The 57,671-nt window shown below is 41.4% G+C and carries 59 protein-coding genes and 1 riboswitch (2 of these 60 running past the window's edge); of the genes, 35 read left to right on the forward strand and 24 right to left on the reverse strand.

All coding sequences use genetic code 11. The annotated features are described in order from the left end of the window. The 6 genes from ABTV71_RS08955 to ABTV71_RS08980 all read left to right on the forward strand — a co-directional run. On the forward strand, nt 1-2,018 hold the 3' portion of the coding sequence (locus tag ABTV71_RS08955; RefSeq protein ID WP_433902965.1) for a PepSY domain-containing protein. The gene continues 181 nt to the left of window position 1, outside the view; 2,018 of the gene's 2,199 nt are visible here — the last part of the coding sequence; its start codon lies beyond the left edge, outside the window; it ends in the stop codon at nt 2,016-2,018. A gap of 41 nt (nt 2,019-2,059) precedes the next feature. Further along, nucleotides 2,060-3,046: an FAD:protein FMN transferase gene (locus ABTV71_RS08960; RefSeq protein ID WP_433902966.1), complete on the forward strand. Its 987-nt coding sequence runs from the start codon at nt 2,060-2,062 to the stop codon at nt 3,044-3,046. A 221-nt stretch (nt 3,047-3,267) separates the two neighbouring features. Continuing rightward, on the forward strand, nt 3,268-3,825 hold the full coding sequence (locus ABTV71_RS08965; RefSeq protein WP_220700129.1) for an RNA polymerase sigma factor: 558 nt from the start codon (nt 3,268-3,270) through the stop codon (nt 3,823-3,825). A 10-nt stretch (nt 3,826-3,835) separates the two neighbouring features. After that, nucleotides 3,836-4,174: a hypothetical protein gene (locus ABTV71_RS08970; protein ID WP_077436740.1), complete on the forward strand. Its 339-nt coding sequence runs from the start codon at nt 3,836-3,838 to the stop codon at nt 4,172-4,174. 251 nt (nt 4,175-4,425) lie between these two features. After that, on the forward strand, nt 4,426-4,719 hold the full coding sequence (locus tag ABTV71_RS08975) for a hypothetical protein (protein ID WP_433902967.1): 294 nt from the start codon (nt 4,426-4,428) through the stop codon (nt 4,717-4,719). Between the two features lie 108 nt (nt 4,720-4,827). After that, nucleotides 4,828-5,280, forward strand: coding sequence for an Hsp20/alpha crystallin family protein (locus tag ABTV71_RS08980; protein WP_433902968.1), 453 nt, complete (start codon nt 4,828-4,830; stop codon nt 5,278-5,280). Between the two features lie 82 nt (nt 5,281-5,362). Here ABTV71_RS08980 and ABTV71_RS08985 read toward each other — a convergent pair whose 3' ends face one another. Further along, nucleotides 5,363-5,944, reverse strand: a complete 582-nt coding sequence (locus tag ABTV71_RS08985) for a DUF4126 domain-containing protein (protein WP_433902969.1) — start codon at nt 5,942-5,944, stop codon at nt 5,363-5,365. Between the two features lie 268 nt (nt 5,945-6,212). On the opposite strand from ABTV71_RS08985, the gene katG reads away from it, so the two are divergent. Further along, nucleotides 6,213-8,492: a catalase/peroxidase HPI gene (gene katG / locus ABTV71_RS08990; protein ID WP_433902970.1), complete on the forward strand. Its 2,280-nt coding sequence runs from the start codon at nt 6,213-6,215 to the stop codon at nt 8,490-8,492. A 228-nt stretch (nt 8,493-8,720) separates the two neighbouring features. Here katG and ABTV71_RS08995 read toward each other — a convergent pair whose 3' ends face one another. Beyond that, entirely contained in the window at nt 8,721-9,461 is a 741-nt protein-coding gene (locus tag ABTV71_RS08995; protein WP_433902971.1) for a YqjF family protein, read from the reverse strand. Nucleotides 9,462-9,665: 204 nt separating this feature from the next. Between ABTV71_RS08995 and ABTV71_RS09000 the strand changes: the two genes are divergently transcribed. From ABTV71_RS09000 to ABTV71_RS09095, 20 genes are all read left to right on the forward strand, one after another. Then, nucleotides 9,666-10,121, forward strand: coding sequence for a hypothetical protein (locus ABTV71_RS09000; RefSeq protein WP_433902972.1), 456 nt, complete (start codon nt 9,666-9,668; stop codon nt 10,119-10,121). Nucleotides 10,122-10,152: 31 nt separating this feature from the next. Then, nucleotides 10,153-10,497 (forward strand): hydrogenase maturation nickel metallochaperone HypA, encoded by a 345-nt coding sequence (locus tag ABTV71_RS09005; protein ID WP_077435628.1) that lies wholly within the window; start codon nt 10,153-10,155, stop codon nt 10,495-10,497. A 13-nt stretch (nt 10,498-10,510) separates the two neighbouring features. Continuing rightward, nucleotides 10,511-11,239, forward strand: a complete 729-nt coding sequence (gene hypB, locus ABTV71_RS09010) for a hydrogenase nickel incorporation protein HypB (protein ID WP_433902973.1) — start codon at nt 10,511-10,513, stop codon at nt 11,237-11,239. Nucleotides 11,240-11,252: 13 nt separating this feature from the next. Continuing rightward, nucleotides 11,253-11,801: a hypothetical protein gene (locus ABTV71_RS09015; RefSeq protein WP_433902974.1), complete on the forward strand. Its 549-nt coding sequence runs from the start codon at nt 11,253-11,255 to the stop codon at nt 11,799-11,801. After that, nucleotides 11,791-12,792 carry an ABC transporter substrate-binding protein gene (locus ABTV71_RS09020; RefSeq protein WP_433902975.1) on the forward strand — a complete coding sequence of 334 codons (1,002 nt, stop codon included), beginning with the start codon at nt 11,791-11,793 and terminating at the stop codon, nt 12,790-12,792. The genes ABTV71_RS09015 and ABTV71_RS09020 overlap by 11 nt, the downstream gene beginning before the upstream one ends. Further along, nucleotides 12,789-13,805, forward strand: a complete 1,017-nt coding sequence (locus tag ABTV71_RS09025) for a FecCD family ABC transporter permease (protein ID WP_433902976.1) — start codon at nt 12,789-12,791, stop codon at nt 13,803-13,805. Before ABTV71_RS09020 ends, ABTV71_RS09025 begins: the two co-directional genes overlap by 4 nt. Next, nucleotides 13,802-14,629: an ABC transporter ATP-binding protein gene (locus ABTV71_RS09030; protein WP_433902977.1), complete on the forward strand. Its 828-nt coding sequence runs from the start codon at nt 13,802-13,804 to the stop codon at nt 14,627-14,629. Before ABTV71_RS09025 ends, ABTV71_RS09030 begins: the two co-directional genes overlap by 4 nt. A gap of 72 nt (nt 14,630-14,701) precedes the next feature. After that, complete coding sequence (locus ABTV71_RS09035) at nt 14,702-15,283, forward strand: GNAT family N-acetyltransferase (protein WP_433902978.1); 582 nt, start codon at nt 14,702-14,704, stop codon at nt 15,281-15,283. A gap of 298 nt (nt 15,284-15,581) precedes the next feature. Further along, nucleotides 15,582-18,020, forward strand: a complete 2,439-nt coding sequence (locus tag ABTV71_RS09040; RefSeq protein ID WP_433902979.1) for a TonB-dependent siderophore receptor — start codon at nt 15,582-15,584, stop codon at nt 18,018-18,020. Between the two features lie 114 nt (nt 18,021-18,134). Continuing rightward, nucleotides 18,135-18,545, forward strand: a complete 411-nt coding sequence (locus tag ABTV71_RS09045; protein WP_433902980.1) for a hypothetical protein — start codon at nt 18,135-18,137, stop codon at nt 18,543-18,545. Between the two features lie 160 nt (nt 18,546-18,705). Further along, nucleotides 18,706-19,008, forward strand: coding sequence for an urease subunit gamma (ureA, locus tag ABTV71_RS09050; protein ID WP_077435612.1), 303 nt, complete (start codon nt 18,706-18,708; stop codon nt 19,006-19,008). An 18-nt stretch (nt 19,009-19,026) separates the two neighbouring features. Continuing rightward, nucleotides 19,027-19,401 carry an urease subunit beta gene (gene ureB, locus ABTV71_RS09055; RefSeq protein ID WP_433902981.1) on the forward strand — a complete coding sequence of 125 codons (375 nt, stop codon included), beginning with the start codon at nt 19,027-19,029 and terminating at the stop codon, nt 19,399-19,401. Next, nucleotides 19,398-21,119 (forward strand): urease subunit alpha, encoded by a 1,722-nt coding sequence (gene ureC / locus ABTV71_RS09060; protein ID WP_433902982.1) that lies wholly within the window; start codon nt 19,398-19,400, stop codon nt 21,117-21,119. The genes ureB and ureC overlap by 4 nt, the downstream gene beginning before the upstream one ends. Nucleotides 21,120-21,274: 155 nt before the next feature. Next, nucleotides 21,275-21,859 carry a hypothetical protein gene (locus ABTV71_RS09065; protein WP_433902983.1) on the forward strand — a complete coding sequence of 195 codons (585 nt, stop codon included), beginning with the start codon at nt 21,275-21,277 and terminating at the stop codon, nt 21,857-21,859. Nucleotides 21,860-21,868: 9 nt separating this feature from the next. Further along, entirely contained in the window at nt 21,869-22,414 is a 546-nt protein-coding gene (locus tag ABTV71_RS09070) for an urease accessory protein UreE (protein WP_433902984.1), read from the forward strand. Between the two features lie 13 nt (nt 22,415-22,427). Then, the gene (locus tag ABTV71_RS09075; protein WP_433902985.1) at nt 22,428-23,117 is read left to right on the forward strand and encodes an urease accessory protein UreF; all 690 of its coding nucleotides are present in this window, start codon (nt 22,428-22,430) and stop codon (nt 23,115-23,117) included. Between the two features lie 11 nt (nt 23,118-23,128). Then, nucleotides 23,129-23,767, forward strand: a complete 639-nt coding sequence (ureG, locus tag ABTV71_RS09080) for an urease accessory protein UreG (protein ID WP_077435600.1) — start codon at nt 23,129-23,131, stop codon at nt 23,765-23,767. 2 nt (nt 23,768-23,769) lie between these two features. After that, entirely contained in the window at nt 23,770-24,561 is a 792-nt protein-coding gene (locus ABTV71_RS09085) for an urease accessory protein UreD (RefSeq protein ID WP_433902986.1), read from the forward strand. Between the two features lie 43 nt (nt 24,562-24,604). Beyond that, on the forward strand, nt 24,605-25,495 hold the full coding sequence (locus ABTV71_RS09090; RefSeq protein WP_433902987.1) for an urea transporter: 891 nt from the start codon (nt 24,605-24,607) through the stop codon (nt 25,493-25,495). A 26-nt stretch (nt 25,496-25,521) separates the two neighbouring features. Continuing rightward, the gene (locus ABTV71_RS09095) at nt 25,522-26,322 is read left to right on the forward strand and encodes a DUF2490 domain-containing protein (RefSeq protein ID WP_433902988.1); all 801 of its coding nucleotides are present in this window, start codon (nt 25,522-25,524) and stop codon (nt 26,320-26,322) included. Here ABTV71_RS09095 and ABTV71_RS09100 read toward each other — a convergent pair. From ABTV71_RS09100 to ABTV71_RS09155, 12 genes are all read right to left on the reverse strand, one after another. Further along, complete coding sequence (locus ABTV71_RS09100; protein ID WP_433902989.1) at nt 26,319-27,206, reverse strand: helix-turn-helix domain-containing protein; 888 nt, start codon at nt 27,204-27,206, stop codon at nt 26,319-26,321. The two genes, ABTV71_RS09095 and ABTV71_RS09100, sit on opposite strands and share 4 nt — an antisense overlap. A 426-nt stretch (nt 27,207-27,632) precedes the next feature. Next, nucleotides 27,633-28,163 (reverse strand): DUF1572 family protein, encoded by a 531-nt coding sequence (locus ABTV71_RS09105; protein WP_121125941.1) that lies wholly within the window; start codon nt 28,161-28,163, stop codon nt 27,633-27,635. 227 nt (nt 28,164-28,390) lie between these two features. Then, nucleotides 28,391-29,134: a GIN domain-containing protein gene (locus ABTV71_RS09110; protein ID WP_121125940.1), complete on the reverse strand. Its 744-nt coding sequence runs from the start codon at nt 29,132-29,134 to the stop codon at nt 28,391-28,393. Between the two features lie 231 nt (nt 29,135-29,365). Next, on the reverse strand, nt 29,366-30,019 hold the full coding sequence (gene tenA, locus ABTV71_RS09115) for a thiaminase II (RefSeq protein ID WP_121125939.1): 654 nt from the start codon (nt 30,017-30,019) through the stop codon (nt 29,366-29,368). Beyond that, nucleotides 30,003-30,845: a bifunctional hydroxymethylpyrimidine kinase/phosphomethylpyrimidine kinase gene (thiD, locus tag ABTV71_RS09120; protein ID WP_121125938.1), complete on the reverse strand. Its 843-nt coding sequence runs from the start codon at nt 30,843-30,845 to the stop codon at nt 30,003-30,005. Before thiD ends, tenA begins: the two co-directional genes overlap by 17 nt. Beyond that, nucleotides 30,842-31,474, reverse strand: coding sequence for a thiamine phosphate synthase (thiE, locus tag ABTV71_RS09125; RefSeq protein ID WP_433902990.1), 633 nt, complete (start codon nt 31,472-31,474; stop codon nt 30,842-30,844). The genes thiD and thiE overlap by 4 nt, the downstream gene beginning before the upstream one ends. Next, nucleotides 31,464-32,267 (reverse strand): hydroxyethylthiazole kinase, encoded by an 804-nt coding sequence (gene thiM / locus ABTV71_RS09130; RefSeq protein WP_433902991.1) that lies wholly within the window; start codon nt 32,265-32,267, stop codon nt 31,464-31,466. The genes thiE and thiM overlap by 11 nt, the downstream gene beginning before the upstream one ends. A gap of 79 nt (nt 32,268-32,346) precedes the next feature. After that, nucleotides 32,347-32,439: riboswitch (TPP riboswitch) on the reverse strand. A gap of 173 nt (nt 32,440-32,612) precedes the next feature. Beyond that, a complete protein-coding gene (locus tag ABTV71_RS09135) occupies nt 32,613-33,455 on the reverse strand; it encodes a VanW family protein (RefSeq protein WP_433902992.1) in 843 nt (280 codons plus the stop codon). Between the two features lie 54 nt (nt 33,456-33,509). Further along, nucleotides 33,510-34,673: a hypothetical protein gene (locus ABTV71_RS09140; protein WP_433902993.1), complete on the reverse strand. Its 1,164-nt coding sequence runs from the start codon at nt 34,671-34,673 to the stop codon at nt 33,510-33,512. Between the two features lie 133 nt (nt 34,674-34,806). Beyond that, complete coding sequence (locus ABTV71_RS09145; RefSeq protein WP_433902994.1) at nt 34,807-35,550, reverse strand: dienelactone hydrolase family protein; 744 nt, start codon at nt 35,548-35,550, stop codon at nt 34,807-34,809. A 111-nt stretch (nt 35,551-35,661) separates the two neighbouring features. Continuing rightward, entirely contained in the window at nt 35,662-36,516 is an 855-nt protein-coding gene (locus tag ABTV71_RS09150) for an NAD(P)-dependent oxidoreductase (RefSeq protein ID WP_433902995.1), read from the reverse strand. Between the two features lie 153 nt (nt 36,517-36,669). Beyond that, on the reverse strand, nt 36,670-37,296 hold the full coding sequence (locus ABTV71_RS09155; protein WP_121125932.1) for a Crp/Fnr family transcriptional regulator: 627 nt from the start codon (nt 37,294-37,296) through the stop codon (nt 36,670-36,672). 407 nt (nt 37,297-37,703) lie between these two features. On the opposite strand from ABTV71_RS09155, the gene ABTV71_RS09160 reads away from it, so the two are divergent. From ABTV71_RS09160 to ABTV71_RS09170, 3 genes are all read left to right on the forward strand, one after another. After that, nucleotides 37,704-40,301 carry a TonB-dependent receptor gene (locus tag ABTV71_RS09160; protein WP_433902996.1) on the forward strand — a complete coding sequence of 866 codons (2,598 nt, stop codon included), beginning with the start codon at nt 37,704-37,706 and terminating at the stop codon, nt 40,299-40,301. 102 nt (nt 40,302-40,403) lie between these two features. Continuing rightward, complete coding sequence (locus tag ABTV71_RS09165) at nt 40,404-40,787, forward strand: hypothetical protein (protein ID WP_121125930.1); 384 nt, start codon at nt 40,404-40,406, stop codon at nt 40,785-40,787. Between the two features lie 81 nt (nt 40,788-40,868). Continuing rightward, a complete protein-coding gene (locus ABTV71_RS09170) occupies nt 40,869-42,056 on the forward strand; it encodes a tetratricopeptide repeat protein (RefSeq protein WP_433902997.1) in 1,188 nt (395 codons plus the stop codon). A 213-nt stretch (nt 42,057-42,269) separates the two neighbouring features. Here ABTV71_RS09170 and ABTV71_RS09175 read toward each other — a convergent pair whose 3' ends face one another. Further along, nucleotides 42,270-43,142, reverse strand: coding sequence for a prephenate dehydrogenase (locus ABTV71_RS09175; protein WP_433903705.1), 873 nt, complete (start codon nt 43,140-43,142; stop codon nt 42,270-42,272). A gap of 130 nt (nt 43,143-43,272) precedes the next feature. After that, nucleotides 43,273-44,433 (reverse strand): pyridoxal phosphate-dependent aminotransferase, encoded by a 1,161-nt coding sequence (locus tag ABTV71_RS09180; protein ID WP_121125928.1) that lies wholly within the window; start codon nt 44,431-44,433, stop codon nt 43,273-43,275. A gap of 270 nt (nt 44,434-44,703) precedes the next feature. On the opposite strand from ABTV71_RS09180, the gene ABTV71_RS09185 reads away from it, so the two are divergent. The 4 genes from ABTV71_RS09185 (at nt 44,704) to ABTV71_RS09200 (ending at nt 49,228) form a co-directional block, all read left to right on the forward strand. Next, nucleotides 44,704-46,527, forward strand: a complete 1,824-nt coding sequence (locus tag ABTV71_RS09185; protein WP_121125927.1) for an ABC transporter ATP-binding protein — start codon at nt 44,704-44,706, stop codon at nt 46,525-46,527. 133 nt (nt 46,528-46,660) lie between these two features. Then, nucleotides 46,661-47,860 (forward strand): aminofutalosine synthase MqnE, encoded by a 1,200-nt coding sequence (gene mqnE, locus ABTV71_RS09190; RefSeq protein WP_121125926.1) that lies wholly within the window; start codon nt 46,661-46,663, stop codon nt 47,858-47,860. Nucleotides 47,861-47,877: 17 nt separating this feature from the next. Continuing rightward, entirely contained in the window at nt 47,878-48,504 is a 627-nt protein-coding gene (locus ABTV71_RS09195) for a histidine phosphatase family protein (RefSeq protein ID WP_121125925.1), read from the forward strand. Continuing rightward, entirely contained in the window at nt 48,497-49,228 is a 732-nt protein-coding gene (locus ABTV71_RS09200; RefSeq protein WP_433902998.1) for a menaquinone biosynthetic enzyme MqnA/MqnD family protein, read from the forward strand. The genes ABTV71_RS09195 and ABTV71_RS09200 overlap by 8 nt, the downstream gene beginning before the upstream one ends. Before the next feature lie 122 nt (nt 49,229-49,350). Here the strand turns inward: ABTV71_RS09200 and ABTV71_RS09205 are convergent, their stop codons facing one another. From ABTV71_RS09205 to ABTV71_RS09230, 6 genes are all read right to left on the reverse strand, one after another. Further along, nucleotides 49,351-50,655 (reverse strand): DEAD/DEAH box helicase, encoded by a 1,305-nt coding sequence (locus tag ABTV71_RS09205; RefSeq protein WP_433902999.1) that lies wholly within the window; start codon nt 50,653-50,655, stop codon nt 49,351-49,353. A gap of 138 nt (nt 50,656-50,793) precedes the next feature. Continuing rightward, a complete protein-coding gene (gene asnA, locus ABTV71_RS09210; RefSeq protein ID WP_433903000.1) occupies nt 50,794-51,840 on the reverse strand; it encodes an aspartate--ammonia ligase in 1,047 nt (348 codons plus the stop codon). A gap of 251 nt (nt 51,841-52,091) precedes the next feature. Beyond that, nucleotides 52,092-52,418 carry a HesB/IscA family protein gene (locus ABTV71_RS09215; protein ID WP_077435550.1) on the reverse strand — a complete coding sequence of 109 codons (327 nt, stop codon included), beginning with the start codon at nt 52,416-52,418 and terminating at the stop codon, nt 52,092-52,094. A gap of 80 nt (nt 52,419-52,498) precedes the next feature. Then, entirely contained in the window at nt 52,499-53,677 is a 1,179-nt protein-coding gene (locus ABTV71_RS09220) for a cysteine desulfurase family protein (RefSeq protein ID WP_433903001.1), read from the reverse strand. A gap of 26 nt (nt 53,678-53,703) precedes the next feature. Continuing rightward, nucleotides 53,704-54,129: a DUF983 domain-containing protein gene (locus ABTV71_RS09225; protein WP_077435546.1), complete on the reverse strand. Its 426-nt coding sequence runs from the start codon at nt 54,127-54,129 to the stop codon at nt 53,704-53,706. Between the two features lie 2 nt (nt 54,130-54,131). Next, nucleotides 54,132-54,998: a helix-turn-helix domain-containing protein gene (locus tag ABTV71_RS09230; RefSeq protein WP_433903002.1), complete on the reverse strand. Its 867-nt coding sequence runs from the start codon at nt 54,996-54,998 to the stop codon at nt 54,132-54,134. A gap of 147 nt (nt 54,999-55,145) precedes the next feature. On the opposite strand from ABTV71_RS09230, the gene ABTV71_RS09235 reads away from it, so the two are divergent. Next, nucleotides 55,146-56,012, forward strand: coding sequence for a mechanosensitive ion channel family protein (locus ABTV71_RS09235; RefSeq protein WP_433903003.1), 867 nt, complete (start codon nt 55,146-55,148; stop codon nt 56,010-56,012). Between the two features lie 145 nt (nt 56,013-56,157). Here the strand turns inward: ABTV71_RS09235 and ABTV71_RS09240 are convergent, their stop codons facing one another. Together ABTV71_RS09240 and ABTV71_RS09245 are read right to left on the reverse strand one after the other, a co-directional pair. Further along, nucleotides 56,158-57,132 carry a 2-hydroxyacid dehydrogenase gene (locus tag ABTV71_RS09240; RefSeq protein WP_433903004.1) on the reverse strand — a complete coding sequence of 325 codons (975 nt, stop codon included), beginning with the start codon at nt 57,130-57,132 and terminating at the stop codon, nt 56,158-56,160. Between the two features lie 183 nt (nt 57,133-57,315). After that, on the reverse strand, nt 57,316-57,671 hold the 3' end of the coding sequence (locus ABTV71_RS09245) for a serine hydrolase domain-containing protein (RefSeq protein WP_433903005.1). It continues 1,087 nt past the right edge of the window; 356 of the gene's 1,443 nt are visible here — the last part of the coding sequence; the start codon falls outside the window, past its right edge — the gene reads right to left on this strand; its stop codon occupies nt 57,316-57,318.

Below are 57,671 nucleotides of genomic sequence, written 5' to 3' on the forward strand. Positions count from 1 at the left end.
GAAAGGTTTATCCCGAAATTATTGAAATTTCGGTTGACCACAATGAATTTGTGAGCATTGACGCCATAGATGCTGAGGGAAATACTGTAAAAGGGTATATTGACCCAAAAACCGGCAACTATCTGGGTGCGCAAAAGAACAAAACACAGTTTGTTCAATGGATTACGTCCCTGCATCGTTCCTTATTCTTAAAGGTGACAGGCCGAATTATTATTGGCATCGCTTCTTTTCTGCTATTTTTGATTACAATCTCAGGTTTGGTGCTGATTATCAAACGTCAACAAGGCGTTCGACATTTCTTTGCCAAGATCAATCGAGATTTCTTCGCACAATATTTTCATGTTGTTTCAGGGCGGTTGTTTCTGATACCCATTTTAATTTTGGCTTTGACGGGGACCTATTTATTTATGGTCCGAATCGAACTGTTGAAGAAGACAAACCAAACGGTTGAATATCCAGTGAAGGAAAATGAGACCGAGGAACGGACGATAACCGATTTTCCGATCTTCAAGAAAACGAAACTTAACGATGTCGTGAAGGTAGAGTTTCCTTTTATGGAAGGAGATCCTGACGAGTATTATATCCTCAAACTGAAAGACCGGGAGTTGACAGTAAATCAATTGAACGGTGCTGTACATAAAGAAGTCAAGTATCCCTTTACTGCACTTGCAGAACAATTTTCGCTCGATCTTCACACGGGTAAGACCAATATGATATGGGCCATCATTTTGGGGCTTGCATCATTGAATATTGTGTTTTTTATTTATACAGGTTTTGTCATTACCTTCAAACGTACGCGAACAAAGATCAGGAATAAGTATCAGGCGGCCGACGCTGAAATTATTATTTTGGTAGGTACTGAGAATGGAAGTACCTTGTTTTTTGCCAATCAGATTCACAAACAGCTGTTGGCGGACGGTAAAAAGTCACTTTTGCTCGGGATGAACCACTATCAGTGCTTTCCAAAAGCAAAACATCTTTTGCTGTTTACGTCCACCTACGGTCTAGGGACAGCGCCTTCCAATGCGACTCAGTTTGAAAAAAAGCTGTTAGCCTATCCACAGCAGCAAACGATTAATTTCTCTGTGCTCGGTTTTGGATCGAAAGCATATCCTGATTTTTGTGCTTATGCGTATACGTTAGACAAGTTGCTCGGCGAGCAAGCATGGGCGTCCCGACTGATAGACCCACATACGGTCAATGACAAAAGTGTTGATGAACTGATTTCATGGGTACATCATTGGAGTGAATATACCAATATTGCCTTGGCTTCTGCTCCAGCGATATACAGCTCGAAAGTTGTTGGATTGAAGAAATTTAAAGTGATTGCCCGATCAGCTGTTTCGGAGAGCAACAGTACCTTTACACTTTTATTAAAGCCACTTGGAAAAATAAAAGCACAGTCCGGAGATTTGTTGGCCATCTATCCGGCGCAGGATCAACGGGAACGTTTCTATTCCATTGGATGTAAGGATGGGATGGTTCAATTAGTCGTCAAGCTATTTCCTGATGGTTTTGGTTCGGGATTTCTATACCAACTAAAAGCTGATCAGGTTCTGGAGGCACGTGTCATGGTCAATCCAAGTTTTCATTTTCCAAAGGCAGCACCTGCTGTGGCCTTGATTGCAAATGGAACCGGTATAGCACCATTTTTGGGTATGATTGCGGAAAATCAGCATAAAATACCTGTCAAACTCTATGCAGGCTTCCGCAAAAAAAATGAAATGACGGCACAATACCTGGAATTTACCGACAAACAAAAAAAAATGGGGCAACTGAACGATGTACAGCTGGCTTTTTCACGTGAACAGCCGGGGCAGTACGTGATGGATCTGATCCGTCAGGATGGTAGATATTTTGTTGAATTGCTCGAACAGCAGGGTTGTATCTTATTATGTGGTTCACTCCGTATGCAACAGGATGTCGAAGCAACGTTAAACGAGCTACTGCTGGCAAGTGCAGGCAAATCGATCAGCGTCTACAAAGAAAATGGACAGATCCTGACAGATTGTTATTAAACATGACAATCTTATGCTATCATTTATTTTGACAATGTGTAATGAATTATTATAAGCAGTATCTACTGATTTCAATATTTTGGTTGATAGCCGCCGCTAACGGTTTTTCACAGGTAATGCTCAAAAAGCAGGTGACCCTTATGGGGTCTGTTTTTGAGATCACCCTAGTTGATCGGGATAGCGTACAGGCCAACCAGCATATTGTCGAAGTCATTGCAGAGATTGAACGTATCGAAAACCTGATTTCGGAGTGGCGTCCATATACGCAGATTTCGGAGGTCAACCGCAATGCAGGGATTAAACCTATTAAAGTTGACCGCGAAGTATTTGACCTGACCAAAAGGGCAATTCAATACAGCCGGAATTCACAAGGAGCCTTTGATATTAGCATTGTTGCTTTAGATAAAATATGGAAGTTTGATAGCAGTATGGATACGATGCCTTCTGCCGATGTGATCAGAAATTCGGTTGCCAAAGTTGGCTATAAACATATTGTTTTGGATAGTGCTGCTTCGACTATTTTCTTGGAACTTCCGGGTATGAAGATTGGCTTTGGCTCAATCGGAAAGGGGTATGCGGCGGATCGGGGAAGGGAGATCATGAAAGCCCGTGGAATCACTGCCGGAATCGTCAATGCTTCAGGAGATCTATCGACCTGGGGCAGCCAACCCAATGGTGAGCCCTGGAAGATTGGAGTGAATAACCCCTTCAAATCACATCAGATGGTCCGGGTTCTTCACTTAAATGAAATGGCGGTAGCGACCTCAGGCAGCTATGAAAAATATGCCGAAATCAATGGGAAACGTTATTCCCATATTATTAATCCCATCACCGGATATCCAGCTACCGGACTGACTTCGGTAACAATCTATGGACCATCGGCAGAAATAGCCAATGCCCTGAGTACGTCCATTATGGTACTCGGTGAAAAAGAAGGGAAAAAATTAATCCATAATTTTCCAAATTATCGTTTTATCTTTATTACAGACAAAGGGAAGGTTGTCTGGGATAAGCGGAAGCATGAGTAAATGAGTTCAGGAACACAGCTAAAAAACAAATTGTGAATGAATAATCACAAAGAAAGTGAATAACCGAGCGAAACTAGTTTATGAATGCCGCTTAAAACATACAGGCGATGAATAAATCTGATAGCTGTATCACAGGAACAAAATATACAGATGCAAATAATTTAGAGTAAAAGCGTTGTTGGTTCGTCTATGTAGCTATGGACATTGCATACCAAAATCATATGGCAGAAAAAAACTCCAGATCATTTACAGACATCGTCAAGACTTATGGGGGGCAGTTGCTGCGTTTTGTAAAAGGAAAGGTCAAAAAGACCGAAGATGCCGAGGATATCTTGCAGGAGGTCTGGTATCAATTCAGCCGTTTGACCAATATGGACGAACTTGAAAATGCGGGGGCATGGTTGTATGCTGTCACGCGAAACAAGATTACCGATAGCTACCGAAAAAAGAAAGATGAATCGCTTGATGATTTAATGGGGGATGGAGAGGAAGCTGACACTGCTTTCCCGATACGTCAGTTTTTGCTGTCCGATGATTCGAACAATCCTGAACTTAAATTATTCAAAGACATTTTCTGGGATGAATTGATGAAAGCCCTCGAAGAATTGCCCGAGAAACAACGTCGGGTTTTTATGCTCAATGAAATTGAAGATAAAACCTTACAGGAGATTGCCGACATGGAAAATGAAAATCTGAAAACGATCATAAGCAGAAAGGGCTATGCTGTAAAACATCTGCGTTTACGTTTGCGGAACTTGTATGAAGAATTAAAATTTTAAAAATAAAGCTATGAATAGAAGAATGAGAAGACAGGGAAAAGGTAAATTTGCTTTTGTGTTTGTTGCCATTATCATTGGAGTTTTCTTGCTGGTAGCCTTGTTGCAATATCTGTGGAATACATTGATGTGTGATATTTTCAGTTTAAAGGCAATCACGTATTGGCAGGCGTTTGGCCTGTTTGTGCTATCACGCATTCTATTTGGACGTGGATTTGGTAAGCCGGGAAGAGGCGGGTTCCGTAAAAATTTCCCCCCTGATATGGGCCGCCATGAAGATCTTTCAGAAGAGGAAAGGGAGCGCTTGCGGGAGGAATGGAAACGTCGTTTCAGTGGACGATGCGGATTCTGAAAAAAAGTAAATTTTTTAAAGTAAAAACCTGATACAGGCGTCTTCTTCTATAAAGGCGCCTTTTTTTATGCCAAAAGCTAAAGAAACACTGTAAAGGTAATGACAGGACGCGATGATCTGTTACTAGTGATATACAACAATTATACGGGTTGAGAAATTGACAACGAAAGAAGTATATCGGATAAGGAATAGGATTACCAATAGGTGGATTGACAGATTTTGGGTTTAAAGAACAATTTAATTAAAGAAAAATGAAAAATAAAATTCGATTTATATTACCACGCTTGATTGCATTGACGGTAATAGTGGGTTTAGCCAGCTTGATTATGGGAGCGATCTTTAAGCTGTTGTTGGTTGCAACGATCTTATTCGGAATAGGAAGCTTTGCAATGGCCAAAATGCGTAGGAGAGAAATGCATTCATTTAAAATGGACAGGGTTCCGGTCCATCCCGGAATGTACAGTGCGTCGAGGACGAATACTGCAATCGTTCCTTTACACAAACAACAACGCGTTAAGAATGCGACAATTGTTCCGGTATATTAATATCAGGACTTGGTATAAAACCAAATAACATAAAATAGCGGCAATAGTGAAGTCCCTTGGACTGCTCATTGCGCAATACACAATATTCATTACTTAAAAAATAAAGACATGTTTAAAAGAGATCATTATTCCAGCAGATATTCAAATCAAAATAGATTTTGCGGTCAACATTTCAAAGACCGTTTTGAAAAATTTCAACAGCATTTTTTTGAAGGCGAAACAGGACAGCGCGGGGAAGGACAGCAATTTGTTCCTGTAAATATTTCTGAAAATTCTGAGTTCTACGAAGTGCAGGTATTTGCTGCCGGCCGAAAGAAAGAGCAATTTCAGGTGAGTATAAATGAAGGAATCTTAACGATTTCCTGTACAGAAAATACAAACGATGCGACAGCTTATATCTATAAGGAGCATTTGGGTACTGCATTTGAGCGTGAATTTCAATTAAATGAACAAGTGCTTACAGATAACGTACATGCCAGTTTCGAAGATGGTGTATTAACTGTCATTCTTCCCAAGGATCTTGACAAGGTAAAAAGACCACAAGAAGTTATCATTGACTAGGTGAACAAACTATAACGGCTGATAATAGCCAAAGCAAGGTCCGGTTCTTTAGGAAACCGGACCTTTTGTATACCAGCTAATCTCAACTCTTTTTGAACTTCTTTTGCAATTGTTTTTTTCCAAACTTCCCGAAGAAATAGAATAAGGCGAAAACGACCAAAATAGCCATAAAAGGAACGAATACAGCCAAAATGGTTAAGACTGAGGAACCAATGGTCTCCATAGTCGAAATAATGAAATTTCCAAGACCTGCCGTACCGATTGAGGAAGCTGCCCTCGTACCAGCCAGTACGGTACTGATCGTTGCAGCGGTTCCTCCGCCAGCAATAATGGAAGCTGACCAACGAAAAAATGGAGAAATATCGGTAAACTGTATAGCAAAAAGCAAGGTGCCTGCAATCATTGCCAAGGGGATAGAAATTGTGTCCAGGATATTGTCCACACCTGGGATGTAGTAAGCAGCAATTTCAATAATCATTGCTATGCTTGTCGTAATCAGGACCAAATTAGAACCTGCCCAAGCCCATTCATTACTTACCTGAAATAATTCCAGACGACAGCCCAGGCTGAGCAAAAACAGAGGCATAAAAATTCGGAAACCTGTTGCCGCAGCCAGACTTATACCGATAAATGCACTGACTAGGTATGTGGATAATTCCCCCATGACAAATGAATGTTAGTTCTTTCTATTTGTAGAATAAAAAAAGCGTGTTTTTTGTTTTTAAAATTCTAGTGAACGGTCTGAATAAATGGGTGTCCTGTGTTCGTTGTAACTGTTTGTATTTATAATGTTTAGTTATATTTATAGATTTTGATTATATTATATCGAGTGATTCGATGAGCAGGGGATCGTGTATTTGTTTAATTTTATGAAAGTAAAAGTCAAACAATTTGATCATTTAAGGTATTATATAAATAAACTTTCTTTTAATATGGACAACAACGAAAAAGACATTAGCAAATGCCCATTTCACAATGGAACTATGCGCAACGCCGTTGCGGGAGGGGGAACCCAAAATCAAGATTGGTGGCCAAATAGACTTCGTGTGGATCTTTTGAGACAGCATGCGACAAAATCAAATCCAATGGATGAAGGGTTTGATTATGCTGAAGCTTTCAAACAGTTGGATCTGGAAGCCGTTAAGAGAGATTTGCATGCATTGATGACAGATTCACAGGACTGGTGGCCGGCAGATTTTGGACATTATGGCCCCTTATTTATTCGAATGGCCTGGCACAGTGCAGGAACCTATCGTGTAAGTGATGGCCGTGGTGGTGCTAGTACCGGACAGCAGCGTTTTGCTCCTTTAAATAGTTGGCCAGACAATGTGAGCTTGGATAAGGCACGTCGATTATTGTGGCCGATCAAACAAAAATATGGTAAGAATATTTCCTGGGCAGACTTATTGATCCTAACGGGAAATGTTGCATTGGAATCAATGGGATTTAAAACCTTTGGCTTTTCAGGAGGGCGTGTGGACGCTTTTGAACCAGAATTGGATGTATACTGGGGATCGGAAAAGACCTGGTTAGGTGGTGATGTACGTTATGCACATGGCTCTGAAGGGGTTGCTGAATCGCATGGTGTTTTATCAGCGGACGATGACGCAGATGGCAAACAACATTCCCGCAATCTCGAAAAACCTTTGGCAGCCGTCCAGATGGGACTGATCTATGTGAATCCAGAAGGGCCAGATGGAAATCCCGATCCTATAGCAGCGGCAAAAGATATCAGAGATACGTTTGGTCGTATGGCGATGGATGATGAAGAGACTGTTGCGCTAATTGCAGGTGGACACACTTTTGGAAAAACACATGGTGCAGGACCAGCCGATAATGTTGGTAAGGAGCCTGAGGCTGCTGGGATTGAACAACAAGGGCTCGGATGGAAAAGCAGCTATGGTACAGGGGTCGGTACTGATGCCATTACCAGCGGCCTGGAAGTTATCTGGACTCAGAAACCCACAGAATGGACGAACCTCTTTTTTAAAAACCTGTTTGAAAATGAATGGGAGCTTACAAAAAGTCCCGCCGGCGCACACCAATGGGTAGCCAAGGGAGTGGAAGCCACTGTTCCTGATCCTTTTGATCCAAATAAAAAACGTAGACCGACGATGTTGACAACAGATCTGTCTTTGCGCTTTGATCCCATTTATGAAAAAATTTCCCGTAGATTCTATGAAGATCAGGATGCTTTCGCGGATGCTTTCGCTCGTGCCTGGTTCAAATTGACACACCGTGATCTAGGTCCACGTGAACGCTATCTTGGAGCTGAAGTGCCAAGTGAAGAATTGTTATGGCAAGATCCTATTCCAGCCGTGGACCATGTCTTGGTCGATGCACATGATATTGAAGATTTAAAAGCGACTATTTTGGCTTCAGGTCTTAGTATCTCTGAGTTGGTGACGACGGCATGGGCTTCGGCTTCAACATTCCGGGGATCTGATATGCGTGGTGGCGCAAATGGAGCTCGAATTCGGTTAGCGCCACAACGTTATTGGCAGGTTAATAACCCAACCCAATTACAAAAAGTGCTAACTGTACTGGAAAAGATCCAACAGGACTTTAATGGTAAGCAACAGGGGGGTAAAAAAATATCTCTAGCCGATTTAATTGTCCTAGCCGGTGCCGCAGCAGTCGAGCAAGGGGCAAGAGCTGGTGGACACGCGCTTAAAGTTCCGTTTAATCCGGGACGTATGGATGCTTCTCAAGAACAAACTGATGTAGAATCAATGGGATATTTAGAACCTATTGCTGATGGCTTTAGAAACTATCGGAAGGGTTCCTACACAGTCTCTACAGAATCATTATTGATTGATAAAGCACAATTACTGACCTTATCTGTCCCTGAATTGACCGTTTTAATCGGTGGTATGCGTGTACTTCAGGCTAATTTTGATGGCTCTCAGACAGGTGTGCTGACCGAACGCCCTGGACAGTTGACCAATGACTTTTTTGTGAACCTATTGGATATGGGAACAGCTTGGACAGCAATTTCACAGGATCGGGAGCTCTTTGAAGGAACAGACCGTAAAACGGGCGCAAAGAAATGGGTTGCTGGACGCGCAGATTTGGTATTTGGTTCTAACGCTGAATTAAGAGCTGTTGCTGAAATCTATGGTAGTGCTGATGCGAAAGAAAAATTCGCTAAAGATTTTATCGCTTCCTGGAATAAGGTGATGGAGTTGGATCGTTTTGATCTCCATCGGTAGTCAGTATGGCAATTGACCCATGAGGTAAGTTAAAAAAACAGAAATGGAAGCTTAAAAACCGACAGTAATAGGAGGGGTTGTACTTTTTAATAGGTGCAAGCCCCTTTTTTTGTTCGGTATTTGATGTGAGAGATAACACATCTTTAGATAGAAAATATAAATCTCTCCCTCGAAGTTTGCATTTCAGTAGATTAATTTGTCCAGAAAACGTGAATGTAGGTACTAATGTTATCGTTGCTGAGGCTTGATTGTTACAGCATCCCAAGCCAGGACTTGTACACCTGGAGAGTAGTGTATCAACGCAATATTTTCATTATGGAGATGAATACCTCCTATCGTATAGCCCAACTGACATTCTTGCAATTGTACTGAAAACAAGGGCCATTCCGGATGATGGATGTCAAAACAATATATCCCATCGCCTTTGTCCAGGTAAAGGCAATAGCGTTCGGTGAGCCAGCTGTCAAGACTTGATTTTATTTTAATCTCATCGGTCACCTCAAATATCGTTTTCAACCTAAATCCCTTTCCTTGGTTAAGATTCTGGTATCCTTGTGCATCCCTTAGTATCGTGGACTTTTCGTAAGGTAGCCCTGATAACTTTCTCGCGACTAATGCGGATAAATATTTACTTGCTTCAATACTGATAAAATAAACGCCCTTTTTGCCGTCTTGCTCAATGTAGGTGCGTACATTTATTTCATAAAAGTCCGAGAGCGGTGGGAATGCAGGCAAATTTCTGGGGCGGATATTTTTCATCTCGAAAGCTACCAAAGAGACATAACAGCTTCCTTGGTGCTGATCGATTTGCAATCCGGCAGGAACCAATGGACGGAGCAGATCATAATCGACTTGAAAATGTAAAAAAAGTAGATCAAGCCATTCCTGATAGTATCGCCAGGGGCCAGTTGGCATAGGCCAGGGACGATGATTATAATCTCTTAAAACTGTTTTAATTTTTTGCGCCAAAATCTTCAATTTATGCCTCTAAGATCATTTTAATCTGGCTTTAACCAAATTTTAATTTAATATATGAAGAATTATGGAATTTTCTTTGGGCTTTTCCGATTTTGTGAAATAAAATTCAAGATTTGTGCTACTTTTTGTTATTTGATCGGTAGTAACTTTGTATTGTTTTTAAAAGGAAACTTGTTACTTTGTTAGTTTACAGCTATGTGGAAGCACTTTATTTTTCTAATTACAGTTCTGTTTGTTTCATTTAAAAGTTTAAATGCAAACAGTATTGTACCGAAAAGTGATAGTTTTCACCGCGAGATTTCTTCCCTAAAAACTGAACCAAATAAAGCTGATTTTCCGCTTTCAACCCTGCTAAAAATAGACAATCCAGATTTAGTTCCTTTATACCCGTCGATGCAATCTATCGCCGAATTGGACATCGAGAATAATCAGGATTGGTTGACAGATCGCTGGGTAGTTATCGTCGATTTGCTCTGGCACGAATTACTGCCTTCAGTATCGCAGAATGACTACCGTTATCTGCATATTTTGGATATTGAACCAATTCCCATAGCACGGTTCCTGCTTTTTGAGCAAATAAAATCCCATTTTAGCAATTTTGAGCTTTCATGCTTTACGGAAATTGAACGAAAAACCGTATTGCTTTTCTAAATTTATTTTATTGATTTCTTAAAATATACCCATGCACGAGCTAAGTATAGTAAAAGATATCTTCGATACCCTGACCTCGCATTACGAGACCAGAGTGGATGATATCCAGAAAATTCAGGTGACAGCCGGACTATTGTCCAATGTGCAGCCTGTGCTGATCCAAAATGCTTTTGACGCATTTATCACCGAAAATACCCATTACCGGGATATGGAAATGGAGGTTGTGGTAAATGATATCATCGCCTATTGTGAGCACTGTCAGAAGAACTTTCCTGTTCATTTTCACCGATTTGTCTGCGATTGTGGACAACCTTCGAGTACAATTGTTCAAGGAAATGAACTCTATATTTCCAAAGTAATTTTTAAACACGATTAAAAAATCATTTATCATGTCAGACAATACTCAAAATCCTAAAAGTCTAGGTAACCGCGTCGGTTCGGTTCAATGTGAAAATACAACCCTACATTTATTAAAAGCCAATGATTTTGTCGCCAAAAGTATCCGCGATAGACTGAAAGATGTATGTGTGGTTAATGTATGCTCTTCCCCGGGTTCCGGTAAAACAACGCTGATGCAAGAGACTGGAAAGCGTCTTTCCAAAGACCTGAACATTGCTGTGTTAGTGGGAGATCCTGAAACCGAACGTGATGCGATCCGTATGCGTGATGTTGGAATCAATGCGTTGCAGATTGTTACCGGCGGTATGTGTCATATTGAAGCTCAAATGATTCTGCAGGCGCTGGATCACATCGATATCGAAGGTATTGATTTGTTATTTATCGAAAATGTTGGAAACTTACTTTGCCCTTCCGCTTTTGATCTAGGTGAAGACTATCGGGTCACTTTATTGGCGACAACTGAAGGTGATGATAAACCCAAAAAATACCCACGTATGTTTTTGACCAGCGAATTGATGCTTGTTTCAAAAGCAGACTTGTTACCTTATGTGCCTTTCTCCGTAGACGCTGTGACAAAAGATGCACGTGAAGTCAATCCAAACCTGGAAGTGATTACGATCAGTACCTTGAATGGAGATGGCCTAGATAACTGGTGCGACTGGTTAAAAGAGAAAGTCCAACTGAAAAAAGACCAACAGAAAGTAGCTGCGGCGAAATAGTAAATGCGCGACGGTGATCAACGATCAGATCGAACGATGGTTGATCACAGCGCAAAGTTTGAATGATATATCCTATACAACAATGAATAGATTGCCTGTAACGATAGATACCATTGTGCCCCAGTACCAAGCCATCACTGATCAGGTAGATCGGGTATACATCGAATGGTTTGAAATTAATAAACGCCGTTTGACCAGAAATACCTTGTCTGGTAATACGATCTTGATGCAATTGGAGCAGGGGCAGGAGTGGCATCATGGAGATGCGCTGTACCACAATGGGGAACTGCAGGCAATCGTCACTGTTAAGCCTACCTTGGCGATTAGGTTTAACCCCTCGGATTTGGTTCAACTGGCAGATTTTGGTTATTTCGTCGGTAACCGACATCTACCGATATTCCAGGTTGATCAGCTCCAGTCTCTCCATTTGCCGTATGATGGTCGACTCTATGAGCAAATTGCAGCGAAATATGGTGCATCTGTCCAATTGGAGGAAGCGATATTGCTGTCTGAAAATCGGATTCGCCGGCAGCTAAAGAATAGCAGAAAGCATGAAAATTAGAATATATATAGTGCTGTTGTCACTGGTCTTGCTTGTATGCTTACAAGCCTGTCAAAACCAACAGTCCAATGCAAGTAAAAATGGGGTAAAGGCCATGGATAGCCGCGGCAAGGAAATCACATTGGAGCAACCGGCCCAACGTGTTGTTGTCCTGTATCCCTCTCTGGTGGATGAGGTTTATATGCTACAGGCCAGTGACCGATTGGTCGGTATTCCTGAGCAAGTCTATCAAATGGAAGATACCTATGCTTTTTTATCGAAATTAGATCCACGTATCGTTCAGAAAAGTATCGCCACACCAACTTTTGGAGGTCAGGCCAATAATGTAGAAAGCATCGTAAGCCTGAATCCCGATCTTGTTCTGACATTCAATACCGATCAGGATAATATCACACAGCTCGAAAATTTGGGTATTCCTGTCTTCACTTTTTCATCGAAAGATGAAACCAGTATCTTTAACGAATTGATCGGAATGGGAACGCTTTTGGACAAGAAAACTCGGGCTGAGGAAATTGTGAAATTTGTCGGCGATGAGGTCAAAAAGATGGCCGTTCCGCTCGATCAACCGCAAAAGAAGGTCTATTATGCCTGGTCCAAAGGACGTGTACTTTCGACCTCGGGAAGAGGTAGCCTCATTGATATGGCCATCCGCTTATCAGGGGCGGCAAATGCCTGTCCTTTGGAAATGGAAGCGCCAAATGTAGGCGCTGAAACAATCTACAAGTGGAATCCCGATCTCATGATTCTATGGAATTCCAAAAGTTCTGATGTTTATAATCTGAAAGAATTGGCCGCACTGCCTGCCGTAAAAAATAAACAGGTATTTGTGATGTCACCGTCCTTTCCTTTTGATCCACATACCGTGAAATTTATGCTCTTCGCCAAACAGGTGCGGCATTGGTGTTTCCCGAGTTATACCAAGGAGCAACTCGATCAGGATATGACAATGGCTTTTGAAAAATTATACGGTAAAGCGGGGCTTCTGCAATGATACTTCAATTAAAAAAGCTTTTATTGCTGGTGATATTGCCATTAGTGCTGCTCCTGCTTTCATTATTGATCGGCTCAAGTCAGCATATTGGTTTTATTGAACTTTGTCAGCGTATCGGATTGGAATTAGGACTTTATAAAGGAAATGATACGACGGTATTGATGGACAGCATGGATACCATTTTGTGGCAAGTACGTTTACCGCGGATTTTATTGACCTTTATGGTCGGTGCCGCTCTTGCCTCATCTGGGGGGACCTTACAGGCAATTTTTCGAAACCCTATAGTAGACCCATTTACGTTGGGGATATCTTCCGGTGCTGCTTTCGGTGCCGCCTTAGCCATGCTGTTTCCACTTTTGTCCGTCAATGTTTCGGCATTTCTTTTTGGTGTCTGTGCTGTGGCCTTGACTTACTTTGTATCCAATGCCGGTTTAAAAACATCCATCATTGGGATGGTTTTGGCAGGAATGGTTATTTCAGGGGTATTTACGGCGATGCTTACCCTGTTACAATATATCAGTGATCCGTATAAATTACAGGCTATTGTGCAGTGGACGATGGGAAATCTCCATACTGCCTCCTGGTCAAAAGTGCAGAACGCCTTTTTACCCATATTGATCGGATTGATCATATTGGTCTTATTGCGTTGGAAATTAAATTTGTTGGCATTGGGAGATCAGGAAGCAATTGCTGTGGGGGTGAATCCAAAACTCCTGAAATTGCTGATGATTGGGGTTGCGACCATGATCACCGCATCAGCTGTTGCTGCGGTAGGTGTGATTAGCTTATTCGGACTTATTGTCCCACATATCAGCCGTATGATTTTTGGCCCCAACAATAATATTGTCGTATGGGCGAATATCAGTATCGGTGGGACATTCCTGTTATTGATTGACGATTTTTCCCGTGCAGCCATGCCTTTCGAAATTCCGATAGGGGTATTTACAATGATTATTGGCGCTCCACTCTTTATCTACCTGATGCGCCGGAACGAAATTAACTGGAACTCATGAGCAAATCCATCCATATCGAAAACCTATCTTTTGCCTATGGTAAGGATCCTATTTTGCGGAACGTCAATGTGTCTTTTCCGGAAGAAAAGCTTTCGGTTATTTTGGGGCGGAACGGTAGCGGTAAGTCGACCTTGTTCAATGTTATTGCCGGATTGGAGAAACACTATCAGGGATCGGTATTGATCGGTGAAACAGAACGTAGAAACTGGAAGGTCGGTAAGTCAAATGTGCTTAAACTGGGTTTCTTAAACCAGTTTCATCAGACAACTTTCCCTTTTAAGGTGGCAGATGTTATTTTAACAGGACGTGCATCGTTCTCACGCTTTTCACCGCGCCGTGAAGATTTTGAGGCTGTGGATGCAATCCTGGAGAAATTTAATCTCACACATTTAAAACATAAATCTTATACTTCTCTGTCAGGTGGCGAACGGCAGCTGGTCTTGCTTTGTCGGGTATTGGTGCAACAACCTGATCTGTTGCTTTTGGATGAACCGACAAACCATCTTGACCTGAACTATCAGATTGCCGTTTTGCAGACCGCTAAAGAACTGGTTAAGGAGGGGACAACTGTGCTCTGTGTGATGCACGATCCTAATATGGCCTATCTTTTTGGTGACCATTTTTATTTGATGCAGGACAATACGCTGCTCGATCTGCAAGGAATGGATAGAGAACAGGTACGGAAAGTATTAGAACAAACCTATGAATTGCCATTGATCAGTCTGGAAAACCAAGGAAAATGGATGTTTGCTCCAATGCTTCATACACATAATTGGGTATCGCTACCATCCCTTGAACTAGATGGAGTAAATAATAAACTATAACCTGTCTTAAGAAATCGGCCAAGAAGGATACAAATCCATTTGACGGTATGGACGCTAAAAAACGAAAATAGTATGAATAAAATGGACATGCAAAGGACTGATCTAATCAGAAATATCGCAATAAGCGTAGTCACTGTACAGGACTTGGAAGTGGTGTTACCTTATGTCATTGAATTTCGGAAACAGCTGTTTCCCATGCTTGACCCGCAAAAGATTCCCAGAGATTTGCTGAACTTTAAACAGGTATATCTGGATGAACAAGCTGGAACATTTCTACAGGCAAGGGATAACAGTGGAAAACTGGTCGGTGTGATCGGTATGCTCGCTTATGACTATCGTTTTCCACATCTAGATTTAGACGCTCGGAAGACGGTCGAGGTCGCGCGTCTTTTTGTCGACCCCGATTACCGTCGTTCTGGACTTGGAACAGCACTTTTCCGCCAATTGACACAGGTGGCCAAGGAGAAAGCGGTCGAAAGACTTTACTTACACACCCATCCTTTTTTGGAGGGAGCCCATGAATTCTGGTTAAAACAAGGCTTCTATCTCAAAGAATTCTGCGATGAATCGGGCTTTCCGACAATTCACATGGAGCTACTGATGGGGCAGCCCAGTAAACGGAAATGTTTAGCGGAACTGGAATTGTCAAAATAAGGCTATCCAGTTTTGTGATGTGAATTCGAGCTGAATGCAAGAAGTAAAATAAATCAGCAATAGAAGATAAAAAATAATTCCAGAGGAGCTGTCCCTGTTTAGCATCTTATTTCAATAAAATCATCTTAGGTGAGTTTTAAACAGGGTATGCGCCATCTGGCTAATGAACAATTTATACAGATGAAACCATCATGATTTATTCAGCCCGAGCAAAGCGAGCTTATGACTGCCGCATAAAACATACTCTCGATGAATAAATCTGATAGCTTCATCACAATTGAAAAAACAATTTATACGGATGAAAAACACAATGAAAGCACTCGCTTTCGCATTATTGGCAAGTGCTGTCACACCAGTGGCTGTTTACGCCCAACAGAGCTTTATGATTTTTGGGAAGGTACAGGATGAAAACGGAAATCCAATTGCCGGAGTGACTTTGACACTTGAAAACCAGGGACAAAAGATCAGTACTGCCACGAATGGCGAATTTGCTTTTACTACAGCGACAACCCTTCCGGTACAATTGCGTGCCGAAGCGATCGGCTATAAATCACAACTTATTCGTATTGATGAGACTACATGGAATCCGAAAAAAGGAATTCGACTCATGATGGAAGAGGGAGGGCGGACCTTGGATGAAGTATTGGTTACCGGCCGTCGTAATAATTCCTATTTGACCAACAACATGGAGTTGGGCGGTAAGTTCGCTGGAAAGCTGAAAGACCTGCCACAATCTGTGGCTGTACTGAGTAAGGAATTTATTGAAGATAAGCAAGCATTTACAACAGGAGCACTAGTGCAGGACCTTGCAGGTGTCACTGAGGCTTCATCTTATGATGATGTGGTGATCCGTGGTTTTAAAAGCGGTTATGAAACTGGAGTCCGTTTAGTGAACGGTCTACGTTCGGGCTATGGTTATGGCAATAGTTATTATAATTCCCCACTAACAATCAATCTCGAAAACCTTGAGGTGCTGAAAGGCCCTGGAGCTTCTCTATTTGGCGACATTGTACCCGGTGGTACCATCAATATGACGACGAAAAAGCCTTTGGAAGATTTTAAAGGTCATGTCAGTTTTGCTGCCGGAAGTTTTGAAACCATGCGCACCACAGTGGATCTGGGCGGCCCATTGGATAGCGCAAAACGAATTCTCTATCGCTTTAATGCCGGCTATGAAGATACCAAAACCTTTCGCGATGTGAACCGTCAAAAACGGATGATGCTGGCACCTTCATTTACATTTAAGCCCGCTGCAGGGACAACCGTAGACATCGATGTGGTATACAATCAATTCAACGGTTATCTGGATCGGGGAATGGGGATAAAGGAGAATAACTTTTATGCCCTGCCACGTTCGTTTACTTTAAGTCAGCCTTCTGATTTCTATAATTCCAAGACTTTTTCATTTAGTGGACGATTGGCGCAAAGGCTGGCGGAAAATGTGAGCCTGAACCTGAGCTATATGAAATCAATCTATCAGGAAGATGTCAACGAGCACCGTACGCTAAATACTTTTGCGGATGCCCCACATAACACCATCATGAATATGCGTTTCTTTGACCGTCATGGCCGTGATTATACCGACAACGTGGTTGGATATATCAAATGGGATCTGCTAGGGGATAAAATTGACCACCATATCGTTGTGGGGATCGACTTCGCACAGTATCGTGGTGATAAAGAAAATCAGTTACGGGAAGCCAGACAGCAAACTGTGGATGGCAAAGTGGTGCCATTGACTTTTGATCTGAACAACCCGACCTATACCACACACGATCTGACCAATTACGTCTGGCGTACACAGGTCGCTTATCCTTTTTTGAGTCCCTATAAAACGACCGGTAAATACATACAGGATCAGATCAGCATTGCGGATCGTCTGAAATTAATTGTGGGGTTGAGGCATGAACATTATTCTTCGGAAACTATTGATGGACAGAATCGCTTTCATGCTACACAAAATGCCTTGTTGCCCCGTTTCGGTCTAACTTATGGAATCAACAAGCAGATTAATTACTTCGCAAGCTACTCGCAGGGTTTTGTACCGGTAGGCGCTAATTTTATCCAGAACTATAAAGACTATGGTGCAGATAAGCCTTTTGAAGCTGAACGCAGTTTTCAAATTGAAACTGGGCTGAAAACGGGCTTTTTTAAGGATCAGCTGCAAATGGATCTTTCCTTGTTTCAGATCGAGCGTAGGAATATGCTTATTGCAACAGGAACAATCAATGACTCGGGATTGCCGGAGTATAGACAATCTGGAAAAGCACTGTCACGGGGAGTGGAGCTGGATGTCCGCGGGCAGCTGACCAAAGAATTCCAGGTGATGGCAAATTATACGTTCAACCATACCGAAGTGAAGGCTTCTTCTGTTGCATCTGAAGTTGGGCAGGCGCTACCGGGAGCACCTAAAAATATGGCCAGCGCATGGTTAAAATATGTATTCTCCAATACTTCCTTAAAAGGACTCGGCTTTGGTGCCGGTGTTTATTATGTTGATAGCAAACGCATGGACAATAGCATTGGGAAGGATAGCGAAGGAAATGCCCTTTGGGGACAATGGCCTTCCTATACGACAGTTAATGCGGCGGCTTATTATCATATCGGTGCCATGAAAATGGCACTGAACCTAAACAATGTATTTGATAAATACTATTTTTTAGGGGGATTTGATTATACACGGGCTTTTGCGGGTGCGCCAAGAAACATTATGGTTTCAATTGGATATTCATTTTAATTAAAAAAAACAATCAAAGCAGGTTTTTCGACAAATTTAGACTATTTAATTCAAGATTTGTACTAGTGAAGTGGCCTGCTTTGGTTGTAAATTTGGGCAACAAATAATAGGATTGTGAATACATTGATTAGGCATAGTTTAGTTTTTTTAGTTTTTCTTTTGAGCGTCCTGCTCCTGAAAGGAATGACTATTTCTGAACAGCTCAAAGTTCATAATTCCTCAGGTACATATCTCGGTTTATCCAGCACACATAAACAAATTGACAAAGGTGCTGGTCAACCTGAACGGGAAAATATAGTTGCTGCTGTACACGATCATGACCTTTATGATGTCAGTGAACAGGTCGACTTAAAAGATGAATGGAGTAAGCTCCTCGGTTGGACCGTACTGTACATTTGTCTTTTTATATTTTGCTATCCTGCATGCCTCAACATGCGGAATAGCAGAACACCTTACATGGATCGATTGGTCCTACCACCCAAATACATTCTTTTCCAAAGTTTAAAGATCCCATTTCAGGGATAATCCTTTCTTTTTCTTACAACGCTTAGAACTGAAACGCTATGCCGTAAGCTTTTGCTATGGGCTTTGTTTATCAGATTTTTTGAACGATTTTTTTAAAGTCGTCAGGGCTTGTACTGACTTGTTTTCGACTGAAATAACAACAATTTAAATAATATTTTATATGCATTTATTACCTAGAGAGACAGAGAAGCTATTGCTTCATCTTGCCGGTGAACTAGCAAAAAAACGTAGAGCTAGAGGACTTAAACTAAATTATCCGGAGTCTATTGCATTGATCAGCAGTGAGCTTTTGGAAGCTGCACGTGATGGCCGTACTGTGGCTGATTTAATGCAGTATGGCGCGACATTATTGACACGTGAAGATGTCATGGAAGGTGTGCCCGAAATGATTCACGATGTGCAGATTGAGGCGACTTTTCCGGATGGTACCAAATTGGTGACCGTTCATAATCCGATTCGATAATTGTTAAAAATAGAATTTATGATTCCAGGAGAATTTTTTATAGCGGATGGCCATGTCATCTGTAATGAAGGTAGGGAGGTTACGACCATTACCGTAACAAATACAGGGGATAGACCAATTCAGGTAGGTTCACATTTTCACTTCTTTGAAGTGAACAAGATGATGGAATTTGACCGTGCAAAAGCTTTTGGCAAGCGACTGAATATTATCGCAAGTACAGCGGTGCGTTTTGAACCGGGGGAATCCAAAGATGTAGAATTGGTTCCTTATGCAGGTGCCAGAAGAATCTACGGGCACAACGATTTGGTAAACGGTGATACTGAAACTGAGGCGGCGAGAGAAAATGCAATGAAGAAAGTGAAAGAACAAGGCTTTAAAAACAAAATATCATGAGTTTAAAAGTTAGCAAAGTAAATTATAGCGCCATCTTTGGCCCTACAGGTGGCGATAAAATCCGTTTAGGCGATACTGATATCATTATCGAAGTTGAAAAAGACTACGCTTATTATGGCGATGAAGCCAAATTTGGTGGTGGTAAAACCGTGCGCGACGGTATGTGCCAATCTTCGGTTCACACACGTGATGAAGGTACTTTGGACATGGTGATCACCGATGCGATCGTGATTGACCACTGGGGTATTGTGAAAGGGGATATTGGTATAAAGGATGGTAAGATTGTCGGTGTCGGCCGTGCAGGAAATCCAGACACTATGGATAACATTACCCCAAATATGATTATTGGTGCTTCTACCGAGGTTCATGGCGGAGCTGGTTACATTTTAACACCAGGCGGTATTGATACACATATTCACTACATCAGTCCGACACAGGTGGAGACAGCCCTATATAGTGGTATTACCACCATGATCGGCGGTGGTACAGGTCCAGCGGACGGGACAAATGCCACCACCGTAACGCCAGGGAAATGGAATATCCGTCGAATGATGCAGGCGGTGGAAGATCTACCGATGAACTTTGGCTTCTTTGGAAAAGGAAATGTGGGAACTGAACAACCCATTGTTGAACAGATTGAAGCCGGTGCTTTGGGAGTTAAAATTCACGAAGACTGGGGAGCAACACCCGCAACAATTGATAGAGCATTAACGGTAGCTGATAAATACGATGTACAGGTTGCTATTCACACGGATACATTAAATGAAGCGGGTTTCTTAGAAGATACGATTCAAGCAATCAACGGTCGTGTAATCCATACCTTCCATACAGAAGGTGCCGGCGGTGGTCACGCTCCGGATATTATCAAGTCGGCAATGTATCCAAATGTATTGCCAGCTTCCACAAATCCGACACGTCCATTTACAAAAAATACCATTGATGAGCACTTGGATATGTTGATGGTTTGTCACCACTTAAGTAAAGAAATTCCTGAAGATGTGGCTTTTGCCGATTCACGTATCCGTCCGGAGACAATCGCTGCTGAGGATGTATTGCAAGATCGTGGTGTATTCAGCATCATGAGTTCAGATTCACAGGCAATGGGTCGTGTAGGTGAGGTTATCACACGTACATGGCAGACAGCTGACAAAATGAGAAAACAAGTAGGTCCGCTACCTGAAGATGAAGGAAAAAACAACGATAACTTCCGTGCACGTCGTTATGTCGCAAAATATACAATCAACCCAGCGATTGCACATGGTATCTCAAAATATGTAGGTTCTATCGAACCGGGTAAAATCGCGGATATGGTTATTTGGCGGCCAGCCTTGTTTGGTGCTAAACCGGAAATGATTATCAAAGGTGGTATGATCATCGCGTCCAAAATGGGAGATGCCAACGCATCCATTCCTACACCACAACCGATTATCTTACGTACAATGTTCGGCGGATTGGGAAAAGCTGTTCATAACACCTGTTTCAACTTTGTTTCCAAAATTTCATTCGAAAACGGCATTAAAGAGGAATATGGCTTAGCAAAAGGGGTACTTCCTGTAGAAAACTGTAGAAATATCTCCAAAAAAGATATGATCCACAACGACGCTACACCCGAAATTATCGTTAATCCGGAGAACTATGAAGTAAGTCTGGATGGAGAAATTTTGCGTTCTCAGCCAATTGATACCGTTTCTTTAGGACAGTTGTATTTCTTGTTTTAATCTGAATGGAGACTACCAGGGCTTGATCTTGCATCAGGCCATATAAATGAAAAACACATGAATAAAGCGGTCATGAGCCAAACGTAGCGCTGATGATCAATGAGCAACGGAACGCTCATGACCGTTTTATTGCCCTTAAAAACAACGATATATCAATGAGAAATTTAAAAATATTTTTGGGATGTTGTCTGGCAATAGCATGCTTTTCGATACAATCGGCCTCTGCTCAAAAAGGCGGAATCATGCTGTATGGTTCGCTCAATTACCATGAAACCGCTGCTGGCCACCAATTTAGTGCGGCACCAGTGGGCGTAGGCTATTTTTTTAATGACAACATGAATGTGGGGATAAATTATGGATTCAACAACGCTTATACGAAGGCGCTTGACTTTACAGATCATTCCCATGAAGTTGGTCCATTCTACAGCAACACCTGGCCGTTAGGAGAACATTTTATGTTGATCGGTCAAGTGGACGCACATTACATCTGGGGTGACCAGCATGTTGTTAATGCATCCGGAGGCATAGTGGATGGAAGCTACAATGGTTTCCTGTTCAGAGTGTATCCGTTAGTGGGTATTGATCTCGGAAAAGGCTGGGCTTTGAAAGCAAAAGTCGCGGAGCTCTCTTACAAGAAGAAGCATGGCAAGGATGCTGTTATTCCAGATGATCACGAAGTGATTACAGGAATCAATGGCTCAACTGTGGGATTGGGATTGTCAAAAAATCTATTTTTTTAAAGAACGAAAATGATTATCACAGAAATCACAAGGAATATCAATCGCGAGCAGACCAATAAGCGTCATGATCTGCTGTCGATTGAATGGTATGAATCCACCAAACGTATTCAGCGTCTTCGTACAACGGAGGGGATGGATATTGCTGTAAAATTATTGGGCAATACTTCCTGCTTGCAGGACGGCGATATCCTGTATGAAGATGAAGAAAAAATAGTTGTGGTTACCATCAGACCCTGTGAAGTTATCAAAGTGATGGCAATTGATTTCCTTCAGATTGCTTTTGTCAGCAGTGAAATCGGAAACAAACATTTGCCTCTATTTGTAGAGGCAAATGAATTGCTGATGCCCTACGAACGCTCCATGTACGAGTGGTTGACAAAAAATGGATTTGACCCTGTGTGCTGTATGCAGCAGCTGCTGAACCCACTCCATGCAAACGTAGACCCAAAGCATCATCAAAAGTTGAAATTTTCGACAAAAAATATCCCGCTGTTCATTCAGGAGAAAGAGGATACTGGTATTGCGTCGACGGTCGCATCAACAAATAATGAATAAATAATTTATGTCAATGAAAAATACTTTTCTGGGCAAGTTGCTCCATCTCGCAGATCCGACGCTACCGATCGGTGGATTTACCCATTCAAATGGGCTGGAAACCTATGTGCAGCAGGGCTTAGTCTGTGATAAAGCAACTACTGACAAATATGTGCGCCATAATTTATGGTACAATCTAAAGTATAACGATGCTGCGCTGATGAAATTGGCGTACGAGGCCACCACATCCGAGGATTTAAATGCATTGATCGCTTTGGATCAGGAGTGTACAGCATTGAAGAGTCCAAAAGAGATCCGGGAAGCCAGTAAAAAACTGGGCGTACGCATTTACAAAATATTTAGCCGTTATCAACAGCAGGATTTTGTTGTTGCCTGGGGCAAATTGATTCAGAAAAAGGAAGTGGATAGCCACTATTGTTTGATGTATGGTATGCTGGCTTCGGTATTGGAAATTCCTTTGGAAGAAGCATTACATGGCTTTTATTACAATGCGGCTATCACCATGGTGACGAACGCCGTGAAACTCGTGCCGCTCGGACAGCTCGATGGTCAGGATGTTCTTTTTGGCCTACACGATGATATACTTGGGCTCTGTCACGAGACTTTAGCAGTTGAAAGAAATTTAGTGGGGCTGTGCAATATCGGATTTGATATCCGCGGCATGCAACACGAACGATTATATTCTAGAGTTTATATCTCTTAAAATCAAATACAATGGAAAATAGAAAATATGTTAAGATCGGTGTCGGCGGTCCTGTGGGTTCCGGCAAAACAGCGTTATTGGAAAGATTGAGCAGACGTCTGGCAAATGAGTTAGATCTGGCGGTTATTACAAATGATATCTACACCAAAGAAGATGCGGAGTATATGGCAAAAAATAGCTTATTACCCCGTGAACGTATTATCGGTGTTGAAACAGGAGGTTGTCCACATACCGCAATACGTGAAGATGCGAGTATGAATCTGGAAGCTGTAGACGAACTGGCTAGCCGTTTTCCTGATCTGGAACTTATTTTGATCGAAAGTGGAGGCGACAACCTCACTTCAACCTATAGCCCGGATCTGGCAGATATCACCATTTTCGTCATTGATGTCGCTGAGGGTGAAAAAATGCCTCGTAAAGGTGGTCCGGCGATTACACGTTCGGATCTGTTATTGATCAACAAGAAAGACTTGGCACCTTATGTGGGCGCGAGCTTGGAGGTCATGGAACATGATGCCCGTATGATGCGCAAAGGTGCTCCATTTTTGTTCTCCAATTTGAAAACTGGCGACGGTCTGGAAGAGATTGTGGGCTGGATCAAAAAATATGCATTGCTTCAAGATATTGAAGAACCTAATTTACTTCGTTAATTATGATTTGTTCTTTAGCCGTCAAAATAGCACATCGTGAAGGGAAATCCTTTATGAAGGATGCTTATGTCACTCAACCTTTTCGCATTGTCCCTGTCGGTCAATATCAAAAAGACAATGCGGCTTATTTGATGATCATGAGTTCCTCACCGGGATTGTTGGATGGTGATGATCATCAGATCAAAATTGATATTGCGCCGGGAGCAAAATTACAGTTGCAGACGCAGGCTTATCAGCGTCTGTTTCATATGAAAGGGCATTCTTCGCAAACAATGCAGGTGACTCTGGGCGAAGATTCCGTGTTTTCCTATGTGCCCCACCCAGTGGTGCCACAGCATTCCTCTCATTTTTTGAGTCACAACATTATCCATCTTGCTTCCAATTGCCATCTACTACTGAGTGAAATCGTGACCTGTGGAAGGAAAATGTCGGGGGAGGAATTTCAGTACAATCATTTTCAGAACCTGACGAAATGTTATGTGAATGGTCGACTGGTTGTAAAAGATAATGTGCTGTTACAACCGGATCGTATGCCCATTCAGGAATTGGGCATTCTGGAAGGATATACACACCAAGGAACACTGATCTATCTGAATAGTGCCGGGGTCAGTCCAGACGAATGGATCGAAGCATTCTATGAGAAATATGGGGAAACCAAGGATGTTGCCTTTGGTATCAGTGCTTTGCAACATGATGGTTTTATGGTGCGTGTGCTGGGCTATGGTGCCGAGCAACTTTACCTTCTTTTTAAAGAGATGCAAAGTGCTCTATGGGAAAAATTATTCCTGAATTAAATAACGGGGATTGAATACAATTTTTAAATAACAAATTATTCTAATGAAAAATAACATCCTGACTTTTGTTAAAGCTGTTTTTAAGGGATTCGGACAGATTATGTTACAGGGTAATAGCTGGACTGGAGTCCTGTTTATTGGGGCTATTATTTATGATTCCGCACTCATGGGATTTGCCGGGATACTGGCGAATCTTGTCGGGGTAATCACAGCGAAATTGATGAAGTTTGACGAGGAGCATATCAATGATGGGCTCTTTGGATTTAATGCCACATTATATGGGATTGCACTGGTCTTTTATTTTCAGGCTAATATCTGGGTATGGGCCTCCTTGATTATCGGTTCTGCATTGACCACGATTTTAATGGGCTTTGCGCTAAAGAAAAATATTCCTGTATTCACCTTTCCATTTATCATGATCACCTGGATTGCACTATATGTATTGAGTATTCCAGAATTGGCTTTACGGACGGTTCCAGAGCACTTTGTGGATATTGAGGAAATGGACGATTTCCTTATTGAGGGACATGCCTTTGGTCAGGTTATTTTTCAGGGTAGCTTAGTTGCGGGATTAATCTTTTTCATTGGTGTTTTTATCAGTAAGCCAATCGCGGCGTTATATGCTTCTGCCGCTGTAATTATTAGCGTTTATATCTCGCATCATGGGCATGAATCAACCGATATGACCAATAACGGGATCTTTAGTTTCAACGCAGTTTTATGTGGGATTGCTTTGAGCGGGCAACGCGTTAGAGATGGTATTTATGTACTCATTGCGGTTATTATCGCAACCTATTTTGACCATTTTCTGATTCATAATGGTTGGACGACGCTAACGTTTCCTTTTGTGATCGCGATGTGGGCAATGGAGCCTGTCAAACGACTGGACAATTGGTTGGTGGCTAAATTTTCCGCGACAGCGGAGACTTCCTAGTCTTTTTTTTGCTAAAATTTTATCTGATGTTGAAATTTCGTTTTATAAATCTATTCCCAATAATGTTGTTATTGGGAATCCATATAAACACTGTATATGGGCAGGTAAGTCCGCCTGGGCTTGGTAAAGCCAAAACGGCCTCCTGGTCGGTGTTGGGCCTGCGACGCAAGCTGGACAGTGCCGGAACAAAGGAAGCACTGACCTATATCGGCCTGGGAACCAAAAGTACACCCGAGGACTCTAATCCTTTTCATAAGCAGGCCATCTGGGTGTTGAATCATGAGGTCTATCACAAATTTGCGCCAAATCAGCAATATAGCTATGCGCTGAGCTACAGGCGTCAAAATGTATATGATGAAAAAGTGCCCTACCACGATGAAGGAGTGGAACAGGAATTCCGGTTGTATGGACGTTATGCTTATACTTTTAAACTGGCTGAGCGCTGGAAATGGAAAAATACACTACGGCAGGAGTTCCGGAAATTTTTTACTGCAGACTTTCACAAAGCAGAAGAGAATTTTCAGTTTAGAACCCGACTGAAATCGCAGTTGAATTTTAAAATATCCGATAAAAATAAGCAGGAACTGGCGCTGAGTGCCGAAGGTCTTTTTGCAATCAGTAAACTGAACGAACCGGATGCTTGGTCGAGCTTTGGTTACAAGGAAACACGTTTGGGTTTTTACTATATGACAGATATCCCAAAGACGCCTTTACGATTGGATGTAGGCTACATGAATGATCTGATCAAAGGCTATGATCAAGTGGATTTTGGTGTGCATTATCTGGCGGTTGACCTCATTTGGAACCTGCCTTACCATAAACATTAGTCTGCCATAAACTTATGTTTTCGATAATCACTGGGTGAATACCCGGTGATTTTTTTAAATAGCCTAGTGAAATAGGAAGGCGATTGGAACTTCAGTTCGAAAGCTATACCCGCAATATCTCTCGTGGCGTCCTGCAAGAGGATCTGGCTATGCAGGATACTGATTTCAGTAATCCATTGCTTGGGTGGCTTATTGGTTGCCTCCTTCACACATTTGTTCAGGTAGTTTTCGGAGATATGCAATAGATTGGCGTAAAACAATACATTTTTATGGTCAATATGGAACTTCTGGACATATTCACGAAAGCGAAATGCAATATCCAATTGCCTGCTCATCGGTGCCTTTGTTTCGATATCAGACTTGATCACCTTCAATAAGATGCACTGCATCATCGAGATACATACTTCCATGACGCGACCTTCGGTAAAAAGTTCTTCCTCCAAAAGAATCAGCATTTGCTGAATCCAATGGGCAACGTGCGGCTTTAATGTCGTGAAGGGATGGGAATTGAAAAATTTGATGTCATTGATCCCAAGTTCGATATCAGTGACAATCTCATTTTCGTAAACCACAAAAAAACCTTCTACATCGTCCGATATGGCCAGCGTTGCGGTGATATTTCCCTGTTTAATATTAATAACCTGATTTTCGGTCAGCGTATAGGATGCTGATTCCAGATGTTGTGTCAGTGAACCTTTCGTGACGAAAATTAGAAAATTGAAGGTAGTACGATAGGGAATAACCGGCATTAAGATGCTCCGGAGATAATTTTCAATTCGATAGACTTGAATTTTACTTTCGTTAAATAGATTATGCTCAGAAACATCAGGTAAGAATAACTTTTTATACTCGTAATTGTTGATAATCTTAATCGAATTTTTCATCGGTATAAATTTGTTTATTCATTAATCAATTTTCTCTTTAAGGCATTATTCATAAGCATTTATTTTCAATGGTATTCATGAGCTCGCTTTGCTCGGTAATTCAATCCCCAATGTGATTAAATAAATCATGATGGTTTCATCTGTAAATAATTATAAATTGCCTGTCTACGCTCTGGATCAATGAATTTTCCGTACTTGCTATCTGTTTTACACCTCTAAACAAACTAATCCCAATGGGATTGAATCGTAAAGGAATTAGTAATGGTAGATCACACAAATATAATCAATTCTTTGCTAAAGAACACCTAAAACAGTGCCTTGCATGTAACGTTTTAAACGGATTTGTGCGGCACGATTACAATTGAAAAATTTAGACGAAAACGCTGCCCAATCGACAATTGGGCAGCGAAAGTCGATCGCTATCAGTTATACTTTTTTGCTTTGACCAAATTTTTCCCGGTTAAAATCTGCAGATTTTCCCTTTGGAATGGATAGCGAAGTCCATTGCTCATCCTGGCACATTTTTCCGATGTAGACGATCTGTCCGACATGATAAGGGTAGTGGGCTAGCTGACGATGGATGGCCGCCAATACGCTATGGCCTTCGCCCCGGATAAAGATTGTTTTTGTCAGATCTTGCTCATTTAAAGATTCAAGTGCTTGAAATAAACAATCCCAGCCTTCGTTCCACAGTGTGAGTAGTTGTGCTCTACTCATCTCGGTATGCTCGAATTCCATGTCGCGGTTTCTTCCTTCTTTTTCACCGTCGGTATTTAAAAAATCAGTCCAACGCGAAAGCATATTCCCGTGAAGGTGTTTCACAATGAGGGCGATACTGTTGCTGGAGGAGTTGAATTGCCAGAACAATTGTTCATCCGTCAATTGAGTAAAAGTCTTGTCCCCCAAAGATTTGAATTCCCGAAATTGCTTGAGGCTACTTGCTAAAAAATTTTCCATTGGATTATGTGCTATGTATGCTTGTGTTTCTTAGCACAAGATACGAAAATACCAGGTGATATCCGTTGAATTGGCTCCCGTTAACAGGTTATTAGGGGGAGCCCAAGTCATTTTCTGGTCGATGAAGGTAGGGCAGAGAAAAAAAGGTGACACTGGGGAGGGTGCCACCTTTAGCTAACTAAACATTAAACATAAATAAACAGTCTTTTTAAAGACCTAAACTAAAATTAGATAACAATTCGGCCACTTGTCGATTTGTCAACTTGGACATTTCGTGGCTGATTTTTTAAGGAGATCTTTGCCGAGGTAGAAACTTTACCGCGCAGATTATCCTTAACACTTAGGGTTACACCTGAGGATGTGCTGGCATTGACCTCTGCATTGCTTGTTGTAAAGGAAGCCATGTCCACTGATGCGGAAGAGTTGGTACTTAAATCCAAATTCGTCGCACTTCCAGCAATTTCTTGTTTTGACGAACTTGTTGAATTTACCGTTAGATTCTTTGCACTTACCTCCGCCGTTAATCTGCTTGAGGAACTTGTCGAAAGCGCAATATCGTCGGCAATTAATTTTTTAAGCGAAATACGGGCGGATGAAGAAACGTTAACAGCTATTTTGCTAGCTTTTATGGTCTCGTTGCTGTAGATTGATCCACTCGAAGAAGCGGAAAAACTTGTCGGAATTTTACTTGAATATACCGTTACGCGGTTGTTTCTTGCATTTCTGATCTGTGAATTCCGTTTGTATTGTACATGTAATATACCATTCTTTACATTTGTTTCTATCAGTGACAGATGCTCCGCATTGTCTGCTTCAACCACAACTTCGTTTCGGTTGGAGTGAATATAGTCAACACGTAACGAAGTAGCTGCGGAAATGCCATCCGGAGCGGAAATCTTACGGATCTCACGCTCTTGAGCCTGAGCTACATACAAAAATGAAATAAAGGCGATGGTTAAGATTCTTTTCATGGTTTTGTCTATTATTAGTTTTTAATTTTAAGCAATTATAATTTCTATTTTAGTTTTCATTTCGAAAAGCAGCCTCATTTCCTGACTTACTAATATAATAGTGGTGCCAAAATGTAAAAACTATGTAAAACACTGATAGACATGCTTTTTTGTTTTATTGCATTTTTATCTATTGCCCATTTATGAACAATTGGTGTTCATTACCGAACAGTTTATTGTTGTTTTTGGTGGTTACCACATTCTCTTTTCGTAAGCTGCCTGCCAGAAATGATATTCCAATCGGGAGGCTGTTATAAATACTTGTCGCATTTTCTCCCGATTTGTTGCACTACTTTGTTCAGAAATTTGATCAACATAATTTTTGGCTTTTTTCACGCCCTCGGCGAAGTCCTCACCACTATAGGTATCGATCCATTTGGAATAGGGATTTTGGTTGCCACTGGCGATCGAAACGATGTGGTCGCCAACTTCTTTATAAATCCAAAAGCAGGGTAAAGTTGCGGCCATAGCAACTTCAATAGGTTCAAAGGCAGCTACACTTTTTAAAAAATGCACGTAATGGTGGCAAACGGGTTCTATCTTGTTGCCGTCTTCCGGATCCAGACCAAATTCTTTAAAATAGTTTTCATGCAGCGCTTTTTCGACGATAAGCGCATTGCGTCCAAATTCAAAATAATCCAGGGCTTGCTGATTGTCTGCACTCTTTGCACCGATAAAAGCTAAAACACGTCCAAATTCCTCCAGATAGAAAGCATCCTGGCGCATATAGAATTGAAATTTGTCCAGCGGTAGACTGCCATTGCTCAGTTCAGAAATAAAAGGCATGGCTAGGATATCAGCATAAATTGGTCTTATAGCATCCCAGGCTTTATCGCTCCATTTCATGAAAAATAAGTTTAGAAGGGTTGTGGAAATGATTAAGTGGCCCATTTCCTTTGCCAATAACGAGGTCTTTGCTTGCCTTAATTGCCTCGTGGACATAATCTAAAGCGGTAGCGACAGCTTCAGCAAGAGGGAATCGCTGCGCTAACTGGCTCGCTATTGCTGAAGAAAGAGAACAACCGGATCCATGTGTATTTTTGCTGTCAATTTTTTGGGATTTAAATACCAATGGAGCTGTATTTTGCTGGAAAAGGAGGGTGGTCAGTTCGCTACTTTGAAGGTGTCCACCTTTGATAAGGACAGATTGACATCCTTTTTCAAGCAATGCGAGGCCTGATTTTTCCATTTCTTGTACATTGTCGATGGTGCTTCCCATCAGTACGCTTACTTCATCTAGATTGGGCGTGATAATGGTTGTTTCCGGAAAAAGTAAGTCCACGCAAGCCTGTATCGTATCATCATGAATCAATTTGTGACCACTTGTTGAAACCATCACCGGGTCAAATACGATTGCCCCTGGGTAGTCTTTTAAATAGGATGCGATCAGCTCAACAAGTTCAATGTTATGAACCATTCCGATTTTAATTGCGTCCGGATAAATATCGTCGAAAATCGCATCCAACTGCTCACGCACGGCTTGAGTCGGTATTTCATAGATATTCCGCACCCCTTGTGTGTTTTGTACGGGTAACGCTGTCAGGACATTCATTGCATAGCATCCCAGGGCCGATATGGTTTTTGTATCCGCTTGGATGCCAGCTCCGCCGCTGCCATCAAATCCCGCTATACTCAGAATGGTGGGAACTGTATATTTTTTCGTTGTGTTCATGTTAATAATTCCTTTAGTTGAGCGCTACGCTCCCTTGGTTTTTTACTTTGGCAAATTGCCGATACGACCGCTACGGAATCTGCACCGGACAGCCAGGCTCTTGCGCTGGTATCCAGATTCATGCCTCCGATGGCGACCAGGGGCTTTTCGGTTAAATTCCGTAGCTCAGCCAGCCCACTGATTCCCCAAGCTGTAATGGTGTCTGTTTTCGTTTTTGTTGGAAAAATTGGGCTGACACCAAGATGGTCTACTGCGGCCATCTGTTTACTGTCAAGTTGTGTCCGATCTTCAAGCGACCAGCCAATTTGAAGACGCTGCCCGTATTTTTCCCTTATTGCTATAGGCGGACGATCGTTTTGTCCTACATGTACCCCCCATGCCTCGATTTCAATCGCAATATCCACGGCATCATTGATGACTAATGGGATTCCATAGCGATCGGTAAGCTGTTTTAGCTTCTTAGCTTTTTCCAGAAATCTTGCCGGCGTTTCGTTCTTTTCGCGTAACTGAATAATATCTACACCACCGATTATCGCTTCTTCGGCAATATAGAGCCAAGGAGTTGGATAGCAGTCCTGTTCAGAAATAACCAGATACAAGGGATATGGAAATAGGGGATTAATTGCCATAGTGTTTAATGTTGAGATGCGTGCGGATACGCTCTTCATTCAGTAGATAAAGCTCATCATAGAGATTCATCTGTAAGGAACCAGGACCAGCGGATCGTGCTGTTGCCAGTTCACCTGCTAGGCTCAAAAGGGACACACCGGCGGTCGCTGCTTCATAAGGTTGGTCTGTGACCGCTAAAAACGCACCGATGAGTGCAGTTGCGCTACAACCAAGTCCAGTGACCTGAGTCATTAAGGGGTGCCCATTGTGTACCTCAGCGGTATGCTGTTCGGACAGGATATAGTCTACCTTTCCGGAGATGCAGATGATAGATCCTAATTGTTCTTGTAATGCTTTACCAAAGCCGACAGCGGCCTTGCTGTCGGCGGTGCTGTCTACTCCTTTGGTATTGACCTGGTTGAAATTGTAAAGGCTCATGATCTCTGATGCATTTCCCCGTATTACAGTTGGCTTTAACTCCAGGAGATTTGCCAATAGGTCATTGCGAAAAGCGGATATCCCTGCGCCCACCGGATCCAATACCCAAGGGCGACCAATGTTATTGGCGTGTTCTGCTGCCACAAGCATGGACTCGGCGGTAAGTTCACTCAATGTGCCGATGTTCAGTACCAACGACTGGGCAAGATCAACAACCTCGCGCACTTCGGATGGACTGTGAACCATGACTGGGGAAGCTCCGAGAGCAAGGAGTGCATTGGCGGTGCTATTCATCACTACCAAATTCGTAATATTATGTACAAGTGGTTTTTGCCGTCTGACCTGTGCTAACAGATCGATAATTAAATCTTCCATTCCTTTTTGTTCGCTATGTTTGTACGTGGCTTTGACAGGAAGAAATGAGACAGATGGGCTGTCCGGTATATTTCAATATACCTAAGCGGTTGCTTTTCCCTACGCCGGTATAAACCGGATCAGGTTCGAAGGGACTATCTCAATTCTATACAGAATACCCCCAAAGCCATATCAAATTTAGACAAAAAAAAGGACTTTTTATAACCTGTGTTTTATTCGGTCCCGGAATAGTAAAAATGAGAGCGAGCGATTTGACCGACATTTTCAGTATTAGTTGGGAAATAGATTGAGCCGACAACGAGTAGAGGATGATGTCAAAATGATCTCGTGCAGCTAAGCTGCTTGTTAATAATTTATATTGTCTTCAGCTGGCAATTCCGTGTAGTCAGGAGGGGTATAAGTGACGCGGGCAAAATTTTTCGTTAGGAGTTCCGTATCAACAACCTTTCCACCCTGAAATTTTAGGAATTTTTCTCGCCAGATTTCATTTTTTCGATAAAATTGATCACCTATTTTAAGGAATTGATGCTCCTTTTCAATGACGTGATAGGCAAAATCGAGCTCCTGATCGATCCTCAGTTCACCTTCAAGGCATTTTTCGGTAAACCAGAGATTGATCTGAAATGTATAGGGTGTATTGTTGGTAAACTGATAGTCGCGATAGTTGTAAAATACCGTTGCACCGCTCCCGAAAGGTAATACACGCCCATCATCGGGAAACGGATCAAAAGAATGGTGATAACGCTCCGTGACTGTTAGTGGGCTATGGATAACAAGCCAATGGATCAGATTGGAGATCTGGCAGATTCCACCACCGATACCTGCCTGTGCTTCGCCGAAAGACAATTCCATCCCTGGAAGATAGCCCTTTTTTTGTGTGGGTTGACCGACCAGTTTACAGAATGAAAAGGTTTCGCCGGGGTGGATCAGTACACCATTGATCTGCTTTGCTGCAATCTTTAGATTGGTCACTTTATTGATCTGCAGTTGCATATTGTTTTCTCCCAGCTTCTTTAATAAAACGGACTGGTGTTTTTTGATGCGGTACTGCAACGCTGTTGTAGACTTGATTTTTGTGTACTTTTTATTATCCAGTAACCAAATGGCTTTTCTTTGTGTCCTTCTTGCCCAGACAGCGAGAAAATACAGTAAAGGGTGACGTTGACTTATTAATTTCCGTTTTTTCACTAATGACAGATGATGGTTTTATTGCTTCCTTCTATTTCAGTTTGCGCGTTTGAATTATTGAGAAGTGGAGGAACTTTTCTTTGTTTGTATTGTTTTAGAGGTGATTTTATTCTGCTTATCAAATATAGTGCTCTCGTATTGATAGTCGCCTAAGTCTTTTGATACTATTTTCGTTTCCAATGTACCATCGCGATAAAATAGATAGGTCGTTTCGTTGCCCAGCACAGCTATTTTGGATTCAGCACTGAGCTTTCCCATTGCGTCAAATATCTGCCAGGAAGAGAAATTGTTTGCTTTTGGGTCATCATAATGATACAGTCTACGGTTTTCGATGACGTCATTTAACCCTGAAACTTCCTCAATAAGCTGCCCATTTTCATTGTAACGGTGGTCGACCCAATGCATCCGTTGGTAAACGAAATGAATGGACTCCTCCCGGATCAATTGATATTGATCATTTAAATGCTGGATGGAGACGGACCGCCGCTCAGGGTCGGTAATGAGAATAGCATGTGGTAAGTATTGATAAATTGTACTAGAGGACCATTTGCTATTTTGAAGCTGTTGTATCGAATCGATTAATCCCCATTTGTTGTAAAAATATTTGATGTAAAAATTGATCCCATTAGACAAATTGTTTGCCGAGAGCTCTTTGCCTTGCTGATAAACGGTTGTTATAATGCCGCTGGGTTTTTCGAGGTTCTCCCCTGTAAAGGTTTGCGAAATATACGTTCCGTCATATTTGCCTTTTTTTTGCGTGGAGTATATCGGAAGACCGGACTGGGAAATGATGGCGGCAGCATATTGTCTGGAGGGTTCAAATGGAATAGCTGCTATGGAATCGAAGAATAGTTTCGCATCGTATTTAAGCGCTTTTTGAGGCGTACTTGCCTGCTTATTGTTCGTCAATATTGATGTTGCGGCCTGGAGATAGCTTTGACTGTCATAGATCACTTTTGGTCGGCTCTGACCATCAAACAGGATCATGGCATTTCGTTGTTTGAGGGTCGGTACGTCCACTGTCCACTTACGCTTGTTGACAACAAAAGTGATTTTTTGGGCATCTGTTTTTGAGACCAGGAGTTTGGTGGTACTATAGGGAACCTGTCTAATAATTTCATTTGCCTTTTGATCATGGAGGCGCATCGCGAAATCCGTTGATTTATCGGATTCATTGGTAACGAACAGGATCGCTTGGGTAGGTGCTCCGATTTCCATTGATTTTATCGTTTGGGATCGTGCCATAGTCGTACAGAACAAGAGTACCAATAACTGGAAAATAATGGGATGGGGCGCTATTGATCTGGAATGACAGTTCATTTAAATAGGGGAAGCTTTGTCTTTATATGTTTTAGTTTAGTACTTCTTTTAGGAATAGTAAAGTATGCTCCCAAGCACGTTTGGCCATGACAGGATTATATTCAGGTGATTCCGGATTGGTAAAGGTATGGCCAGAATTGGCATAGGTAATGATCTGCCAGTCCGCTTTTCCTTCATTAAGTTCCTTAACCAATCCATCATAATCTTCTTTTGATACACTTTTGTCAGCGGCGGGATGTTCAACCAATACTTTCACATTGATCGCTGCATTAGGTCTGTCGGCTGATTTGGAGAGTCCACCATGAATACTGACCACCCCTGCCACAGGAAAACCAGCGCGTGCTGTTTCCAGTGCTCCGGTTCCGCCAAAACAGTAACCGATTACTGCAATTTTTTCAGGATCAGCCCCAGCTTCCTTCAATTGTTTCAGAGCAGCCGCAATGCGCTGCTGATAGGCCTTGTAGTCTGCTTTATAATGGCCGGCGATTTTCGAAGCCGCTGTATTGTCTGTGGGGATATTTCCTTCACCATAGATATCGGCAATGAAAGCAATATAACCTTCTTTTTCAAGTTGCAATGCGGCTTGTTTCGCCTCGTTATCTATGCCTTTCCATGCGGGTAAAATAAGGACAGCGGGTCCTTTTTTGTCGGCGTTGGACGTGATAAGTCCGTTCAGTTGCTGTGTTCCGTCCTTGTAGGATACTTGTTTTAACTCCTGTGCTTTCATACCCATGGTAACCATAGTTAATAGAAAAAATGTCAAAGCTGTTTTCATTTGTTCTTAATTTTATTAGCCGTCAGATGGGCTGTGTGATTAAAGATACCTTTATGTCCTGTGAAAGTCCTTATTGCGCTTGATAAGCAAAATTGTGTCAGATAAACAAACTTAGACTCCGGATGGTTTTATTGATTCAATAATTCCGATCACATCTAATTGTCCCAAACCGTTGTCATGTGCCTTTTGATAGGTTTCGAGCAAGGTGTCCAGTAGGGGATAGGCTGCTCCCGCTTGCTGTGCCAGCCGGATATCTTTTAACATCAGATCCAGTGCAAATGCTGCGCTGTAATTTCCTTCAACAAGCAGAGGCGTTTTAACTTTCGTTGCTCCGCTGCCGCTGGCACTATCGTTGATAATCGCTAGCATTTCACTACGTTCAATTCCTAATTGATCGGAGAATAAGATGGTTTCGGCCAGCCCTTGATAGAGGATTGATAGAAAGTAATTGATAGCTAGTTTTGCGGCAATACCTTTGCCATTTTCACCAAGATGTTTAACGGATTTTCCCATCTTTTCAAGGTAAGGTCTGGCACGTTCGAGGTCAGTTTGTTCTCCACCCACCATAATGATCAATGTACCTTCCGCTGCAGGTTTAGTACTTCCGGCGACCGGAGCATCCAGAAATGCAGCGCCTTTTGCTTTTAGTTTATTGGCAAGATTGATACTCACATCTTGAGCGATGGTACTCATATCCACAAATAATTTTCCGGTGATGGATTGTTCAAGAATCTTACCGTAAACTTCTTCGACGGCTTCATCGTTTGTCAGCATGGTGAAAACAACATCACTGGACCCGATCAGATCGGTGATGTCGCTATAAACAGTTGATTGTGCTGCAAAGTCTGTTGTTCTGCTGATGTTTCTATTGTAAACGGCAAGTGGAAAACCTGCTTTTTCTAGGTTTTTTGCCATGGGATTCCCCATGTTTCCTAACCCTATAAATCCTATGTTTTCTGTCTTCATATTAAATCCTGTGATGTGAACCGAACATTCTGCTCACCATAAAGGTACAAATGTTTTTGGACCTACGGGTTACAAAGCTAGGACAACAGCACAGAGTATTGAAATCTGCCTCTTTAGGCTTTATATCCGCTGGATACGAATTTACTTTTGTTGCTAAATCAATACCCTGATCTCATTCCTGAGCAATACGATTTTGTCTTCATTCTCCAGTTTTTTTAAGATCCGCGAAACGACAACGCGAGAAGTATTCAGATCGGATGCAATATCCTGATGAGTAAGGGTAAGGATTCGGTCGTTGGTCAGATTTACTTTTGCTTTTAGGTAATTGAGGATACGTTCTTCCATATTGGAGAATGCAAGATTATCTATGGCCTGTAACATTTCATTCATCCGGCTGGAATAGCTTGATATAATGAAATTGCGCCAGGAGGGGTATTTTGCCATCCAGTCATTGACCTGTTCATTGGGGATCATGGCTACGGTTGTGTCCTTTTCAGCCCGGGCACGAATTTCACTTTTTTTATTACCCAGACAACAGGCGATAGACATGGTACAGGTCTGTCCCTGTTCAAGATAATAGAGTAGGAGTTCGCCTCTGGCTTCATCCTCGCGGACGACTTTGATTGCTCCCGCTAGCAAGAGGGGCATTGCTCTGATGTATTGATCGGTATCGATGATGATATCGCCTTCACGGAAAGTTTTGATGTGGGCGTTCTGTATAATTTCTTCAATCAATGCAGGTTCAAGAACACCTGCGTAAGCTTGTTCAATGGACAACATAGTTTATTGTTATTAATTTAAATATAACGATTTCAATTGTATTGAAGATGCATGTCCACTGAAATGATGAGAGTTGATCGTAAAAATCGGTCAGTGTAACCAAGAGGAGAGGTGTTCATCATAAAATACGGAAAAGAAACCATAATTTGAGTTATTCAAATAAGACAAAATTTTATTTTGATTATTTTTTATGTATTGATATAAATAGGATATTTTTGTTGTGGTTATGTTAATGGTGTGGCTTATCTGTTGAGTTTTTTGTTTTAAAATCGAATTTAACCTGTGGAAGATTAAAATCTGAAAGGAATATAAATACGGTATTTATAGCCCCACTAGTGTTAAAATTAGTTAAAAAGACAATCAATTCCTAATTTTGCGGCACAAAAAACAAAACAATCACATCTAACATGAAAAAGTCTTTACTTTTTTTTGCACTTGTTTTTGCTAGTTATGGAGCGGTTCATGCACAAACGGCAAATACAAGTTCGGTTTCAGGAGTTGTAAAAGAGGCTACTGGACAAACAGTTAAAGGAGCAACCATTAAAATCACCCACCTCCCAAGTGGAAAAGTAGTAAGCGGCTCAGCTGATGCTCAAGGAAAGTTTCAAATTTCAAATCTTCAGGAGGGAGGTCCCTACAAAGTGGAAGTGACATACATCGGAGAAACTCCAGTGGTCATTGAAAACATCCTATTGAAATCGGGCGAATCGTTGAATATCAATCCGACATTTTCGGAAGACGCTTCAACGAATTTAGATGAGGTTGTTGTTGTTGGTCATGGTGTTGTTGACATAGCGGTAGGTAGAAAAACGCCTATTGCGGTTTCAACGATTCACAGAACGGAAATTGAAGAAAAAGTAGGTGCGCAAGATATCACGTCAACTTTAGCAAATACGCCATCAGTTTACATTACGGGACAGGCGAAAGGTTTTGGGGAATCTTCAATGACTACACGTGGTTTTGACCAATCCAATACCGCATTTTTATTGAATGGTCAGCCTGTGAATGGAATGGATAATGGCCGTGTATATTGGTCTAATTGGTCCGGTCTTACAGATATTGCATCTTTGGTACAGATCCAACGTGGCTTGGGGGCCTCCAAACTAGCGATTTCATCTGTGGGGGGAACCATCAACTTTGTAACCAAGTCCACAGATATGAAAGAGGGTGGTTTTGTGCGCACTACAGTCGGTAATGACATGCTGATGAAAGGAACAGTTGGCTATAGTACCGGAATGATGAAAAACGGTTTTGCTGTTTCAGCAATGTTTACACATTGGTCCGGTGATGGATACGTGAATGGTACAGAAGGGCAGGGACAAAATTATTTCTTGTCTGTGGGTTATAAAGCGAGCGAGAAGCATAACTTTAATCTGATGGTAACTGGTGCTCCACAATGGCATAACCAAGGTTTCACTTCGACGTTGGATAACTACCTGAAAAATGGACGTAGATACAATAGCAATGTCGAGACCGTTAATGGTGCTGAAGTTAACTACCGTAAAAATTACTACCATAAACCGGTAGCCAATTTTAACTGGGATTGGACCATCGATGATAAATCCTCATTATCTACCGTTGTTTATGCTTCCATAGCAAGTGGTGGTGGCCAATCGAAAAGATCAGAGAAAACCAATAAGGGACCTTATTTGTCTGCGGATGTAAACAATCACCAATGGTATGGTATCGTTTCCAACTATAATCGTAAATTAAATGAGAATTTAAATTTCAACGTTGGATTTGACTTGCGCGATTATAAAGGCGAGCACTATCGTCAGGTAACGGATATGTTGGGGCAGTCATCCATTGCAAACGTAGGTAACGTAAACTTGGGCAACAATGTCTTTATTACAGAGACTTATTCAACCAATCCATGGAAGGCTTTCTCAAGCCAGCCTAAATCGACAGAAAATAGATTAGCATGGGATTATGAGCAGATGATCCGTTACGGCGGCTTATTTGGTCAATTAGAATATGCTAAAAATGGTTTTACCGCATTTTTCCAAGGATCAGTTTCACAACAGCAAAATAGCCGTAGAGAATATTATCTAGAGAAACCCGAAAACTCAAAATCAGAAAATGTCAATAATTTTGGATATAATACCAAAGGAGGTGTAAGCTATACCTTAGGCAAACATAGTCTTTTTGCTAATGCTGGTTACTATTCACGTCAGCCTTATCAGAACAATATCTTCATGAACTATAGAAATGACGTGAACCCCTATGCGGAGAACGAGAAGATCTTAGGGCTTGAATTAGGGTATAAATTCGTGTCAAGATACATTGATGTGAATGTGAATGCTTATAAAACGACTTGGGAAAATCGGGTGACAGGTAATTCAAAAAATGCTGTAAAAGCAGATGTTGAAAAATACAATCCAACCAATGATCCGAACATCTTAGTAGAGGGAGATTATCTTTATTTCTCGAATTATGGTGTAAAACAAAACCACAAAGGGGTGGAGTTGGATTTTGCTGCCCGTCCTTTCAGCGGATTTACCCTTAAAGGTTTTGCCTCTATCGGTGACTGGAAATACGATGGAAAATCCGTTACGATTGTCCGTAATGAAGACAGAGTGGTGTTGGCAACAGAAGAAACCGATCTAACAAATGGAAAAGTTGGAGATGCTGCACAGACAACCTATGGTTTAGGGGCCAAGTATTTTATCACGAAAGGTTTATCTGTTGACGGAGACTGGAGATCCTACGATCGGTTATATTCTTCAAGACAAGCTGGTGAGGGCAAAGTATTGGAATTACCATCGTACCAACTTGTTGATGCAGGTGTTTCTTATAAAATAGATATCACTGAGAAGAATGCAATAAGTTTTAGATTTAACATCAACAACTTATTCAACAAATTCTATATTTCTGAGGCGACTACAAATATTTTTGAAAACAAGAAGGGTGAAACGAACGAATATTGGAATGGAATCAATACCTCTAACACTGTATTGATCGGTCTAGGTAGAACGTGGAATGCTTCTGTGAAGTTTACATTCTAATAAAATATCCTATTTAGTATTAAGAAGACTCACATTATTGTGGGTCTTTTTTTGTTTTTTAATAAAAACTTAATATTTTTAGGTGATCTAACTGCTAACCTGATGTTGCATAAATTAATTTGTCTGGAAAATTTACAGATAGGCACCGTTTATTTTTCCGCTTTTGTGGTAAACCTGGATGGTGGAAGTATCGGTTTTGCTTTATTTATTAACCAAGAAAATGACCCGATTTTTATTTTTCGAAAAGAGAAGAAAAATGAAGTGTCTTTCCATGTGAATGAAGATCAATTTTTTTGGATTGTAAAAAATAGTCAATTTACTGCTGGTGAACGCCAAAGCTTTTTCGCAGAGTTTGTTGAATTTTTACGTTTAATGGAAGACAAAGTTTCCAATTATGTCTTTAAACGTGAAAAACTTGTCAGATTTACAAATTCGAGGGATATCGTTCGGTACAAATATCTCTATTTGACCGGTGAACTGAATTAAATTGTTCCTATTTAAGCAAGATTGGGAGACGGTTAAATTTTTTTTGTATCGAAATTTAGTTTAGTTTTGAGTATGAAGCAAATGATGTCAAATCTATCTGTTACCCTTTGGGACAAAGCTGTTACTGAATCGGATTTTAAACTTCCGTCTCCTGTATTACTTGCTAAGTTTTCTTTTTTGCCCATTTCGTCATTTTTTCCAACGGATATCATTTCTTTACCCCAAGACCGCTTTGATCACATCCGGAGAGAAGACATCAAACTCCTATTAAAAGGCTTTTCGATGGGGATTATTGCTGATAATGATCCCGTGCAAGTCTTGGAAGAGGTCATCGCGCTGTCGAACAGTGTATTGGCATACAGTTACCTTGGGCTCTATTATTTTAAAATAAAAGCCTATGAAGAAGCAATCGCTGTCTATAGCAGGGCAATTGAATATTTTAAAGAGGAACCCTATTTTTATGCAAGCCGATGCTTGGTCTATCGCCTGACTGGGGAAGATGAGGGGGCATTTTATGATTACCAGATTGCCAAAAGGTTAGACTTTAATTACCATAGCGTCTTGGAATGGCAAGAGAATCAAGCTGAAGTCAGTTATTTTGAAGCAGAAAATCTGGTCATTCAGGAGCTGGAATCTACGTCCAAAGAACTCAGTACGGATGAGCTGAATTCATTAGGGCTTGAATATGTACATTGTTATAATTATCTGAAGGCGATCGAATTGTATACCTCGGCCATTAATAAAAATACAACAGGAGATAGTAACCTCTTTGTTTTCAGAGGAAGTCTCTATCTAAAATTGACCTGCTTTGAGTTGGCTTTAAATGATTTTAATCGGGCGATCGAGCTGGATGAAAATCAAACGGCTGCCTATGTATTCCGTGCCAAGGTGTTTGAATCCTACCGTTATTCAGAAAAAGCACTTAAGGATTACGCGAAAGCGGAAGAAAATGACGGCAACTCATCTATTGTGTATGAGGAAAGAGCTTCCTTATTTGAACGTCTGGGCTGCCTGCCCGAAGCCTTGTCTGATTTTGACCGTTTGGTCGAATTAAATCCCGACGACTTTTATGTCTATTCTTTACGAGCTGATCTTAAGGAAAAACTGGCAGATATGCATGGTGCATTGAACGATTATTCAACAGCTATTGAGCTGAATCCTTATTATTCGGACTTATATTCCTATCGGGCTGCCATTAAAGAAAAACTCGGTGATTCCGTAGGAGCGAAGCTTGATTTAGATAAGTTTGATGAATTGGAAGATGAATAAAAAGAGTAAAGGCATTCAAAAGAAAAATACGTCCACCCGAGAATAGAATAATTGAAGCTAATTAGGAGGACGAATAGACGAATAAAATTAAATAGCAACGGGGCGGTCCAAAGTTTGGACTGCCCCGTTGCTATATTAGCTGAGCTCCCATCGAAGTATGGAATTGTTCTTCTTTAAATCTGCACGATGGCCGATCTAAAAAGAATTGCTGCTTTACTTGATGATGCGCTTAATTTTATTTGAACGCTTGATCAGTTTATGCAATTTGTCATAGTCTTCACTGGCAATGGAATCATGTAACGACTGTAGTTGTTTGATATGTTCTTCCAGAACTTCCAGTACATTTTCCCGATTTTGTTTGAAGATGGGGGTCCACATATCGGGTGAACTTTTGGCCAGGCGTACCGTGGATTCAAAGCCTGATCCTGCCAGCTCAAATATACGTCCCTGTGATTTCTCCTTTTCCAATACCGTTAATGCTAGGGCAAATGAAGTAAGGTGGGAGATATGCGAAACATAGGCTGTATGTACATCGTGTTCATCCGCATTCATGAAGCAGGTGCGCATTTCCAGTTGATCGGTGATTGCATCGGTGATTTCGAAAGCGTCTTCATCTGTTCTGAAGGCTTCAACATAAACCATCATTTTGCCTTTAAAAAGACCGGCAACAGCAGCTTCCGGGCCAGAATATTCTGTACCTGCCATAGGGTGGGCAGCGATATAGCGCCCTCGATTTGAATGATCTTTGATTTTGTTGAGTATGTTGGTTTTAGTCGATCCCATATCTATAATAACTTGATCGGTGACCTGATCAAGGATCTGAGGAACGACCTGCAAAATCGCATCAACAGGAATAGTCAATATAAGTACCTTACATGTTTTTATTGCTTCTTCCAAGGTCATCGCTTCGTCGATAAAGCCAATCTGCTTGGCTTTGTCAAGATTTTTCTCGCTTTTATCTACGCCAATAATCTTACTGCAGAATTTTGTTTCCTTTAGGCGAATGGCAACTGAGCCGCCAATTAAGCCTACGCCTACGATGGCAATATTCATATGTGAATAATTATTAATTCGTGTTGATTGTATGTATTAATGCTTTACATTTATTTTACGGGCTCTTGAAGCCTGATCTTTTTTTGCCAAATGAAATAGCTGTTTGTTTTTCGTCATCACGGCTATTTCATCTGAGACTGATATGTTATATTGAAATTTGCTGTTAGAAGCTTTCTTTGATGCGTTGGATGGATGCTTCAAGAACTTCCACAGTGGCGCAGAGACTGATGCGGATATACTGATTTCCACCATCTCCAAAGATTCCTCCTGGTGTGATAAACACACGTGCGTTGTTCAATGCAGCATCGCTCAATGCATAACCATCGTTGTAGGTATTCGGGATTCGTGCCCACACAAATAAACCCACCTGATCTTTTTGGTATGAACAGCCCAATAGGTCCATGATTTCATATACCTTTTGACGTCTAGCAGCATAAATTTTGTTTAAATCCTGATACCAGGACGCATCAAGTTGCAGGGCTTTTGCTGCTGCCAATTGAACAGGCAAAAACATTCCGGAGTCCATATTGCTTTTAAAACGTAACACCTGATTGATACGCTCTTCGCTACCAACCAATACTCCGACTCTCCAGCCAGCCATATTGGAAGATTTGCTCAAAGAATTTAATTCGATTGCGACCTCTTTAGCGCCTTCTACGCTCATGATACTACGTGGTTTATCAGTCAGGATAAAACTATAGGGATTGTCATGACAGATGAGAATGTTGTATTCCTTTGCAAACGCAATCAATTCCCTATAGAACGCATCTGAGGCCGAGGCACCCGTAGGCATGTGCGGATAGTTGATCCACATCAATTTGACGTTTGACAGGTCATGTTTGCGAAGTTCGTTAAAGTCAATCAGCCAATTTTTTTCCTGTGTAAGCTTATAGGTTATTGCTTCTGCTCCGCTTAATCTTACGGCCGCAGCGTAGGCTGGGTAACCGGGATTAGGGATAAGCACTTTGTCCCCTTCTTGGAGGTAAGTCATGCAAATGTGGACGATTCCTTCTTTCGACCCAATCAGTGGTAAGATTTCCGTATTGGGGTTAAAAGTAGCCTGATAATAGCGTTGATACCAATCTGCAACAGCTTGCCTTAAGGCCGGAGCTCCTTTATAATTTTGATAGCCATGTACATTTGGAAGTTGTGCATTCTCACTCAGTGTCGCGATTACCTCCGGGTGAGGGGGTAAGTCAGGACTTCCAATTCCTAGATTGATTACACGTGCACCCTGTCTGTTAAGCTCATCTATTTCCCTTAATTTTTTTGAGAAATAATATTCTTCAGTGTGCTGCAATCTTTTGGCAACGTCTATTTGCATTTTATTTTTAATAATTTTGGTACTTTAATGAAGCTAAATTAGGGAATTATCTATAAAAAGCAGCTATTTTTGTCGTTTTTTCAATCCAACATCCCGTTTTGTATTTATCACTGAGGTGCAACAATTTTATTGAATAAAAGTGTATGAGTGCTTTTCTTGATTAATTTGTTATTTTTGTTCAATTTCCTCGCTTAACAGAATTTTAATGGAAGAGGAGAGGTCGACAAATTATTTTTTTTTATCAAATTAATTTGTCTTAGTTCAAAATAAATGAAAACATATTTTAGGCTCTTATCATTTGCTAAACCCATTGAGAAATTTGCAATTCCGTATGTAATTTGCACCTTGATAGCGGTTGTTTTTAGCACATTAAATCTAGCATTACTCGCTCCATTACTTCATACACTTTTTAATACAGGGGAAGCTACTGTCGAAACAGTAAAACCTGAGACTTATACCGATATTTTAGCTTGGTTTAATTACTATGCTAGTATAGCAAATGACCAATTGGGAGCTTATGGCGCATTGAAGTATGTTTGTATCGTTATTGTAATTTCTGTATTTATAAGCAATCTTTTCCGCTATTTCTGCCAGCGGATTATGGAGAATTTTAGGATACATACTTTGTTAAAACTCCGTAGAGCAGTATTTGATAATGTAATGGATTTACACGTTGGCTATTTTACGGGGCAACGCAAAGGAGATATTGTCTCAAAGGTGGCATCCGATGTACAAGTTGTGCAGTATTCGGTCACAGGTACATTGCAAGTGGTATTCAAAGAACCTTTGCAATTGATCGCTTATATCGTGATGCTGTTTAATATTTCAGCAAGACTGACCTTCTTTTCGTTGCTGGTCATTCCGATTTCTGCATTTTTTATTGCCCGGATTGTAAAGAATCTAAAAAGTCAGGCGCGCTCGGCACAGGAATCCTATGGAAATATGATTTCCTATCTGGACGAAGCATTATCAGGTGTCAAAATCATCAAGGCCTTCAATGCAGTTTCTTTTATCAAAAATAGATTTCACAATGAGAATGAACGTTACGCTAATATCGGGCGTGCGATGGCTAAGCGGCAGCAAATGAGTTCACCTGTCTCGGAGTTATTGGGAGTCATCATGGTAGCCATCATCTTGTTATATGGTGGCCATTTGGTGCTTTCAGGAGATCAGAGTTTGACTGCTCCCGCATTTATTGCTTACATTGCTATTTTTTCACAGGTGATGCGTCCTGCAAAAGCATTGACCGATGCCTTTAGTGGTATTCACAATGGTCTTGCTGCAGGAGAGCGGGTATTGGAACTGGTCGATGAGCGGAGTGAAGTGACCGACAAGCCTAATGCGAAAAAGGTTGATAGCTTTAAACAGAATATTGTTTTTAAGGATGTAAATTTTGCCTATACGAAGGATAAGAAGATCCTTCAGGGGATAGACCTGACGATTGAAAAAGGAAAAGTAGTGGCTTTGGTTGGTCCTTCAGGTGGAGGTAAATCGACATTGGTAGACCTTATACCTCGATTTATGGATGTCACTGATGGTCAGATTCTTTTTGACGGTGTGGATTTGAGAGAGCTGGATCAGGATTCTTTGCGTAATATGATCGGTGTAGTCAATCAGGAATCGATTTTATTTAACGATACCATTTTTAATAATATTGCATTTGCTAACTTGTCCGCCAGTCAGGAGGAGATAGAAGCTGCAGCAAAGATCGCCAATGCACATGAGTTTATCCTAAAGACAGATCATGGGTACCAAACCAATATTGGTGATCGAGGCGGTAAATTATCGGGGGGACAGCGTCAGCGGATCTGTATCGCACGTGCTGTGCTGAAAAACCCACCGATCATGCTACTTGATGAGGCGACTTCGGCTTTGGATACCGAATCTGAGAAACTCGTGCAGGATTCACTCTATAAATTGATGGACAACCGGACAACAGTTGTCATCGCCCACCGTTTAAGCACCATTCAGAGTGCCGATAAGATCGTTGTGATCGAAGCAGGAAAGATTGTTGAAGCAGGGAGCCATAGTGAATTGCTACAACGTGATGGCTTGTACAAGAAGTTGATCGAGATGCAGCAATTTACCGACTAAGCATGTCGTTTTTAGGAAGTTTTGTTTGTCTTTCCAGGACTAAACATGACGCAGTCCTGAATAAGTGTTATCACATTTTATTATAACTTTTGTCGCCTTTTAGGTACATTTGTCTAAGATAGGAGATACATTAATGAACGCAATAGATAAATTAAATTTCTTGATCAATGATAAAAATTTAGCCGTTGAATTAAGAAATATTGCTGAGAAAGTTTTGCGAGAGGAGCGTATCACTTTTGATGAGGGAGTTCTTTTATATGAAAAAGGTGAATTAGGCTATCTTGGTGTTTTAGCCAATTACATCCGTGAGAAACGTCATGGAGACTATACCTTTTTTAATCGTAATTTTCACATAGAGCCCACCAATGTCTGTGTATATGACTGCAAATTCTGTTCCTATTCCAGACTGATCAAAGAGCGTGCTGAAGGTTGGGAAATGGAGGTCGATGGCATGATGGATATTGTGAAGAAATATGACAATGAAGCCGTTACCGAAGTGCACATTACAGGTGGGGTGGTGCCGAAACAAAACCTTGAGTTTTATGCAGATTTCTTTAGAAGATGTAAAGCACATCGGCCAGAATTGCATATTAAGGGACTCACGCCAGTAGAATATTATTACATCTTCAAGAAAGCAAAGTTGAGCCACTACGACGGACTGAAATATTTACAGTCTTGTGGCCTGGATTCGATGCCCGGAGGCGGGGCTGAAATCTTCCATCCGGAAATCAGGGAACAGATTGCGCACGACAAATGTACCGCTGAACAATGGCTTGACATTCATGAGCAGGCGCATCGTCTAGGGATGCATACAAATGCAACGATGTTATACGGTCATATTGAGCAATTTTGGCATAGGGTGGACCATATGGAACGTTTGCGGCAGCTTCAGGATAAAACCGGCGGCTTCCAGACTTTTATTCCATTGAAATTTCGGAATAAGGAAAACCAAATGTCGCATATCCCTGAGGTTTCGGTTGTCGAAGATTTAAGGAACTATGCGGTTGCGCGGATCTACATGGATAATTTTGATCATATCAAAGCGTATTGGGCCATGATTTCGAGAGACACTGCACAATTATCGTTGGCTTTCGGTGTGGATGATATTGATGGCACCTTGGACGATACAACCAAAATCTACAGCATGGCCGGTGCCGAGGAGCAAAAACCCGGTATGACAACACAAGAGGTCGTGGAATTGATAAAAAAGGTAGGCCGCCATCCCATCGAGCGGGATACCCTGTATAATGTGGTAACAGACTATAAAGATGTTGTCTTTGACGAGGATTCCAAAAAGAAAAGTTATTACGCACTACCTGTAGTGAACTCATAAATTAGACTATACCCATTTTGAAAAAGACATTTTATTTTATACGACACGGACAGACTGATCTAAATTTAAAAGGCATTGTGCAGGGGAGGGGGGTTAATTCTCCATTAAATGAAACCGGAATGGCTCAGGCTCAGGCTTTCTTTGAACGGTACAATACAGTGCCATTTGACAAAATATACACCTCGACCTTATTGCGGACACATCAGACAGTAAAAGGCTTTATTGACCAGAATTTACCTTGGGAACAGCTCGTCGGATTGGACGAAATTAGCTGGGGAATCTACGAAGGAAAGGAGCAGACTCCCGAGTTATTGTCGGGTTTTGAACAACTGGTTGCTGCATGGCGCAACGGAGAATTGGATGTCAGTATTGAAAATGGAGAGTCTCCCAACGCATTAATGGAACGCCAGCAGGCTGCATTGGATCATATGCTAGCCCAAGCAAATGAAGAAAATATCCTCGTTTGCATGCATGGTCGCGCACTGCGTATTATGCTTTGCCTGATGACTGGTATTGATGCCCGATATATGGACGATTTTCCGCACACAAATACTGCTTTATATAAATTGCTGTACGATAATGGTCAATTTGAAATCATAGATCATTACAATACAGATCACTTAGAAGCATTGATGAATGAATAAAATTAGAGTTTCAGCCGTATCTTACACAAACACATATCCGTTTTTGAACGGAATACGTAAATCAAAGGTTATGGATCAGATTGATCTCAGTGTCGATTATCCAAGTGCCTGCGCTCAAAAAGTAATAGATGACGAGGCCGATATGGGAATTATTCCAACGGCCGCACTATTAAGTCTTCCCGAATATTACATCAATACGGACTTTTGTATTGGAACCGAAGGCGCCGTTGATTCGGTGTTTATTTTTTCCAATAAGCCCATTACGGAAGTGGAAACCCTCAAATTGGACAAGCAATCGCGTACATCGAACGGTTTGGCCCGCGTGCTTCTAAAAAATTATTGGAAAAAAGATATTCAGTTAATTACTGACGACGGCGGGATGGAGCCGGATGCCTATGTCCTGATCGGTGACCGCACCTTCGGTAAAAAGAATAGCGTACCCTATGTTTATGATTTGGGAAAGGAATGGTTCGATTTTACTGGATTGCCTTTTGCGTTTGCACTCTGGGTAAGCAATAAAAAGTTGCCCGAATCATTTGTGAAAGATTTCAATGACGCGCTCGCCTATGGCGTAGCAAATGCGACCGATGTCATTGCCGGACTGCCCGAATTTGAAGGATTTGACTATACAAAATATTTAACGGGACATCTTGATTTTCACCTAACGGATAAAAAACGGGAAGCTGTACAACGTTATCTGGGCTATTTAAAAGATCTGGACTGATCAAATAAAACTTAAGCTGTTAGCATACGAAAAGAGGTTTGTTGTAGATATGCCCCAAAAAGTTAGACACTATTTGGGGCATTTTTATGGGCTTCTATAAAAAATATGCTGTTGCGTAGTTTCTATGTTCTCCCGACTTTCACTTTTCGGCCCTTGACTTTCTGTCCGTTTGCCGCATTGATGATCGCTAAAGCCAGTTTACGTTTGACAGCAACATAAGCAATTTTGTCTTTGACTTCGATAATTCCGATATCGTCTTTTTCAATGCCATCCAGATTCAACAGAAAGCCAACGATGTCAATTTTGTTGACTTTATCCTTCCTTCCGGCGCTGACATAGAGTGTAGCGAAAGGCGAGTTTTCGGGAAGATCATAAAAGTCGGGGAACTCCTCCTCTGGCGTATCTTCCAAAATGTAGGGATAATTCTCTTCAGGTTTTAAGATGACATACACATCACCTTTTGCCTGCATACGCGCTGTGCGTCCATTGCGGTGTGTAAAATCATCTTCTTTATGTGGAAGCTGATAGTGAATGATTGCATCCACTTCCGGAATATCCAATCCCCGGGCGGCAAGGTCCGTCGTAATCAGAACATTGTTGGAGTGGTTTCTGAATTTTAGCAGCGCCAACTCTCTGTCCTGCTGCTCCAGGCCACCATGAAAGATATCATGAATGATATTACGATTATCCAACAGGTCGCTGATATGTTCGACAGCATCACGATGGTTGCAAAATATAATCATTTTTTTTGTGCCGATCTTGCAGATAAGTTTTAAAAGCGCTTCCAGTTTCTTTTGACTGCTGGAAACTACTTTTTTTATCGTGATCCGCGGGATGTTGTTTGCATCTTTTAGGAAATCTACCGTAATGGGCTCCTGAATCTGCGTAAAAGCCGGAATGGTCTCCATTGTTGTCGCAGAGGTCAATATACGCGACTTAATTTTGGGCATGTGCCGAATGATAAAATCCATTTGCTGTTGAAAGCCAAGCTCCAGGGACTTGTCAAATTCATCCAGTACTAAGGTATGGATTTGGGTCGGATCGAAATTCCCCTCTTCAAGATGTTGTTTTATTCGACCAGGGGTGCCGATAAGAATAGATGGCGCATCTTTGAAGGCATTTTTTTCGATACGGGTGCTGTGTCCACCATAAGCGCAGGTTACTTTGTATCCCGTGGTCAGTTTGCGGATGACTTGTTCGATCTGTAAGGCGAGTTCACGGGTCGGGACTAAAACCAGCACCTGTACTTCACGGGCGATATCTTTTAGCTGTTGTAGTATTAGTAATGAAAAGGCTAAGGTTTTTCCTGATCCTGTAGGGGAGAGCAAAATGAAATCTTTGTCGTGTTGGTAGCTGGCCAATACCTTTTGTTGCATTTCATTCAGGGATGAAATACCGAATTTGTTTAAAATAGCTTCTAGCTGCATGGCACAAAAGTACTAATTAAAACGAAAAGGTAACCCATCTCTTTCAGAGGGATTACCTTTGTCGAATTTTTATATTGGACTTTATGGCAAAAAGAAGCTTTTTAATGATCCAATGTATTATACTTTATTGGTATTGTTTTAAAGTATATCAATACCTTCTTCGCGTAAAGCTTGTTTTTTATCCTCTTCCCAGATACTGACCTGTACTTCGCCGATGTGTTGCTTTTTAAGCATAAACATACAGACACGTGACTGGCCGATACCACCGCCAATAGATTCGGGCAATTCATCGTTAAGCAGCATGCTATGAAACGTTAGCTTAGACTTTTCGCTGCAATTTCTGATTTCCATCTGATGAGCTAATGCTTTTTTATCGACACGGATACCCATGGATGAAAGCTCGAATGCAGAATTTAGAATGGGGTTCCAAACAAGGATATCGCCATTTAAACCCTTGTATCCTGCCTCGTTGGTGGTACTCCAGTCGTCGTAGTCTGCCGCCCGACCATCATGTGCTACTCCATTGCTCAGGGCACCACCAATACCGTACAGAAATACTGCACCGTATTCTTTTGTGATGGCGTTTTCTCGTTCTTTGGCACTTAAATCCGGGTATTTTTGCAATAATTCCTCCGAAGAGATAAATGTAATAGTCTCCGGAAGAATCGCTTTGATCTTTGGGTATTTACGCTCCACCTGTAATTCTGTTAATCGAAGTGATTCATATATTTGGAGTACAGTATCCTTCAGAAGAATCAAATTACGCTGATCTTTTCCAATGACTTTTTCCCAGTCCCATTGATCCACATAAATGGAATGTATAGGGGTGTAATCCTCGTCTGGACGGAGGGCTTTCATATCGGTGACAATACCCTCACCCGGTAACATTTCAAGCTCTTTTAAGCGTACTCTTTTCCATTTTGCCAATGAATGAACCACGACTGCCCGTTTTTCATTTAAAGATTTGATCGGGAAGGAAACAGGGCGCTCGATGCCGTTCAAATCATCGTTTAATCCTGTGCCATCTAGAACTACCAATGGCGATGAAATTGGAATCAGATTTAACTTGTTTTTTAATTCTTGGACAAATGTATCTTTAACGAAGCTGATAGCAACTTCGGTATTTAAAAGTTTTCTTCCCTCCATATGAGTCAATTGAAAAGCCATGTACGGATCGTTGTACATCGCATCATTTTTCTTATTCAGTTATTTGCTACAAAAATATGAAAATATCATTTGGTAATATGTTTTGTTGTTATTTTTGATATTTATCCATTAAAATGTTGAAAAAATATAAATATTACAAGAAAAAGTGAATAGGTCAATAGGTAATTATAAAACTATTAATTTGTCGGTGCAACTAAACTCGCCCGACCTCATAAAAAAAGCCCTGAAATAATTCTCAGGGCTTTTTTGTTCTATTGAATGGGATGCGTTTATACCGAGAAACTCTCACCGCAGGCGCAAGTACGGCTTGCATTAGGATTATGAAATTCAAATCCTTTTCCGTTCAGCCCATCGGAATAATCAAGTTCGGTTCCTGCTAAATAGAGAAATGATTTGATATCCAAACAGATTTTTACCCCCTTATCTTCGAAAAACTGATCTCCCTTTTTTTCCTCATTATCGAAATTCAGTTTATAGCTTAAGCCTGAGCAACCACCACTTTCTACAGCAACACGCACAAAGTAATTGCTGTCATATTGCTCATCCTTCATGATTTCCTCGATACGAGTTTTTGCTTTATCAGTAACTGTAATCATAGTTGTATCTTTGTCTACAACAAAGATACATACAATCTCGCTATATTTCGTCTGTTCTTAAGTTTTTAGAATGTCATAAATTAGCTGATCAAACCAGCCTTAAAAAGTTGCCATATCGGCGATTGATCCCTTATTTTTTGTACAGCCTCTTTGATCAGTTGCGCGCATTGTAGGATTTCTTCACGCGTAGTCAATATGCTTAGGCTAAATCTGATCGCAGCAAGTGCATCTTCCTTGGATATGCCCATAGCCAGCAGTACATGTGAAGGTTCCCTTGATCCGGTGACGCAGGCGGAGCCGGAGGATAAGGCTAAAGTAGGGCATGCGGTCATGATCTCGCTTGCAAGAACATGTTTGAAACTGACGTAGCTTGTCGTCGGTAGACGGGAAGTATTTTGCCCATGTATACTAATTTCGGGAATATCAGCCAGTTCAGCTTCCAATAGATCCCGATAGGCTTGAACGTTTGTATAGGCTTGAGGGTTTAGCATCGAGATCGCCTTTCCAAAGCCGACGATGGCCGGAACATTGTAGGTGCCGCCCCGAAAGCCATTCTCCTGGCCACCACCTAAAATTAGTGGAGTAAGCTGAATGGGCTTTGATTTGCGTCGGATATAAAGTGCACCAACTCCCTTTGGACCGTGAATTTTATGTGCACTCAGACATAAAAGATCGATAGGAAGCTCTTGCAGGTCGATCGTAACTTTTCCGATGGCTTGTGTGGCGTCACAAAAAAATAGAATGTCTTCTTCTTGACAGATAGCTGCCACCTCTTCCATTTCAGTCAGTACGCCAGTCTCATTATTCGCTGCCATCAGGCAAATTAATATGGTTTTAGTGGTAATAGCATTTTTAAGATCATCCAAGGCGATACGCCCCTGGCTGTCAACAGGAAGATAAGTGATTTGTGCGCCCTGTTTAGTCAGCTGTTCACAGCAGCTTAATACTGCTTTATGTTCCGTAGCAGCGGTAATGATATGGTTACCTTGTGATCGGTATTTGTCAAATACACCCTGCAATACGGTATTAATGCTTTCTGTAGCTCCGGAATTGAAAAAAACTTCCTTTGGCGTACAATTTAAAGCCTCGGCAACCTGTTTTCTACTCAGTTGAACAGCTGCATTAGCGGCTCTACCCATAAGGTGGTAAACACTGGACGCATTAGCATAATTTTGGATGAAATAAGGGCTCATTTCCTGCCATACCTCATCCAAAATTCGGGTGGTTGCATTATTGTCCAAATATATGGTATCCTTCATCAGCATAAAGATAAGGATAATGGCGTTTATGCCGAAGCTTTCACATCAACTTCCTTCTTTTTGACATTGGGATCATAACGTAGCCCCGGAGTCAGCCAATACATCAAAATAATGCGTGAATACCGATAATTGAAGGGCGACATCAACACAACGCTTAATATAGCAACAGTCGCATAGAGAATGAAGGATGAGTCATTACCCGTGAGGATGTAAGTTGCCATACAGGCTGTGACCATTTCTGCGATGGCAAAAGCATAGGTGACATACATGGCGCCATAGAAATATCCAGGTTCGCGCTCGTAACGCAGACCACAGTATTCACAATGACTGTTCATCTTTTGGACCTTCAGGCCATAGGCAGGACCTTGATAGACATGACCGACTCTGCATCTTGGGCATTTTGCCTGCCATGCGGCTTTGAATTCGGATAATTCGTATTTAACTTCTTCCATAGTTATAGTTGTTTTCTGAACTCCTCGGGTGTGAGATCAGTGGATTTTTTAAAAAATTTGGTGAAATAAGAGTTGTCCTTAAACTGCAATTCATTTGCAATTTCAGTAATATTTAAATTTCGATTGATTAATAGCCGTTTTGCTTCCAGGACAATCCGGTTGCGGATGATTTCTCCAGCAGACTGGCCGATATAGGATTTGCAGATTGCATTGAGGTGATTTGGCGTTATAAATAGCTGATCCGCATATACACTCGGTAATTTGGTGGATTTAAACTGTTGTTCCACCAATTGCTGAAAACTATTGAATATTTTATGATTATAGGGGTTGCTTCCATCTTTTTGTTCTTTCTCTGAACAGATGGAAACATATAGTAAAAATTGCAATAGTAATGTGCGGATATAATCTTCGGATAAACCCTCGGATTTCGCGGACAAGATTTTGTCCAGGATATCCGTGGCCTGCGAACGGCAATTATCTTTCAGTTCAAAAATCAAGTGCTCAATTTTACCCTGTAAAAAACTGAAACGTTCCAGATAGTCCGTGCGTAATAAAAAGGACTGGAAATAGTCCACTGAGAAATTAACCACATAGCCTTCCTCATCACCGGCAAAATTCCAGGTATGCACCTGACCGGGGGCCATGAAGTAGATCTGAAAGGGAGTAATTTTATAATGATTAAAATCAATGATATGATCACCCGAACCTTTGGTAAATAATACAAAATGATAAAAATTGTGTTTGTGGGGAAACACCATATCAGCATGCTTGATAACGTAATCACTTAAGTCATCGATGTGGATAGTTGTTTTATTGTTGAGGTCGATGCTACAACTATCTATGATGGGAATGGTGTTTTTTCTATTCATATTACAAAGTTAGCCTTTAATTTCTTTTTATAGTGGTGTTAATATTATGTTTTGTGGTATTTTTCAATGATTTTTATATTTTGAATGGTAAGTGTGGATGTTGGAACAATCCTTGTTTCAAAATGCATTGAAATATATTTAATAAACATGGAAAGTAATTTAAATAGTCTAGGGACTAGATTTGGACGATTGACCGATATCGTCATTGATTCAATACCGGGTATTATAGGTGGTATTATTTTATTGATTATTGGTAAATACGTCATCGATCTGGTCAACCGATTATTGCACAAGCGTTTTGAGAGAAGAAATGTCGATCCTTCAATCCGCGCATTTATCTCCAGTATCGTCAAGATTGTGATGTGGGTGATGTTGCTATTGACGGTTGCCAGTCAGGTTGGTATACAGACCACCTCTTTCATTGCGGCACTGTCTGCATTTGGTTTAGCTGTAGGTATGGCGCTACAGGGAAGTTTAAGTAACTTTGCCGGCGGTGTGCTCATATTGATGTTTAGGCCTTTTGAAGTGGGGGATTACATCTCGAGTGCGAATGGTACGGCTGGGACGGTAGAACGAATAGATATTTTATACTCTACACTAATCGGTGATGATGGTGTCCGGATTTTTAGTCCAAATGGTCCATTGGCCAATTCGGTGATCAAGAACTATACGAAAATCGTTCAGCGGATGTTTGAATATACGGTGAGTATATCTTATGACAAAAATATAAAAGACGCAAAGGATATTATCCTTAGGGTGCTTCGCTCAAATGAGACTATTTTGACTAGCCCCGAACCCACAGTATTTGTGAAGGAATTGGGAACGAGTTCAATAGTGTTAACCGTAAGAGCATGGACTAGGCGCGAAGATTATTGGCCGGCACGCAATTCAATGCAGGAAAAAATTATGTTGGAACTGGAGCGCAACGACTTGAGTGTAGCGCCTAATCCAACACAGATTAGCATTATTTCCAATGCGAGCGACCAGGGCAAACAAGTCAACACAGATGGTTAATCATCTGCCAGGGCTCGGATAAGAATAAAGTACCGGTAGGCTATTATGGCCTGCTGGTACTTTTTTAGTTTAAGCGGATCCTTCTTCCCATATTTGGGAAGAATTGCTTTATTTAGTTTGTTCAGGAACTGAAAGAAATGTCGTTTCATGTATAGACTTCTGGATTGATAGTTTGTGGCATCTTTTCACCTTTGATTGCTGCCAATAAATTGCTTGCTGCCATTAGCGCCATATTGTCTCTGGTTTCCACAGTTGCGGATCCGATATGCGGTAAAATGCAGACATTTTCAAGATTTAGCAGTGGGTTGTCCGCTGCCATGGGTTCGGGGTTTGTCACATCGAGCCCGGCTCCCCATAATTCCCCCGCGCGCAAAGCGTTGGCTAGGTCATCCTCCTGAACTAATCCGCCACGAGCTGTGTTGATCAGAATCGCCGAGTTTTTCATGCGCTTAAATGTATCCAGATTAAACCGATTGGACGTCTCTGAAGTGAGTGCCGCATGAATGGAAAGTACATCACTTTGGGTTAGTAGGTCATCAAAGTTGACATATCTCGCCCCTAGGATTCGTTCGGCTTCCAGGTTCCGCCCACGGTTATAATAGATGATTTCCATGTTGTACGCAGCTCTTGCTTTTCGGGCAAATTCGAAACCAATCCTTCCAAGGCCATAAATACCTAATGTTTTATTGTTGAGCTCTATGCCCAGATGTGCTGTCGGGTCGAAGCCTTTCCATTGCCCCTGTAAAATCTGCTTATGATTGAAGAAAGCTTTCCTGGAAACGGCCAGCATCAATAGGAAAGCAACATCAGCCGTTGCGCCGGAAAGTACACCCGGTGTATTGCTCACAGGGATACCATATTTCGTCGCAGCAGGGATGTCAACATTATCATAACCAACGCTCATCAGGGAGAGCGCTTTAAGATTGGGGCAGTTTCCGAAAAATTCTTCGTCAAACTTTTGCATGCCACCGTTCAGTATATAATCGGCCTGCTGTCCGGCTTGGATAAGATCGGTAGGAGATAGTGGGGTGGAAGAGTCATGTATCGCTACCTCATGTCCGGCAGCCGTTAACAGATCAATACCTTTTTGTGGGATTCGTTTCGTGATAAATATCTTCATGTAAATGTTATGCTATCGTGGAGTCTGTTGTATAATAAAATGATGAGCATCCGATTTATTCGGACTGTTGATCAAAGTTAATGCTTAACAGTTTGTGTAACAATAAAAATTAACCGTTTTTATTATAACAAAAAAAGCTATATCGTTGTTTCGATATAGCCCTGCTAATAATATTTTGCTTTTTTATTTTGTATGAAGCAAATAATCCAAAATGCTTTTTCCTTGGTCATCGACGGAAAGTGCAGCATTGGACAAGACGACTACTGCACTTTTTTTATCCGGAGACAAAGCCAGATAAGAACTACTTCCGGCTGTCCCTCCGTTATGCCAATAAAAGGTAAGATCATCAAGCAGGTTCATGTGCCATGCTAACCCCAAATCAGTATCGGGCGGAAGAAAGAAGGTAAACAATCTGGTGTTGGCCATTGCGTTTTCCAGCGGGCTCTGCGGCATCCTAAACTGTGCGTTCGCAAATTTAAGTAAATCTTCCAGGGTGGATTTTAATCCGCCGGCAGCACTGAAAGCATCGAACGACCAGG

The organism is Sphingobacterium puteale (assembly GCF_050986225.1).
Taxonomy (GTDB): Bacteria; Bacteroidota; Bacteroidia; order Sphingobacteriales; family Sphingobacteriaceae; genus Sphingobacterium; species Sphingobacterium puteale.

Excerpts from the sequence above, each read along its gene's own strand:
- ABTV71_RS09220 (WP_433903001.1), bottom strand. The coding sequence starts at position 53,677 with ATGAAGGATACCATATATTTGGACAATAATGCAACCACCCGAATTTTG.
- ABTV71_RS09140 (WP_433902993.1), bottom strand. The coding sequence starts at position 34,673 with ATGGAAATCGGAGCACCTACCCAAGCGATCCTGTTCGTTACCAATGAA.
- mqnE (WP_121125926.1), top strand. The coding sequence starts at position 46,661 with ATGAACGCAATAGATAAATTAAATTTCTTGATCAATGATAAAAATTTA.
- ABTV71_RS08960 (WP_433902966.1), top strand. The coding sequence starts at position 2,060 with ATGAATTATTATAAGCAGTATCTACTGATTTCAATATTTTGGTTGATA.
- ABTV71_RS08980 (WP_433902968.1), top strand. The coding sequence starts at position 4,828 with ATGTTTAAAAGAGATCATTATTCCAGCAGATATTCAAATCAAAATAGA.
- ABTV71_RS09170 (WP_433902997.1), top strand. The coding sequence starts at position 40,869 with ATGATGTCAAATCTATCTGTTACCCTTTGGGACAAAGCTGTTACTGAA.
- ABTV71_RS09000 (WP_433902972.1), top strand. The coding sequence starts at position 9,666 with ATGTGGAAGCACTTTATTTTTCTAATTACAGTTCTGTTTGTTTCATTT.
- ABTV71_RS09110 (WP_121125940.1), bottom strand. The coding sequence starts at position 29,134 with ATGAAAAGAATCTTAACCATCGCCTTTATTTCATTTTTGTATGTAGCT.
- ABTV71_RS09025 (WP_433902976.1), top strand. The coding sequence starts at position 12,789 with ATGATACTTCAATTAAAAAAGCTTTTATTGCTGGTGATATTGCCATTA.
- ABTV71_RS09230 (WP_433903002.1), bottom strand. The coding sequence starts at position 54,998 with ATGAATAGAAAAAACACCATTCCCATCATAGATAGTTGTAGCATCGAC.
- ABTV71_RS09070 (WP_433902984.1), top strand. The coding sequence starts at position 21,869 with ATGATTATCACAGAAATCACAAGGAATATCAATCGCGAGCAGACCAAT.
- ABTV71_RS08965 (WP_220700129.1), top strand. The coding sequence starts at position 3,268 with ATGGCAGAAAAAAACTCCAGATCATTTACAGACATCGTCAAGACTTAT.
- ABTV71_RS09075 (WP_433902985.1), top strand. The coding sequence starts at position 22,428 with ATGAAAAATACTTTTCTGGGCAAGTTGCTCCATCTCGCAGATCCGACG.
- hypB (WP_433902973.1), top strand. The coding sequence starts at position 10,511 with ATGTCAGACAATACTCAAAATCCTAAAAGTCTAGGTAACCGCGTCGGT.
- ABTV71_RS08985 (WP_433902969.1), bottom strand. The coding sequence starts at position 5,944 with ATGGGGGAATTATCCACATACCTAGTCAGTGCATTTATCGGTATAAGT.
- ureB (WP_433902981.1), top strand. The coding sequence starts at position 19,027 with ATGATTCCAGGAGAATTTTTTATAGCGGATGGCCATGTCATCTGTAAT.
- ABTV71_RS09090 (WP_433902987.1), top strand. The coding sequence starts at position 24,605 with ATGAAAAATAACATCCTGACTTTTGTTAAAGCTGTTTTTAAGGGATTC.
- ureC (WP_433902982.1), top strand. The coding sequence starts at position 19,398 with ATGAGTTTAAAAGTTAGCAAAGTAAATTATAGCGCCATCTTTGGCCCT.
- ABTV71_RS09165 (WP_121125930.1), top strand. The coding sequence starts at position 40,404 with ATGTTGCATAAATTAATTTGTCTGGAAAATTTACAGATAGGCACCGTT.
- ABTV71_RS09105 (WP_121125941.1), bottom strand. The coding sequence starts at position 28,163 with ATGGAAAATTTTTTAGCAAGTAGCCTCAAGCAATTTCGGGAATTCAAA.
- ABTV71_RS09155 (WP_121125932.1), bottom strand. The coding sequence starts at position 37,296 with ATGTTGTCCATTGAACAAGCTTACGCAGGTGTTCTTGAACCTGCATTG.
- ABTV71_RS08975 (WP_433902967.1), top strand. The coding sequence starts at position 4,426 with ATGAAAAATAAAATTCGATTTATATTACCACGCTTGATTGCATTGACG.
- ABTV71_RS09065 (WP_433902983.1), top strand. The coding sequence starts at position 21,275 with ATGAGAAATTTAAAAATATTTTTGGGATGTTGTCTGGCAATAGCATGC.
- ABTV71_RS09020 (WP_433902975.1), top strand. The coding sequence starts at position 11,791 with ATGAAAATTAGAATATATATAGTGCTGTTGTCACTGGTCTTGCTTGTA.
- ABTV71_RS09100 (WP_433902989.1), bottom strand. The coding sequence starts at position 27,206 with ATGAAAAATTCGATTAAGATTATCAACAATTACGAGTATAAAAAGTTA.
- ABTV71_RS09180 (WP_121125928.1), bottom strand. The coding sequence starts at position 44,433 with ATGCAAATAGACGTTGCCAAAAGATTGCAGCACACTGAAGAATATTAT.
- thiD (WP_121125938.1), bottom strand. The coding sequence starts at position 30,845 with ATGAACACAACGAAAAAATATACAGTTCCCACCATTCTGAGTATAGCG.
- thiE (WP_433902990.1), bottom strand. The coding sequence starts at position 31,474 with ATGGCAATTAATCCCCTATTTCCATATCCCTTGTATCTGGTTATTTCT.
- ABTV71_RS09205 (WP_433902999.1), bottom strand. The coding sequence starts at position 50,655 with ATGCAGCTAGAAGCTATTTTAAACAAATTCGGTATTTCATCCCTGAAT.
- ABTV71_RS09160 (WP_433902996.1), top strand. The coding sequence starts at position 37,704 with ATGAAAAAGTCTTTACTTTTTTTTGCACTTGTTTTTGCTAGTTATGGA.
- ABTV71_RS09235 (WP_433903003.1), top strand. The coding sequence starts at position 55,146 with ATGGAAAGTAATTTAAATAGTCTAGGGACTAGATTTGGACGATTGACC.
- ureG (WP_077435600.1), top strand. The coding sequence starts at position 23,129 with ATGGAAAATAGAAAATATGTTAAGATCGGTGTCGGCGGTCCTGTGGGT.
- ABTV71_RS09200 (WP_433902998.1), top strand. The coding sequence starts at position 48,497 with ATGAATAAAATTAGAGTTTCAGCCGTATCTTACACAAACACATATCCG.
- ABTV71_RS09215 (WP_077435550.1), bottom strand. The coding sequence starts at position 52,418 with ATGATTACAGTTACTGATAAAGCAAAAACTCGTATCGAGGAAATCATG.
- ABTV71_RS09225 (WP_077435546.1), bottom strand. The coding sequence starts at position 54,129 with ATGGAAGAAGTTAAATACGAATTATCCGAATTCAAAGCCGCATGGCAG.
- ABTV71_RS09035 (WP_433902978.1), top strand. The coding sequence starts at position 14,702 with ATGAATAAAATGGACATGCAAAGGACTGATCTAATCAGAAATATCGCA.
- ABTV71_RS09150 (WP_433902995.1), bottom strand. The coding sequence starts at position 36,516 with ATGAAGACAGAAAACATAGGATTTATAGGGTTAGGAAACATGGGGAAT.
- ABTV71_RS08970 (WP_077436740.1), top strand. The coding sequence starts at position 3,836 with ATGAATAGAAGAATGAGAAGACAGGGAAAAGGTAAATTTGCTTTTGTG.
- tenA (WP_121125939.1), bottom strand. The coding sequence starts at position 30,019 with ATGAAATGGAGCGATAAAGCCTGGGATGCTATAAGACCAATTTATGCT.
- ABTV71_RS09185 (WP_121125927.1), top strand. The coding sequence starts at position 44,704 with ATGAAAACATATTTTAGGCTCTTATCATTTGCTAAACCCATTGAGAAA.
- ureA (WP_077435612.1), top strand. The coding sequence starts at position 18,706 with ATGCATTTATTACCTAGAGAGACAGAGAAGCTATTGCTTCATCTTGCC.
- ABTV71_RS09095 (WP_433902988.1), top strand. The coding sequence starts at position 25,522 with ATGTTGAAATTTCGTTTTATAAATCTATTCCCAATAATGTTGTTATTG.
- asnA (WP_433903000.1), bottom strand. The coding sequence starts at position 51,840 with ATGTACAACGATCCGTACATGGCTTTTCAATTGACTCATATGGAGGGA.
- katG (WP_433902970.1), top strand. The coding sequence starts at position 6,213 with ATGGACAACAACGAAAAAGACATTAGCAAATGCCCATTTCACAATGGA.
- ABTV71_RS09030 (WP_433902977.1), top strand. The coding sequence starts at position 13,802 with ATGAGCAAATCCATCCATATCGAAAACCTATCTTTTGCCTATGGTAAG.
- ABTV71_RS09240 (WP_433903004.1), bottom strand. The coding sequence starts at position 57,132 with ATGAAGATATTTATCACGAAACGAATCCCACAAAAAGGTATTGATCTG.
- ABTV71_RS09040 (WP_433902979.1), top strand. The coding sequence starts at position 15,582 with ATGAAAAACACAATGAAAGCACTCGCTTTCGCATTATTGGCAAGTGCT.
- ABTV71_RS09085 (WP_433902986.1), top strand. The coding sequence starts at position 23,770 with ATGATTTGTTCTTTAGCCGTCAAAATAGCACATCGTGAAGGGAAATCC.
- thiM (WP_433902991.1), bottom strand. The coding sequence starts at position 32,267 with ATGGAAGATTTAATTATCGATCTGTTAGCACAGGTCAGACGGCAAAAA.
- ABTV71_RS09005 (WP_077435628.1), top strand. The coding sequence starts at position 10,153 with ATGCACGAGCTAAGTATAGTAAAAGATATCTTCGATACCCTGACCTCG.
- ABTV71_RS09145 (WP_433902994.1), bottom strand. The coding sequence starts at position 35,550 with ATGAAAACAGCTTTGACATTTTTTCTATTAACTATGGTTACCATGGGT.